This is a genomic window from Candidatus Baltobacteraceae bacterium (genome assembly GCA_035502855.1).
In the GTDB taxonomy this organism is placed as follows: domain Bacteria; phylum Vulcanimicrobiota; class Vulcanimicrobiia; order Vulcanimicrobiales; family Vulcanimicrobiaceae; genus Aquilonibacter.
In genome coordinates this window covers 1-57671 of sequence record DATJTX010000018.1, presented here as the reverse complement: position 1 = coordinate 57671, position 57671 = coordinate 1, and the positions used below count along the sequence as shown (strand labels likewise).

At 65.1% G+C, this 57671-nt stretch carries 53 protein-coding genes and 1 tRNA gene (1 of these 54 running past the window's edge); 45 read left to right on the top strand and 9 right to left on the bottom strand.

Annotated elements, in window-relative coordinates; genetic code table 11:
• Positions 1–78: the 3' portion of a tRNA dihydrouridine synthase DusB gene (gene dusB / locus VMF11_05105; protein HTU69679.1), read on the top strand. It extends 930 nt beyond the left edge of the window; 78 of the gene's 1008 nt are visible here — the last part of the coding sequence; its start codon lies off the left edge, out of view; the stop codon is at positions 76–78.
• A 1-nt stretch (position 79) separates the two neighbouring features.
• Positions 80–802: a hypothetical protein gene (locus VMF11_05100; GenBank protein HTU69678.1), complete on the top strand. Its 723-nt coding sequence runs from the start codon at positions 80–82 to the stop codon at positions 800–802.
• A gap of 86 nt (positions 803–888) precedes the next feature.
• Here the strand turns inward: VMF11_05100 and VMF11_05095 are convergent.
• Positions 889–962: transfer RNA gene (locus tag VMF11_05095), tRNA-Ser, on the bottom strand.
• A 28-nt stretch (positions 963–990) separates the two neighbouring features.
• On the opposite strand from VMF11_05095, the gene VMF11_05090 reads away from it, so the two are divergent.
• The 8 genes from VMF11_05090 (at position 991) to VMF11_05055 (ending at position 9667) form a co-directional block, all read left to right on the top strand.
• Positions 991–2250: an aspartate aminotransferase family protein gene (locus VMF11_05090; GenBank protein HTU69677.1), complete on the top strand. Its 1260-nt coding sequence runs from the start codon at positions 991–993 to the stop codon at positions 2248–2250.
• 20 nt (positions 2251–2270) lie between these two features.
• Positions 2271–2708: an SRPBCC family protein gene (locus VMF11_05085; GenBank protein HTU69676.1), complete on the top strand. Its 438-nt coding sequence runs from the start codon at positions 2271–2273 to the stop codon at positions 2706–2708.
• Between the two features lie 100 nt (positions 2709–2808).
• Positions 2809–4011 (top strand): hypothetical protein, encoded by a 1203-nt coding sequence (locus VMF11_05080; protein ID HTU69675.1) that lies wholly within the window; start codon positions 2809–2811, stop codon positions 4009–4011.
• On the top strand, positions 4008–4913 hold the full coding sequence (locus VMF11_05075; GenBank protein HTU69674.1) for a hypothetical protein: 906 nt from the start codon (positions 4008–4010) through the stop codon (positions 4911–4913). The genes VMF11_05080 and VMF11_05075 overlap by 4 nt, the downstream gene beginning before the upstream one ends.
• Entirely contained in the window at positions 4910–6241 is a 1332-nt protein-coding gene (locus VMF11_05070) for an APC family permease (protein ID HTU69673.1), read from the top strand. The genes VMF11_05075 and VMF11_05070 overlap by 4 nt, the downstream gene beginning before the upstream one ends.
• 102 nt (positions 6242–6343) lie before the next feature.
• Positions 6344–6862, top strand: a complete 519-nt coding sequence (gene greA / locus VMF11_05065; protein HTU69672.1) for a transcription elongation factor GreA — start codon at positions 6344–6346, stop codon at positions 6860–6862.
• Between the two features lie 143 nt (positions 6863–7005).
• Positions 7006–8475, top strand: coding sequence for a lysine--tRNA ligase (gene lysS, locus VMF11_05060; protein ID HTU69671.1), 1470 nt, complete (start codon positions 7006–7008; stop codon positions 8473–8475).
• A 106-nt stretch (positions 8476–8581) separates the two neighbouring features.
• Entirely contained in the window at positions 8582–9667 is a 1086-nt protein-coding gene (locus tag VMF11_05055) for a hypothetical protein (GenBank protein ID HTU69670.1), read from the top strand.
• 159 nt (positions 9668–9826) lie between these two features.
• Here the strand turns inward: VMF11_05055 and VMF11_05050 are convergent, their stop codons facing one another.
• Complete coding sequence (locus VMF11_05050) at positions 9827–10162, bottom strand: hypothetical protein (protein ID HTU69669.1); 336 nt, start codon at positions 10160–10162, stop codon at positions 9827–9829.
• Positions 10163–10202: 40 nt separating this feature from the next.
• Between VMF11_05050 and VMF11_05045 the strand changes: the two genes are divergently transcribed.
• Positions 10203–10646 (top strand): DUF5069 domain-containing protein, encoded by a 444-nt coding sequence (locus tag VMF11_05045; protein ID HTU69668.1) that lies wholly within the window; start codon positions 10203–10205, stop codon positions 10644–10646.
• Positions 10580–11416, top strand: a complete 837-nt coding sequence (gene truA / locus VMF11_05040) for a tRNA pseudouridine(38-40) synthase TruA (protein ID HTU69667.1) — start codon at positions 10580–10582, stop codon at positions 11414–11416. The genes VMF11_05045 and truA overlap by 67 nt, the downstream gene beginning before the upstream one ends.
• A gap of 7 nt (positions 11417–11423) precedes the next feature.
• On the opposite strand, the gene VMF11_05035 is transcribed toward truA, so the two are convergent.
• A complete protein-coding gene (locus VMF11_05035) occupies positions 11424–11828 on the bottom strand; it encodes a MarR family transcriptional regulator (GenBank protein HTU69666.1) in 405 nt (134 codons plus the stop codon).
• A 118-nt stretch (positions 11829–11946) separates the two neighbouring features.
• On the opposite strand from VMF11_05035, the gene rplM reads away from it, so the two are divergent.
• The 5 genes from rplM (at position 11947) to VMF11_05010 (ending at position 18379) form a co-directional block, all read left to right on the top strand.
• Positions 11947–12372 carry a 50S ribosomal protein L13 gene (rplM, locus tag VMF11_05030; GenBank protein ID HTU69665.1) on the top strand — a complete coding sequence of 142 codons (426 nt, stop codon included), beginning with the start codon at positions 11947–11949 and terminating at the stop codon, positions 12370–12372.
• Between the two features lie 8 nt (positions 12373–12380).
• Positions 12381–12776, top strand: a complete 396-nt coding sequence (gene rpsI / locus VMF11_05025; GenBank protein HTU69664.1) for a 30S ribosomal protein S9 — start codon at positions 12381–12383, stop codon at positions 12774–12776.
• Positions 12730–13800 carry a DUF3810 family protein gene (locus tag VMF11_05020; protein HTU69663.1) on the top strand — a complete coding sequence of 357 codons (1071 nt, stop codon included), beginning with the start codon at positions 12730–12732 and terminating at the stop codon, positions 13798–13800. The genes rpsI and VMF11_05020 overlap by 47 nt, the downstream gene beginning before the upstream one ends.
• Positions 13801–15015 (top strand): efflux RND transporter periplasmic adaptor subunit, encoded by a 1215-nt coding sequence (locus tag VMF11_05015; protein ID HTU69662.1) that lies wholly within the window; start codon positions 13801–13803, stop codon positions 15013–15015.
• Between the two features lie 112 nt (positions 15016–15127).
• Positions 15128–18379, top strand: coding sequence for an efflux RND transporter permease subunit (locus VMF11_05010; GenBank protein ID HTU69661.1), 3252 nt, complete (start codon positions 15128–15130; stop codon positions 18377–18379).
• A 3-nt stretch (positions 18380–18382) separates the two neighbouring features.
• Here the strand turns inward: VMF11_05010 and VMF11_05005 are convergent, their stop codons facing one another.
• Positions 18383–18598 (bottom strand): hypothetical protein, encoded by a 216-nt coding sequence (locus tag VMF11_05005; protein ID HTU69660.1) that lies wholly within the window; start codon positions 18596–18598, stop codon positions 18383–18385.
• Positions 18599–18653: 55 nt separating this feature from the next.
• Here VMF11_05005 and VMF11_05000 point away from each other — a divergent pair, with 55 nt between their 5' ends.
• The 13 genes from VMF11_05000 (at position 18654) to fliP (ending at position 27786) form a co-directional block, all read left to right on the top strand.
• Complete coding sequence (locus VMF11_05000; GenBank protein ID HTU69659.1) at positions 18654–18869, top strand: hypothetical protein; 216 nt, start codon at positions 18654–18656, stop codon at positions 18867–18869.
• A complete protein-coding gene (locus VMF11_04995) occupies positions 18866–19198 on the top strand; it encodes a flagellar basal body rod C-terminal domain-containing protein (GenBank protein ID HTU69658.1) in 333 nt (110 codons plus the stop codon). The genes VMF11_05000 and VMF11_04995 overlap by 4 nt, the downstream gene beginning before the upstream one ends.
• Positions 19195–19464 (top strand): flagellar hook-basal body complex protein FliE, encoded by a 270-nt coding sequence (locus tag VMF11_04990; protein ID HTU69657.1) that lies wholly within the window; start codon positions 19195–19197, stop codon positions 19462–19464. The genes VMF11_04995 and VMF11_04990 overlap by 4 nt, the downstream gene beginning before the upstream one ends.
• The gene (locus tag VMF11_04985; protein ID HTU69656.1) at positions 19465–20934 is read left to right on the top strand and encodes a flagellar M-ring protein FliF C-terminal domain-containing protein; all 1470 of its coding nucleotides are present in this window, start codon (positions 19465–19467) and stop codon (positions 20932–20934) included.
• Complete coding sequence (locus tag VMF11_04980) at positions 20927–21418, top strand: FliH/SctL family protein (GenBank protein ID HTU69655.1); 492 nt, start codon at positions 20927–20929, stop codon at positions 21416–21418. Before VMF11_04985 ends, VMF11_04980 begins: the two co-directional genes overlap by 8 nt.
• The gene (locus VMF11_04975; protein ID HTU69654.1) at positions 21415–22455 is read left to right on the top strand and encodes an EscN/YscN/HrcN family type III secretion system ATPase; all 1041 of its coding nucleotides are present in this window, start codon (positions 21415–21417) and stop codon (positions 22453–22455) included. Before VMF11_04980 ends, VMF11_04975 begins: the two co-directional genes overlap by 4 nt.
• On the top strand, positions 22445–23053 hold the full coding sequence (locus tag VMF11_04970; GenBank protein HTU69653.1) for a lytic transglycosylase domain-containing protein: 609 nt from the start codon (positions 22445–22447) through the stop codon (positions 23051–23053). The genes VMF11_04975 and VMF11_04970 overlap by 11 nt, the downstream gene beginning before the upstream one ends.
• Positions 22980–24587 (top strand): aspartyl protease family protein, encoded by a 1608-nt coding sequence (locus tag VMF11_04965; GenBank protein ID HTU69652.1) that lies wholly within the window; start codon positions 22980–22982, stop codon positions 24585–24587. Before VMF11_04970 ends, VMF11_04965 begins: the two co-directional genes overlap by 74 nt.
• 75 nt (positions 24588–24662) lie before the next feature.
• Positions 24663–25232 (top strand): hypothetical protein, encoded by a 570-nt coding sequence (locus tag VMF11_04960; GenBank protein HTU69651.1) that lies wholly within the window; start codon positions 24663–24665, stop codon positions 25230–25232.
• Positions 25229–25951 (top strand): hypothetical protein, encoded by a 723-nt coding sequence (locus tag VMF11_04955; protein ID HTU69650.1) that lies wholly within the window; start codon positions 25229–25231, stop codon positions 25949–25951. The genes VMF11_04960 and VMF11_04955 overlap by 4 nt, the downstream gene beginning before the upstream one ends.
• Positions 25948–26748 (top strand): hypothetical protein, encoded by an 801-nt coding sequence (locus tag VMF11_04950; protein ID HTU69649.1) that lies wholly within the window; start codon positions 25948–25950, stop codon positions 26746–26748. Before VMF11_04955 ends, VMF11_04950 begins: the two co-directional genes overlap by 4 nt.
• Entirely contained in the window at positions 26745–27017 is a 273-nt protein-coding gene (gene fliN / locus VMF11_04945) for a flagellar motor switch protein FliN (protein ID HTU69648.1), read from the top strand. Before VMF11_04950 ends, fliN begins: the two co-directional genes overlap by 4 nt.
• Before the next feature lie 112 nt (positions 27018–27129).
• Positions 27130–27786, top strand: a complete 657-nt coding sequence (gene fliP / locus VMF11_04940) for a flagellar type III secretion system pore protein FliP (GenBank protein ID HTU69647.1) — start codon at positions 27130–27132, stop codon at positions 27784–27786.
• On the opposite strand, the gene VMF11_04935 is transcribed toward fliP, so the two are convergent.
• Both VMF11_04935 and VMF11_04930 read right to left on the bottom strand, forming a co-directional pair.
• Positions 27779–28168, bottom strand: coding sequence for a hypothetical protein (locus VMF11_04935; GenBank protein HTU69646.1), 390 nt, complete (start codon positions 28166–28168; stop codon positions 27779–27781). The two genes, fliP and VMF11_04935, sit on opposite strands and share 8 nt — an antisense overlap.
• 449 nt (positions 28169–28617) lie before the next feature.
• Entirely contained in the window at positions 28618–28851 is a 234-nt protein-coding gene (locus VMF11_04930; protein HTU69645.1) for a type II toxin-antitoxin system HicB family antitoxin, read from the bottom strand.
• 393 nt (positions 28852–29244) lie between these two features.
• On the opposite strand from VMF11_04930, the gene VMF11_04925 reads away from it, so the two are divergent.
• The 13 genes from VMF11_04925 to VMF11_04865 all read left to right on the top strand — a co-directional run bounded on the left by VMF11_04925 (position 29245) and on the right by VMF11_04865 (position 44682).
• Positions 29245–30120 (top strand): hypothetical protein, encoded by an 876-nt coding sequence (locus tag VMF11_04925; GenBank protein HTU69644.1) that lies wholly within the window; start codon positions 29245–29247, stop codon positions 30118–30120.
• Between the two features lie 136 nt (positions 30121–30256).
• Positions 30257–31585 carry a hypothetical protein gene (locus tag VMF11_04920; protein HTU69643.1) on the top strand — a complete coding sequence of 443 codons (1329 nt, stop codon included), beginning with the start codon at positions 30257–30259 and terminating at the stop codon, positions 31583–31585.
• A gap of 45 nt (positions 31586–31630) precedes the next feature.
• Positions 31631–32530 (top strand): methylenetetrahydrofolate reductase [NAD(P)H], encoded by a 900-nt coding sequence (gene metF / locus VMF11_04915; protein HTU69642.1) that lies wholly within the window; start codon positions 31631–31633, stop codon positions 32528–32530.
• Entirely contained in the window at positions 32527–33192 is a 666-nt protein-coding gene (locus tag VMF11_04910; protein HTU69641.1) for an O-methyltransferase, read from the top strand. Before metF ends, VMF11_04910 begins: the two co-directional genes overlap by 4 nt.
• Positions 33193–33245: 53 nt before the next feature.
• On the top strand, positions 33246–33515 hold the full coding sequence (locus tag VMF11_04905) for a flagellar biosynthetic protein FliQ (protein ID HTU69640.1): 270 nt from the start codon (positions 33246–33248) through the stop codon (positions 33513–33515).
• Complete coding sequence (locus VMF11_04900) at positions 33512–34225, top strand: flagellar biosynthetic protein FliR (protein ID HTU69639.1); 714 nt, start codon at positions 33512–33514, stop codon at positions 34223–34225. Before VMF11_04905 ends, VMF11_04900 begins: the two co-directional genes overlap by 4 nt.
• Positions 34222–35244 carry an EscU/YscU/HrcU family type III secretion system export apparatus switch protein gene (locus tag VMF11_04895; protein ID HTU69638.1) on the top strand — a complete coding sequence of 341 codons (1023 nt, stop codon included), beginning with the start codon at positions 34222–34224 and terminating at the stop codon, positions 35242–35244. The genes VMF11_04900 and VMF11_04895 overlap by 4 nt, the downstream gene beginning before the upstream one ends.
• Positions 35241–37250, top strand: a complete 2010-nt coding sequence (locus tag VMF11_04890) for a flagellar biosynthesis protein FlhA (protein ID HTU69637.1) — start codon at positions 35241–35243, stop codon at positions 37248–37250. Before VMF11_04895 ends, VMF11_04890 begins: the two co-directional genes overlap by 4 nt.
• Positions 37251–37385: 135 nt before the next feature.
• Positions 37386–38756, top strand: coding sequence for a protein translocase subunit SecD (gene secD, locus VMF11_04885; protein HTU69636.1), 1371 nt, complete (start codon positions 37386–37388; stop codon positions 38754–38756).
• Positions 38757–38760: 4 nt separating this feature from the next.
• Entirely contained in the window at positions 38761–40041 is a 1281-nt protein-coding gene (gene secF / locus VMF11_04880) for a protein translocase subunit SecF (GenBank protein HTU69635.1), read from the top strand.
• A complete protein-coding gene (locus tag VMF11_04875) occupies positions 40013–42013 on the top strand; it encodes a helicase-related protein (protein ID HTU69634.1) in 2001 nt (666 codons plus the stop codon). The genes secF and VMF11_04875 overlap by 29 nt, the downstream gene beginning before the upstream one ends.
• Positions 42010–42558 carry a CoA pyrophosphatase gene (locus VMF11_04870; protein HTU69633.1) on the top strand — a complete coding sequence of 183 codons (549 nt, stop codon included), beginning with the start codon at positions 42010–42012 and terminating at the stop codon, positions 42556–42558. The genes VMF11_04875 and VMF11_04870 overlap by 4 nt, the downstream gene beginning before the upstream one ends.
• 18 nt (positions 42559–42576) lie before the next feature.
• Positions 42577–44682 carry a prolyl oligopeptidase family serine peptidase gene (locus tag VMF11_04865; protein HTU69632.1) on the top strand — a complete coding sequence of 702 codons (2106 nt, stop codon included), beginning with the start codon at positions 42577–42579 and terminating at the stop codon, positions 44680–44682.
• A 6-nt stretch (positions 44683–44688) separates the two neighbouring features.
• Here the strand turns inward: VMF11_04865 and VMF11_04860 are convergent, their stop codons facing one another.
• Genes VMF11_04860 through VMF11_04850 form a run of 3 tightly spaced genes read right to left on the bottom strand, consistent with a single transcriptional unit; the run spans position 44689 to position 47541 of the window.
• Positions 44689–45750, bottom strand: a complete 1062-nt coding sequence (locus VMF11_04860; protein HTU69631.1) for a phosphotransferase family protein — start codon at positions 45748–45750, stop codon at positions 44689–44691.
• Positions 45747–46367 carry a histidine phosphatase family protein gene (locus VMF11_04855; protein HTU69630.1) on the bottom strand — a complete coding sequence of 207 codons (621 nt, stop codon included), beginning with the start codon at positions 46365–46367 and terminating at the stop codon, positions 45747–45749. The genes VMF11_04860 and VMF11_04855 overlap by 4 nt, the downstream gene beginning before the upstream one ends.
• Positions 46360–47541 (bottom strand): acyl-CoA dehydrogenase family protein, encoded by a 1182-nt coding sequence (locus tag VMF11_04850; protein HTU69629.1) that lies wholly within the window; start codon positions 47539–47541, stop codon positions 46360–46362. Before VMF11_04850 ends, VMF11_04855 begins: the two co-directional genes overlap by 8 nt.
• Before the next feature lie 96 nt (positions 47542–47637).
• Between VMF11_04850 and VMF11_04845 the strand changes: the two genes are divergently transcribed.
• Both VMF11_04845 and VMF11_04840 read left to right on the top strand, forming a co-directional pair.
• Entirely contained in the window at positions 47638–56148 is an 8511-nt protein-coding gene (locus tag VMF11_04845) for a hypothetical protein (protein ID HTU69628.1), read from the top strand.
• 3 nt (positions 56149–56151) lie between these two features.
• Positions 56152–57537, top strand: a complete 1386-nt coding sequence (locus VMF11_04840; protein HTU69627.1) for a TRAFs-binding domain-containing protein — start codon at positions 56152–56154, stop codon at positions 57535–57537.
• Positions 57538–57671 lie beyond the last annotated feature (134 nt).

The following is a 57671-nucleotide window of genomic DNA, read 5'->3' as shown; positions in this document are numbered from 1 at the left end:
GAAACTGCCGACGAAGCGATCCGGGTGATCGAAGAGACGATCGCGCGCGCGGAGTCCGCGGCGGTGGTCGCGGCGTGACGTGTCCATCGACGTCGAACTCGTTCCGTTTTTGACGCAGCTGCGCGAGCTCTACTCGCAACCGCGTGGCTTCGCGCGCTTCAAGGAATATCTCGATATCCTGCGCTCGCAGACCGGTGAGATGGAGCTGCCGATTTCGAACGTTAATCCGATGGCCAAGCCGCAGGTTTTGGAGTATGTCGAGCAGCTGATTGCGCTCGATGCCGAGAGCGAGGCGCTCCAAGCCGCGCGAGACGGCGCGCGGCGATTCGACGGCGTCGACGATGCGTTGCGGCTCATCGTCATCGTCGCCGACGATGCGCAGGGCGGCTGGACGAATCGATATTTCACCGAGTTCGCGCATCGCTACGAACGTAAGCACGAGGTCGCACGAGGTTGGGCAACGGTCATGTTGTGGAGCAGCGAGCAGCCATCGCCGAATCTCGTTCGCACTCGTGCGTTAGAGACGCTGTATCGAACGGTCGACGAACGCGCACACGGCCCGGTCCGCACGTTGCGCGAGATTCTCGACCGTGAGATGCGCACGCAGCGTTTCGCCGGTACGACGAGCCGCTACGAAGAGCCCGCGTATCGTTCGAAGGTCGAGCCGTACTTGGATTCGCGCGCGGCACCGATCGTGTTCGCAGCGCTCTACGGTGATGCCGCTGCGGAGTCGCTCGGCTATCCTCCGCTCGGTATACCTGAAAGTGAAAGAGGACCGCTTGCGCGATCCCCTCTCGTGTAGCTTACGGATGTAAGCACCCCTCCGACTAAGTTCCCTGACTGTATCGCGGGTGACCGAGCCGCGTCAAGGAACCTAGCGGAGCGGATGGCGCCCGGTAGGACTCGAACCTACATCGTCCCCTTAGTCGGAGGGGTGCTTTATCCGGTTAAGCTACGAGCGCTGCCGTACGATCACGCGGAGGGATCGCATTGACAAGAGGCACCGTTGAAGATCTCGCTGCCGAAGTGTTCGAGAACTATAAGAACTTCATCAATCCGCCGCTGGCACGGGTGATGAAACTCTCGGGCTCACCCGTCGAAGTGCGCGCGTCGGGCACCACGATCTGGGATCAGAACGGCAAGGCGTATCTCGATTTCGCCGGCGGTTACGGCGTATTCACGCTGGGCCATTCGCATCCGCGCGTGATCGCGGCCGTGCGCGAGCAGATGGAGGCGATGTCGCTCTCGGGCAAGACGATGTTCAACGTGATGCTCGGGCGCGCGGCGAAACGGCTCGCGGAAATCGCTCCGGGCGATCTGCAATACTCGTTCTGGTGCAACAGCGGGGCCGAGGCGCTGGAGGGCGCGATCAAGCTCGCGCGTGCCGCCACCGGCCGGGCGAAAATCGTCTCGACGCAGGATGCCTATCACGGCAAGACGCTCGGGGCGCTCTCGATCAGCGGGCGCGAGGCGTTTCAAACGCCGTTCCGCCCGTTGCTCGCCGACGTCGATCATGTCGCCTTTGGCGATGCGACGGCGCTCGACGGCGCGCTGCGTGATGCCGCCGCGTTCGTCGTGGAACCGGTGCAGGGCGAGGGTGGAGTGAACGTACCGCCGCCAGGGTATCTGCGCGCGGCGCGTGAGGCCTGCGACCGGACCGGCGCACTGCTGATCGCGGACGAAGTACAGACCGGCCTCGGACGCTGCGGCTACCTGTTCGCGTGCGAACGCGACGACGTCGTGCCCGACGTGATGACGCTGGCCAAGGGGCTCTCGGGAGGCATCATTCCCGTCGGCGCGTACATTGCGCGTCCCGATGCATGGAACCGCGCGTACGCGAAGGCGCCGTTGATCCACACCTCGACGTTCGGTGGAAGCGAGATTGCGTGTGCGGCGGCGCTGGCCGCGATCGACGTGCTGCTCGACGATGATCTCGTCGCCAATAGCCGCGCGCGCGGCGAGCAGCTTCTCGACGGCGCTCGCGCGATCGCACTCGAGTATCCGCAGGTGATCCGCGAAGCGCGCGGTCTCGGCTTGCTCGTCGGGATCGAGCTGACGAACGAAGGCTACGGCGGCTGGATCATCCCCGAGATGCTCAAGGCAGGCGTCACGGTCGCGTGGACGCTCAATCAGCAGCGCGTGATCCGGTTGGAGCCCCCGCTGATCGTGACCGAGGGCGAAGTCGAACTCGCGCTCGCGGCGCTCTCCGCAGGGGTGGCGGCCGCCGCCGAGAAGCTGGGGCGCTTGTAAGCGTCGAATGCGGCGCTACAATGCCCTACGCAGAATCCAGAATCGCGATCGCCGCTTCGGCCCGCGCCGTCTACGAGCTTGCGAAAGACCAGGAACGCTTTCCCGAGTTCATGCCCGACGTGGAGACCGTTCGGGTGCTCGAACGGCATCCCGACCGCGTGATCTCGCGCTGGAAAACACTGGTCGAAGAGGCGCCGATCGAGTGGACCGAAGAAGACCGCTTCGACGACGGCGCGCTGCGCATCGACTACGCGCTGCTGGAGGGGGATCTCGACACGTTTCAGGGTGCCTGGACCTTCGAAGAGCGCGACGGATTGACGCACGTGCTTTTGACGGTCGAGTATGATTTCGGCGTACCGACGCTGGCCGAGCTGATCGGTCCCACGCTGCAGCGCAAGGTGATCGAGAATAGCGAGATGATGCTCAAAGCCTTGAAAGAGCAAGCCGAATGCGAATGAGGATTGGGGGCCCCGTGCGCTTTGCGCATGGGGGGCGCGGAGCCGAAGGCGCAGCGCCGCTCAGAACAATCGGGGTCCCCGAAGTGCGGAGCACTTTGGGGTGAAATTCTGTTTCGTCATTCATCCGCTCTCGCTCGAAGACGTGGCGCGCTACGAGCCCGGCGCGGCCGGCAAGGGCGCTCCGATCATCCGCAAGATCATGGAATGGATGCCGCCCTGGGCGGCGGTGCATGTCACCGGCGTGCGCACGCCCGACGGCCGTGAGACCGAAGGCTGGTTCGTGACGGCGCCGCTGCTTCCCGAACAGATGATCGAGTTTCCTCGCGAAGAGGTGTACAAGCGGATCGTGCGCGCGATCGAGATCGGCGCCGAACTCGGCGCGCAGGTGGCGGGGCTTGGGGCCTTCACCGGCGTCGTCGGCGACGGCGGGATCACGGTTGCCGAGCGATCGCCGATTCCGGTGACGACCGGCAATTCGCTGACCATCGCGGCCGGCATCCAAAGTTTGTTCCGCGGCGCGCGTGAAATGGGCATCGATCCCGCGGCCTCGACCGCAACGGTCGTCGGCGCGACCGGCTCGATCGGCGGCGCGTGCGTGCAGCTGATCGCCCCGCACGTGCGCGAGCTCATACTGGTCGCACGCAATAACACGCGCCTGGCGAAGTTCGCTGCGCAGATGAAGAGCGAGCTTCCGTGTTCGGTCTCCTTCACGACCGACATTTCCGACGCCGTTCGGCGCTCGCAGCTCATCCTCACCGCCACCTCGTCGACGCAGGACGTCATTCAACCGGAAGATCTGCTGCCCGGAGCGGTCGTCTGCGAACTTTCCCTGCCGCACGACGTCAGCCGGCGCGTCGCGCTCGAACGGCCGGACGTGCTCGTCACCGAAGGCGGCAACATGGTCGTGCCGGGCGATCCGTTCTTCGAACGCGTGCGCGAACCCGGAACCGCCTTCGACTTGAATCTCCCGCCCCGCACGGCGCTGGCGTGCATGAGCGAAACGATGGTGCTGGCGCTCGAGAACCGCGCCGAACCCTACACACTGGGCCGCGGCATCGACGTGAACAAAGTCGTCGAAATCGAGTCGCTCGCCAAGCGCTGCGGCTTCACGCTCGCCGACATGCGCGCCTTCGACGCCGCGATCACGCCGGAAAAAATCGCCGCGACTCGCGCAGCGGCAGCAATGTCAATTGGGCGCGCCCTAGGGGGATCACGAGCAGAAGGCGATCATGAGCGCGCCCTGGGCTGGGGGCCCCACGAAGTGGGGGGCGCGGAGCTTAGAGCGGAGCGCCTTTCAAATTGAAGCGCGTCGTCTCGGTTTCGCTTGGTTCGTCGACGCGCGATCATCGGGCGGTCGTGAAACTGCTCGGCGAAGAGTTCGACATCGTGCGCGAGGGCGTCGACGGCAAGCTCGATCGCGCGATCGCGCGCGTGCAGGAGCTCGACGGCACGGTCGATGCGATTGGACTTGGCGGCATCGACGTGTATCTCTACGCCGGTTCGAAACGCTACGCGCTGCGCGACGGCCTGCGCCTGCTGCAGGCGGCGAAGATCACGCCCGTCGTCGACGGGAGCGGGCTGAAGAATACGCTCGAACGCAACGCGGTGCGCTACATGCAGGACGAGCTCGGCATCCATTTGCGCGGCAAGCACGTGTTGATGGTCAGCGCACTCGACCGCTTCGGGATGGCGCAGGCGCTCGTCGATGCGGGGGCCGACGTGCTCTTCGGCGATTTCATCTTTGCGCTCGACAAGGACATGGCCGTGCGCGATCTGCACACGTTCGAAGAGATGGCCGAGAAGTATCTGCCCGACGCGTGCAAGCTGCCGTTCCAATTCTTCTATCCTACGGGTAAGAAACAAGAGAAGCCGCCCGAGCCGAAATATCCGCAGTATTACGAGGAAGCCGATATCATCGCCGGCGACTTTCACTTCATGCGCCAGTTCATGCCGCCGCGCCTCGAGGGCAAGATCGTTTTGACCAACACGGTCACTGCCGCCAATGTCGACGAACTGCGCGAGCGCGGCGTGAAGATGCTGATCACCACGACGCCCGATTTCCAGGGCCGCTCGTTCGGGACGAACGTGGTCGAGGCCGCGCTGCTCGCGCTGCTCGGGAAGCGCTGGGAAGAGGTCACCGCCGCCGACTACGAAGGCGTGCTGCGCGAATTACATTTGCGTCCGCGGGTGATCGCACTGAATTGACGCGCCGTCTGCCGCGCGTGCTGCACCTCTTCGATATCTCGGTGCTCGCATCGGCGTCGATGGGCCCGGCCTATTCACTTGCCTCGACGCTGGGGCCGATCGTCGTCGCGGCCGGTTTCGCGGCGCCGCTTGCGTTTATCGCGCTCTCGGTCATCATGCTCTGCATCGCCGTCTCGTTCGCGCATCTCTCCCGGGTCGCACCGAATGCGGGCTCCTCTTATTCGTGGATCGGGATGGCGTTCGGGCGCCGCGCCGGCGCGTACGGCGCGTGGCTGTTGCTGCTCTCGAATTTCTTTGCGACGATGGCGATCGCCGTGCCGGCCGGTATCTACACGCTCGCGCTCGTCGCGCCCGCACACGCGCAAGATCCGGTCGCGGCGGCCGCAATCGGTGCCCTCTGGATCCTCGGAAGCTCGGCATTGCTCTACGCCGGCGTGCGCCCGACTGCGCTGGTGACGTTCCTCGCGCTCGCACTCGAAATCGTCGTGCTGCTGGCCAGCGCGCTGGCCGCCGCGCTGCATCCGCACGTCTCGGCGCATGTAACCGCAGCCTCGACGGTGCTGCCGGCGTCGTTCGGCGTCGCCGGATTCGTTTCGGCAATGACGCTGGCAATTTGGATGAGCGACGGCTGGGAGGTGAGCGCTTCGACCAGCGAGGAGGTCCAGGATTCGCCCGCGGCGTCGGGACGCGGCGGAATCGTCGGGCTGGTGCTCACCACGGTGGTGCTGGTTCTGTGTATGTACGCCTACCTTCATCTCGGGAATTTGCAGGGCTTTGCCGGGAACCAAGCCGACGCGCTGGCCTACGTCGGATCGCTCCTCGGCGGTGCCTGGTGGCGCCTTGCGATCGTCGTCACCGTGCTGCTCTCCACCCTCTCGACGCTGTGGACGACGATTCTGTACCTTTCGCGTTCGGTCTACGCGATGGGGCGCGACGGCGTGTTGCCGCGCGCTCTGGGTGCGCTGGACGCGCGCGACGAGCCGCTCTGGTCGCTCGCGCTCGTCGCGGTCCTGGTGACGCTGTGCGAACTGATCACCGGTTTCTCAGCGAGCGCAGCCGCTCAATTGAATCTCGTCCTCAACTCGAGTTCGGTCTTTCTCGGGCTCTTGTTCGTACTTTCCGCGGCGGCGGCGGCGAAGCGTTTCTGGAGCGAGCCGGCCGTACGCTTGGGCGGCGTGCTCGTGCCGCTCGCCGGCGCGCTGGCGCTGCTGGCCGTGCTGGTGGCAACCGTGCTCGTCGAAGACCGGACCCTCCAAGGATACGCTTGCGCCGGAGTCATGTTGGGTATACCATTTGCGCTCTGGCGCGGCCGGACGCTACGAGGGTAGGGTTCCGGGAGGAAGGGGAACGGTTGGGGTCCCCCAAACAAACCGCGCCAGCGTCCTTACCGGGCGCCAAAATTATGTGCTACGGGGTCGCTGGGTCTTTCCTTGAACGATAAAGAGACTATCCTGACTGCGGAGGGGCTGCAGAAGCTCCAAGAGGAGCTCGACGAGCTCAAGACGGTCCACCGCAGAGAAGTCAACGATCGCATTCGCCAGGCCAAAGAGTACGGCGACCTGAGTGAAAACGCGGAATACGAGGACGCCAAACAAGAGCAGGCATTCATCGAAGGGCGCATTCTCAAGCTCGAGGCGATGATTCGCAACTCGCGGATCATCGATGAGTCCGAGTATGCCGCCGACGAAGTCCATATCGGCGCCACCGTCAAGGTCAAAGACCTCAAGAACAACGACGGGTACGAATTTCACATCGTCGGCTCGGCCGAAGCCGATCCGAGCGCGAAGCGCATCTCGAACGAATCGCCGCTCGGCCGCGCGCTGATCGGCCACAAGAAGGGCGAGACGGTCGATGTTTCGACCCCGCGCGGCGTCGTGAAGTACAAGATCGAAGGAATCCGCAACGGCAGCGCCACCCCGGCGAAGAAGACCGCGAAGAAAGCCTCGTAGGAGATGCACAGGTCAAAAGCGCCCTCGGGGAGTCTCGAGCGAACATAGAATCATGCGCGCGTTGAGGTTGGGGGCCCCACGAAGTGGGGGGCGCGGAGCTTAGAGCGGAGCGCCTTTTGGAATTAGGCAAGACGGAAGCGGCATTGATAGCGGCCAGACGTGACCATCTGGCCGCTTTGCGTTCGCGCGGCAACGATCCGTTCGCGCAAACGCGATTCGAAATCGAGGCCACGGCCGGCGAGCTGAACGCGCGCTACGGATTTCTCGAAGCCGGTCAACGCGCGGAGGCGGAAGGCTGGAACGTCGCGGGCCGCATCCTTTCGATCCGCACCGCGGGCAAGACGCTTTTCGCCGACTTGTTCGATCGCACCGGGCGTCTGCAGATCTATCTGCGCAAGGATGACCTCGGCGAGGACCGTTTTGCCGAATGGAACGACATCGAGCGCGGCGACATCGTCGGCCTGCGCGGGTACATGTTCCGCTCGAAGAAGGGCGATCTCACCCTGCACGTCACCTCGTTCACCCTGCTCGCCAAATCGCTCATGCCGCTGCCCGACAAGTGGCACGGCTTGCAGGACGTGGAGAAGCGGTACCGCCAGCGCTACGTCGATCTGATCGTCAATTCCGACGTGCGCGACGCGATGATCGCACGCAGCCGGATCGTCGCCGAGACCCGGCGCTTCATCGACGCGAACGGCTTCTACGAGGTCGAGACGCCGACGCTGCTGCACGTTGCCGGCGGGGCGGCGGCCCGGCCGTTCATCACCCACGTCAATGCGCTTTCGGGCGAACCGATGCAGCTGCGCATCGCGACCGAGCTCAATTTGAAACGCTTGATCGTCGGCGGCATGGACCGCGTCTACGAGATCGGCCGCATCTTTCGCAACGAAGGCATCGATACGACCCACAATCCCGAGTTCACGATGCTCGAACTCTACGCAGCCTACTGGGACGTCAGCGACATGCGCGAGTTCAACGAAGCGCTGATCGCGCAGCTGGCGAGCGTCGTCACCGGAGGCGGCGACGAATTGCAGGTCGGCGAGCACAAGATTTCGTTCAAACGCCCGTTCGAGAAAGTCGGCTACCTCGAGGGCATCGCGATCTACTCGCACGGAAAGTTCACGCGCGAGCGGCTGCTCGACCCCGCGGGCGCAGCGGAAATTCTCGCCGAGCTCGGCTTGCCGCCGTCACCGACGCACGGACACGCGCTCGACAAGATCTTCGAGCGCGTACTCGAGCCGCACCTGATCCAGCCCACCTTCGTCACCGATTATCCGGTGATCATTTCACCGCTTGCCAAACGCAAGGCGGGTGACCCGCAGCTGGTCGACCGCTACGAGCTCTTTTGCAATCGCATGGAGATCTCCAACGCGTTCACCGAACTCAACGACCCCGACGACCAGCGTGCACGCTTCGAGGCGCAAGTTCGCGAACGAGCAGCAGGTGACGAAGAGATCCCCGAACCCGACTGGGACTTCGTGCGCGCGCTCGAGTACGGCATGCCGCCGACCGCAGGCATCGGCATCGGGATGGATCGGTTGATCATGTTGTTGACGAACAACACCTCGATCCGCGACGTCCTTCTCTTTCCGCTGCAACGCCAGCACGGATAGTACCCGCTCTCGGCACGGATAGGCCATATGTCCTAGTGACGTAGGCTTTCCCTCGGGGGCGGAGGAAACGTGGCACCATCGCTCGCTCATCGAGGAGGGTGTGTTCGTGATTACGATTCGCCGTGTAGCCGGTTTTGTGTGTATCGTGCTGCTGTCCGCGTGCGGCGGCGGTTCGTCGTCCGGCGGAGGCGGAGGCGGCAGCGTCACCGTGCCGCCGCCCGTGACGTTGAACCTCTCGGACCAGAGCGTGCAGCGTTCCGATGCGCAGAGCGGCCTGGCCGGCGTCGAAGCCTACCAGGAATACGAGGGCGGCGGCTCGATTTCGACCTTGACCGCCGCACGTGCGATGCGCACGATGCTCGCCAAGGTGAGTCCGAAATCGTTCGCGGACGGCGCCCGGCCGCGTCCGCTTCTGTGCAACGCGGGCGACGGCGTCAACGAAACGATCGTCAACAACGGCAACGGCTCGTTGACGATCACGATCGAAGATTACTACGACGACGCGTGCACGCAGCCCGAAGCCGAAGTCGTTTGGACGGCTACCCAGTCGGGAAGCACGGTCAGCGGGCCGGCTTCGTTTACCGAGTACTCGGCGAGCGGCACGGTGACCGGAACGGCGAGCGCGCAGATCACCTTCCTATTCAATAATTCGAGCCTTCAGGAGGAAACCGGATTCTCGTTCTTGCTGACCGACGTCGTCGAAAACGGTGAGGATCTGGGTGAGATTGGGGTCGCCTGCACCCTTACGGTGACCGGCTCGTGTTCATCGGCCGGAGTCGCCGCGGCCGCGAATGCCTCATCGATCGATTCGGAGGAGGGTGCTTCGGTTACGCTGAGCGTGTCGTCCACGCTGTCGATGAACGTCGCCCAATATCAGGGCGCCGAGAACTCGCTCACCGTCAGCCAAGGCACCTTCCCGGCGTGGACGATCTCCCCCTCATCGGCTCTTCTTTCGTCGGTGTCGATCAGCGGGTCGGCTACCGCCAACGGCTTCGCGCTTACGCTCACGGACTCCACGTACGGCGGCACCCTTGCGATCACCGGTACGGCGAGCGGCGTCACGGGCACGTTGACGAACACGGCAACCGGAGCGACGGTCGCGAGCTTCACCGTCAACGCGCAGGGCAACGGCACCCTCACGTACAGCAACGGTACGCAGGTGTCGATCGTGGACTACATCGTACAGGGGTAGGATGGAGGGACAGAAGTGCGATCACACGCAGTGCACCTGCTACGTCGATCTCGGCCAGTTCTATTGCAGCGATCGCTGTCGCGAGCAGGCGCAAGCGGATCCCGACGCACCTCCGCACGTGCAGTGCAGCTGCCGCCACGCGGAGTGTGAGAATTCCGTCTAGGAAATGCCGTTGTTCGCGAAAGCGACGTAGAAGATGATCGCGACGCAGACGAACGCGTAGGCAATCAGCCCGACCGCGTTGGCGATCGTCAGCGCTTTCGAGAGGGTGACCGAGACGCGTCCCGGCGCCATCACGGCGCCGTCGACGATCGCGGGTAGAAGCAGGGTCCACGGCGGAATTGCGGCGACGCCCAGCAGCCACCCCGGGACGTACGCGCCGACGATCGCTCCGTGGATTCCAACGTCGGCGGCATAGCTCTGCAGCCCGGCAGCAAGCAGCCAGGAGAGGGCAAAAATGCCGAAGCGAAACCGGCGTGAGGCGCTGGGTGTCACGGGTAACGTTATTCAACCAACCGCTTTGGGAGAATCCTCTATGGATCTGACGACATCGTATCCGCGTAGCGTCCACGAAAAACTGTTCGGCCTGGTGCAGATCGCCCGTACGATCGACAAAGGCAAGGCGACCGCCGAAGGCAAGCAGGGCGAGTATCACTACAACTGCCCAATGGACCAGCACGTCCTTTCGTTCTTGGGCATCGACCACGACGCGCTGCTCGAGGTGATCAAGAACGCCAAGGGTGACGCCGCGATCGAGGCCTACGTCAAGCCGTTCATCGACAAGAAGTCACCGCAAGAGATCGAAGCCTTCAATCGGGAATGGGTCACGCACAAGCCCGACAATGAAGAGTCGCGTCAATATTTCTTGCAGTTGCGCAATGCGATCGCTCCCGACCGGACCGACGTAACCGCGTGGGCCGATCTGCTCGATCTGGACGAGAAGCGGAACGTCCCCAAACGCGTTCCGGTGAACGCGTAGTACAAACCGTACGCTGTGCCGTCGAATACGACGGCACGGCGTTCCTCGGCTTTCAGGTGCAGACGTCGGGCCGCACCGTCGCCGGCGAACTCGAGCGCGCACTGAGCCGATTGCTCGAAGAGCCGGTCAAAATCACCGGTGCGGGGCGCACCGACACCGGCGTTCACGCGAGCGGGCAGGTGATCTCGTTTCACACTTCCCGCTCGTTTCCGTTCGAGCGCCTTGCCGTCGCGCTGAACTCCGTGCTCCCGCCGGATGTCAGCGTGCGCGAGGTCGCGATCGCGGCGCCGCAGTTCTCGGCGCGCTTCTCGGCACTCGAGCGAACCTACGTCTACGCGATCTCCAACCGCCGCGAGCGCAGTGCGCTTCTTGCCCACCGCGCTTTTCACGTCTACCGTTCAACGCTCGATGTGCAAGCAATGCGCGCGGCCGCGCAACCACTGATCGGCGAGCACGATTTTCGATCCTTTTGCGGCGTTCTGCCGGACAGCGGCGTGACCGTGCGCACCGTCCGTACGCTCGAGATTAACGCCGACGGCGATTTCGTGCGGGTGCGTATCAGCGCCGACGGTTTCTTGCATCGGATGGTGCGAACGATCGTCGGAACGCTGATCGCGTGCGGGCTGCGGCGAGCGGATCCCGCGTCGATCCCGGCAATCCTGGCCGCGCGCGACCGCAGTGAGGCGGGAATCACCGCGCCGCCGCACGGGCTCTACCTTGCCGGTGTGCGGTATCCCGATTACGATTCCTATCGCGAACCGACGATCTAGAGATGGTTTACCGGCCGATTTCGTCGAGAAGACGCTGGAATTGCTTGATCTGACCGACGCTGAGCCGGCGCAGCAGCCGCCTTGCGCGCTCGCCCGCGTCGGCGAGGGCGTCGTCGACCAGCGCGTGACCCGCCGGCGTGAGAAGCGCGAGCGACGCGCGGGCGTCATGCGCATCGCGCCGGCGCTCCACGATGCCCCGCCGCTCGAGCGGCAGCAGCGCCCGGGTCACACCCGAGGCGGTCAGATGCAATTCGTGCGCCAGCTCGGTGGGACGGCGTCCGATCCGCTCTGCGCGCAGGGATGCGAGCAATCGTAGTTCGGCAAAGCTGAGCCCCTGCGCTTCGAGCCCGCGCACGGCCCGGGCATGAGCGGCGGCCAAAGCGAGAATCGTTTCGAGCGCATCCGTGGGCATCGTCTTTAGGATACTTGACTACTCACGTATATGTCAAATAATTTGAATTCGCGCGGAAGAGCTTGACGGGGCTGCCGCGGCCCGGTAAGATGCGGAAGTTCATCGAGGATACTCATACATGCGAACCACGTTACAAAAAGCGGAAGAGACGAAGGCCGATTGGTACATCGTCGACGCGGCCGGGCAACGCCTGGGCACGCTCGCGGTGCGGATCGCGCGCGCGCTCTCCGGTAAGCACAAGCCAACCTGGACGCCGCACGTCGATGACGGCGATCACGTCATCGTGATCAACGCGGCGCAGGTCGAGCTGAGCGGCAAGAAGTGGGACGCCAAGATCTATCGCCGCCACAGCGGCTTTCCCGGTGGTCTCAAAGAGCAGACCGCTCGCGAGCTGCATGCCAAATCACCCGAGCGTCTGATCGAAGAGGCGGTTCGCGGCATGCTTGCGACCAACCGCACCCGCGACGTGCAATTGCGCCGGTTGAAAGTGTACGCAGGGGCGCAGCATCCGCATGAGCCGCAAAAGCCGCAGCCGCTGTTTTAGGAGCACACGTGGATAACACTTCCCAGGTTCAAGCCACCGGACGCCGAAAGCGCGCGATCGCGCGCGTAAAGCTCGTGCTCGGGCAAGGCGTGATCACGGTCAACAAGAAACCGATCGAAGAGTATTTTCCGCGACCGCAACTGCAACAGATCGTGCGTCAGCCGTTCGAAGCAACGCAGACCGGCGGCCGGTACGACGTGGTCGTCAAAGCTGAAGGCGGCGGCGTGACGGGGCAAGCCGGCGCGGTGCGTCACGGTATCGCCCGCGCGCTGGTCGAGATGGACGCCTCGTTCAAGGACGTGCTGCGCAAGAGCGGGTTTCTGACGCGCGATCCGCGCGAGAAAGAATCCAAGAAGTATGGCCGCAAGCGCGCGCGCAAGCGGTTCCAGTTCTCGAAGCGCTAGTTCCGTTTCTTTCTGGCTGCGAATCGCCGCGATCGCATTTGGCATCGCGGCGGTTGCATTCAAACCTTCGTCCTCGTGGGTCGAACGCGCCTACGTCAACGGTGCGTATCCGCTATGGGAGCATGCGCTTTATGCGCTGAATTCGCCGCTGCCGTGGTCGCTCGGCGATATCGTCGTGCTCGCCGGTCTCGCGGCGATCGCGTGGCGTCTGGTGCGCCGGGATTGGCTCGGCGCGATTGCCATCGTCGCGCTCTACCTCGGGTGGTTCGAAGCGGGCTGGGGGTGGAATTACGATCGAGCCCCGATCGAAGCACGCACGGCCTACGACCAAAGCCGCATCACGCCGTCCGCCGTCGACGCACTGCGCGACCGCGTGATCGCCAACATCAATCGTCTCGCCCCCCGCGCGCATGCGCTCGCGTCCGAACCGCTGGACATCGGAGCACTGCGCGCGGCGTGGCTTCCGGTCGTGCGGGCCGGCGGCGACGATTGGGTGCCGGAAACGGGCGCTCCCAAGCCGACGCTGGCGGATGCGTTCATGGATGCCACCGGGACGAGCGGGTACATCAACCCCCTCGCGCTCGACGCGCACCTGGCGAGCGATCTGTTCTGGTTCGAGCGGCCGTTTGCCCTGGCCCACGAGTGGAGTCACATCGCCGGGTATGCTCGTGAGGATGAAGCGAACTTTCTGGCAATTGTCAGCTGCACTCGCTCTAATGATCCGGTGGTTCAGTACTCAGGCTGGCTCGAGCTCTTCCTTTACCTTCCGCCGCAGGCGCGGTACCCCAAGAAGACCTTTGTGCCGCAAGTGTGGCAGGATTTCGCGGCGATGCGCGAGCGCAATCGCCGGCACATCAACGTCTCGCTCGCGAACTTCTCCTGGCGCACGTACAATACGTACCTCAAGAGCAACCATATCGCTTCCGGCGTGAAGAGTTATGACGAGGTTACGCGTCTCTACCTTGGCATCCCACGCGATACCGCCGGGATCCCGATGCCGCGCATCCCCGGAGGGTCACGTTAGTTGAAGCGCCTGGTCTGGCTCGTACTCGTTGCATTGCTTGCAGCCTGTGCCAAGCACGTTTCCCAACCGCCGCCGCCCTACGTCCAAACGTCGCTCGCTCAAGAGGGCACGGTCGTGCCGGCCTCGGCGATTTCGGGGCTCATCGCGCCCTTCGAGAACGTCGCGATCCAGAGCACGCTGGTCGAGCCAGCCGACACGGTGAACGTTCGAGAAGGCGATCGCGTCACCAAAGGCGAGGTGCTCGCGCAGCTCGACACGGCCGATCTGCAAGCGCAATTGCAGTCCGATCTGGCGACTGCGCAAAGCGATGCTGCGAACACGGAGCATACGGTCTATTCGGGCAACGAGTCGATCACGCAGGGGAGCCAAACGCTGAACGCGGCGCGGGCCAGTCTCGCCCGCGACCAGGCGGTGATGGAACGCGACGGGGCTCTCTATCGTCAAGGGTATGTTTCGCTGCAGCAATATCAGTCCGATCAGGCGACGGTACGCAACGACGAAGCCAATCTGCGTAGTGCGATCGCCACCGTGCAGGCCAACGGTTCTAGTTTGACCGCGCCCGGTTTGCAGCAATCTTCGATCGCGCAGGCGCGTGCGCAAGAACAAGTCGCGCTTGCGCAGGCGCAACAGGTACGGGTCTCGATCGCGAAAGCGACGATCATCTCGCCGATCGACGGCGTGGTCGTGAACCGCAATCTCAATCCCGGCGAATATCCGGGAACGCGCGAGATTTTCACGCTCCAGCAAGTATCGCCGATCTATGCCGTGCTGCGCGGTTCAGCCAGCCAAATCGCCGGCGTCCGGCCCGGGGAGACCGCCACGATCACGACCGACGGCGCGCTCGGGCCGAAAAAGTTTACCGGTACGGTTGTCGGCGTCCTCAACGAAATCCAGCCGGGATCGACGCAGTTCCAAGTCAAGGTCGTACTGCAAAACCGGCAGCGCCTCTTGCGTCCCGGTATGGCGGTCAGCGGGAGCGTGACGCTGCCCAGCGTCCACGGCGTCGTCGTTCCTACGACGGCATTCACCGACGACAATCACGATTCGGTTCAAACCGTGCAGCAGCCGAACAATACGTTGAAGACGCTCCCGGTGACCGAGGTTGCCGGCGACGGGACGCACAGCGTCGTCACCGGAATCCCCGCCGGCACGCGCGTCGTCAACAACGGCCAGTCCAGTCTCGGCGACGGCGAGAAGATCTCCCTCAGACCATGATTATTAGGCGCGCCCTAGGGGCATTTCTAGCGCACCGAGATCGTGCGCGCGCCACGGTTTGGGGGCCCCGCGTCAGCGGGGGGCGCGTAGGCTGGGCCGGAGCGCCTTCGAAATGAAATTCAGCCTGACCAGGCTTTTCATCAACCGGCCGACGCTCGTCTTCGTGATCGTGTCGCTGATGATGTTCGCCGGCATCTTGAGCACGATCACGATCGTCAAGGAGCTCTATCCCGACGTCAGTCAGCCGACGGTCACGATTTCGGTTCAGTACAACGGCGCCTCCGTTACCGAGATGCGCGACGAGATCGTGCAGCCGATCGAGCAGAATCTCGCCGGAACGCAAGACCTGCAAACGATCAACTCGGTCGTGCAGCAAGGCCAGGCGTCGATCTCCGCCATCTTTTATCTCACCTCCGACACCGCTACCGATCTCGCGCTGACGAATAAAGCGGTGCAGGCGGCAGAGAAATACCTTCCGACGAATCTCACGCCGCCGACGGTGAACCTGTACGATCCGACCGAATCGACGGTGGTCGTCCTGGCGCTGTATTCGCAGAAGCTCTCGCTCAATAACCTCTCGCTCTACGCGCAAAACGTTATCGCGCCGCAGCTCGAACAAGTACCGGGAATTTCATTCGCGAACGTCGGCGGCGTCGTGACCCCAGCCTACGAGGTCCAGGTCGATCCGACTAAGCTCGCGGCGAACAACGTGACGTTGAACGACGTCATCAACACGATCTCGGCCGACAATCAGCGCGTTCCGGGCGGCTTCGCCTACGAACCGAACCGGCAAACGACGATCGAAGTGCGCGGAGACATCACCAGCCTCGATCAGGTCCGCAATCTGCCGATCATCGTCTCCGGCACGTCGACGCAGGCGAACGAGCTTCCGGGCCAGGTCGCGAACATCAACGGCGGCCTCTCGAGTCTGCCGGGAGAGGTCGATCCGTGGACGGCGAGCGACGCGGTCGTGCGCGTTGGCGACGTCGCAACCGTGACGTCGGGATACGAGCCGCGGCTGCAGGTCGCGCACATCAGCGGGAAGCTCGGACTCTTTCTCCAGATTCAAAAGACGGCTCAGGCGAGCGAAGTCGACGCATCGAACAACGTGATCGCTCAGCTTCCCGAAGTCGAGAGGCGGTTCCCGGAAATTTCATTCCGGGTCATCCACGTCCAATCCAAATTTACCGAGCAGCAGATCGGTATCGTGGTACGGACGCTGACCGAAGCGATGTTGCTGACCGCGCTCGCGATGATGTTCTTCCTGCGCTCGTGGCGCAGCTCGATCGTCGTCTGCGTCTCGATACCGACCTCGCTCGCCATTGCCATCACCGCGATGAAACTGATGGGACTCACCCTCGACACGGTTTCACTGCTCGGTATGTCGCTGGTCATCGGAATATTGGTCGACGACTCGACGGTCGTGCTCGAAAACATCGAGCGCCACTTCCGCGAGCTCAAGCAGACGCCCGAAGACGCGGCCGTGAGCGGACGCGAGGAGATCGGGGCGGCCGCCGTCGTCATCACGCTGGTCGACGTCGTCGTGTTTTTCCCGATCGCGTTCATTCAGGGCCAAGTCGGCCGTCAGCTCTCCGAGTTCGGGATCGTGGTCGTGATCTCGACCCTCACGTCGCTCTTCGTGTCGTTTACGATCACGCCGACGCTCGCGGGCCTGTGGGCGCTCAAATCGCATTGGAAGCCGTGGCGGCCGATCGACTGGTTCGGTGAGCGCTTCGACGCGCTCCGCACCTGGTACACACAGCGAGCCTTGCCGTGGGGTATGGAGCACGGGAGACTGGTCGCGGTTTTTTGTTTGGCCACATTCGTGATCGCGATTTCGATGGTGGCGTTCGGGGTCGTCGGCGAAGAGTTCGTGCCCGCCACGGATCGCGGCGAGATTTACGTCCAGGTCTCTTATCCGATCGGCACGCCGCTCACAACCGTCGAAAAAGGCGTCTTTGCCTACGAGAAAAAGATCCTCTCGTACCCCGACATCTTTGCCAACACGGCGGTTGCCGGCGCCTACTCGGCGTCGTTCGGCGGTTTCGTTTCGCAGCAGAACGTCGGCCAGATACACATCTGGCTCAAGGACGACCGCAAGCATTCGACGTCGTATTGGGTTACCGAATTCCAGAAATTGGCGAAGACGACGTTTCCACCCGAAGTTTCGGCGGTCGTCGTACCGTCGACGAGTACGCGCGGCGGCAACTCCCAGCCGGTCGATTTTCTCGTGACCGACCTGACCGGCGGTGATCCGACGCCGTATGCGGTGAAGGTGCTCGACGCACTCAAAACCGTCAAGGGTGCGACGAGCGTGAATAGCAGCGGAACGGCACTGACGCCGGAGATCTCGATCGAATTCAATCGCGAGAAGGCCGAGGCGCTCGGCGTCGACGTTGGTCAGGCCGCCCAGGCAGCCGGCGCCGCCTTCGGCGGCAACGTCGCGACGCAATTCGAAACGACCTCCGGTCTCGAACAGGTGCAGGTCATCTATCCGCCGCAGGACCAGACCAATCTCGACATCCTGCGCAACGTGCCGATCCGAGCCAGTAACGGCTCCATCGTCTACCTCGGAGACATCGCGACCTTCGCGTCGACGCCGACACCGCCGCTGATGACGCGCACCGACCGCAACACGGTCATCCACATCGACTCGAACGTCGCCCCGAACTCCTCGCTCTCTGCCGTCGAAAACGCGCTCGAAAAGAAGATTCCATCGCTGCACCTGCCCCCGAACATCGTCGTCCGGCCGGCACCGCTCGGGCAACAGGACTTCATGCACCAGGTCTTGGTCGGTATCGGGACGTCGATGATCATCTCGGTCATCCTCGTCTATCTCTTGATGGTCGCGCTCTACAACAGCTATCTCTCGCCGTTCGTCATCATCTTCTCCGTGCCGGTCGCGGCGATCGGAGCGATCACCGCCCTGCTCATCACCCACAAGACGCTCAACCTGTTCTCGCTGATCGGGACAATTCTGTTGATCGGCATTGCGACCAAGAACGGCATCCTGCTCGTCGACTATGCCAACACGTTACGCGAGCGCGGCAGGGGCAAACTGGATGCGATCATGGAGAGCGCGCACACCCGGTTCCGTCCGATCATCATGACCAGCTTCTCGGTGGTCGCCGGCAACCTGCCGCTCGCACTCGCGTTGGACCCCGGCTCGGAATCGCGCTCGAGCCTGGGCATCGTCGTCATCGGCGGCGTGCTCAGTTCGCTGGTGTTGACGCTGCTGCTCATCCCGAACGTGTATATGTGGGTCGCGCCGTCCGACGAGCGGTTCCGCGAAGCCTGGCATCTGAAACAGCAGCAGAAGAGAGGCGGGGCCCCGAGCGAACCCGAACCCGCCGCGACCCATTAGCGGTTACATGCGACCGGCTGCGGATGCGGCGAGGAACGCGAAGTACTGCTGCAGACACCAGCCGACCGCGATGCCGAATGCGATCGCACCGGCGACGAGGCGCGCCGCCATCGACATCGTCCAAACACCGTTGCGGTGATCGCGAACCCACGAATTTCCGATGGCGAGGGCCATCGCGACCGAGATCGCGATGCCGAAGCCGTACGCAAAGATCGTCATATTCCGGCAACATCGCAGATGCGCGTCGGCCATCACCCATCCCTACCGTAATGCCATGTTTGATGTAGCCTATTCCCTGCGCGGCGGACTCGACGAGGCCGCATCGCGGTTGCGCGACGCTCAACGGGCGGTTGCGCGTGCCAATGCCGGAGAAGGCGGGCGCACGGCCGACGCCGCGATGGCGCAAACCGCACGCGCCGCGATCTTCGATGAAGCGCTCCTCGGCGCCGTGCACGCGCGTCTGGAGGAGATCAAGGCGGTGACGAAATGATCGATTTGCTCGCCGCCGCGGCCGGCGCAATGGACGCACAGCGAGCCGCCCTCGACGTTTGCGCGCGCAACGTCGCCGCGGCGGAAGCCGCCGGTCCAAACGGAAGCTATGGCCGTCTCGTTCCCGATTTTCGCATAGAGGATGACGGCGACGGCGGCGCGCTGGTGCACTTTGCCGGTTCACACGAAGAACGCGGAACCAACGTCGACGTGATCACGGAGATGATCGCGGTGATGAACGCTTCGCGCGCCTACGAATCGGACGCGTCGCTCTTCGACGTCGGCAAGACGCTCGAAGAGCGCACGATCGATATGGGCCGCGTCTCGTGAGGGTTGAGTTGCTGCAACCGGACACGGCATCGCCGACGACTCCTGCGGAAGCCCGCGACGAGACCGGGTTCGCGCGCGCGCTCGATCAGGTCGGCAAGGTGTTGTCCGACGCCACCAGCGCGGAGGACGCGTATGCGAACGGCGGCGGATCGCTGCAAGACGCAGTCTACCGGCGGGCTCAGGCCGACGTCACGATCGCGGTCGCCACCGCGGCAGTGCAGCGGGCCGCGCAGGCCGTTCAAACCGTAATGAACCTCCAAATATAGATGCACCAACTGCAGCCGGTGCTGGCCGGAATCCGTGCGCTTCCGGTCTCGGTTCGGAGCGCCGCGATCGCGGCAATCGTGCTGCTGGCGGGATTTGCGCTGATCGCCGCCCTGCTCGGTCATCCCGATCGCGTCGCGCTCTTTGCGGCGCCGCTGCATACCGAGCAGCTTTCCGAGGTGCAGGATCAGCTCGCTGCCTGGAACGTTCCGTTCACGCCGAGCGCGGACAACGTGATCGTCGACGCGGCGCGGCGAAACGATCTGCTCTTGCGGCTCTCGCTTGCCGGCATTCCGCACGCGCATGTGGAGACGACCGGCGAGGCGCTCGCAAACGTCGGCGTTCTGACGCCTGCGGCCGTGATCGACGCGCAGACGCGCAGCGGACTCGCCGGCGACATCGAGGTCGCGCTGCGCAGCGTCGACGGTGTCGACGATGCGTGGGTGATCGTCGCACCGGCGCAGCAGGCCGAGTTTGCGGATGAGAGCACGCATCCGGCTACCGCGAGCGTACGCTTGCAGCTTCATCCGGGCGCCGTGCTTTCACGCGATGCCGTTGCCGGAATTCGCCGGTTCGTCGCGGCCTCGGTCGCAGGACTCGATGCCGCGAGCGTCACGATCCTCGACGATCGCGGGGTGGCGCTCGGCGACGGCACATCGGCGGATGACCCTTCCTCGCTTCAAGCGGCGCTTCAATCGGCGCTGGATGCGGCGCTGGGCGGCGGCGTTGCGATCGTTCGCGTCCATGCCGAATACACGCATGCAACGACCGAAGATCGCGAGACACAGAGATCCGCAGCCGGCGCGGATCCGATCGAACGGGCGCAGAGCAGCGAGTCCTACGACGGCGGCGGCAAGAAATATTCGAAGAACGACGAGCACGACGAGCGCGGAACCGATACGCGCGAATGGATTACGCATGCCGATCCCGGCGCGCTCGCGCGGGTGTCGACCGCGATTTTCGTCGATTCCGCCCGCGCGCCGGACTTGGCGAAGGTGCGCGAACTTGCCGCTGCGACCGTCGGCTACGATCCGCGGCGCGGTGACGTCCTCACGGTGCAGGCAGTCGCATTCCATCACGGCTTGGTACAGAAGCACGATGGATGGTTCTTGCTCTACGGCGCGATCGTGCCGCTCTTGCCCGCGCTCGCGATCGTCGCCGGTCTGCTCGCGTTCGGACGCTATCTTCTCCCGAGCGTGAACGCGGTGATTCGTGCGGCACTCGAGCGCGAGGGCATTGCGCGCACGACGCGCTCGGTAGCGGGCTATGCGCCGGCGCGGGTACGCGGAGCGCTCGCCAACGAGCCGCCGCACGCGGCAGCCGCGATCATCAGCGCGCTTCCCGCCGCTACGGCCGCGGCCGTACTCGAACTCTATCCGCAACACGAACGGGAGGCGATCGTCAAGCGCATGCAGCGCGTGCACAGCTCGGTGATCCCGAGCGCCGAGGAGTTACTGGCTCGTCATGCCTAGCTCGTTCGTCCCGCTCGCCGTATGGCTTCGTCCGACGATCGAGCAGGAGGTTCCGGCGCTCGCCGAGCCTTCCGCGGTCGAGGAAGCTCCGGCCGCTGAGCCGGCGGATCAAACCGACGCGGAACTCGTCCTCGATATCTGCGCGCGCGTGCGGCGCTTTCGCGCGATGCTGGATGATGCGCTCGAGCATTGCGTACAGGAGCTCTTGCGCGAGATCGCGGTGGACGTCGTGGGACGCGAATTGCAGAGCGCACCGGCGGATATCGACGCGATCGTCCGGCGCGCGCGCGAGCGGTGCAGCCAAAGCCCGCCCCTCGCCGTGCGCGTGCATCCTTCCCAGGCGCAATTGCTTCGGCTCGACGTTCCGGTTCTCGCCGACCCGCGGCTGCGCAGCGAGGACGTCATGATCGACGTGCACGCCGGTTCGATCGATGCGACGCTAGGCGTGCGGATCGAACGCCTCCTCGAGGAATTCGATCGTTGAGCGAGACCCGTGCGATGGTGGGGACGGCTGCGCTCGGCCGCGCGATCGACGCCTTCGGCGCACCGCTCGACGGTTTGCCGCCGATAGACGGAGTGCGCGTGCGCCTCGAGCGAAGCGTCGCGCTTCCTTTACAGCGCCGCGCGGTCGCGCAGCCCCTCTGGACCGGCGTGCGCTGTATCGACGCGCTGCTCACGATCGGCCGCGGCGCGAGGGTCGGCATTTTCGGAGCGCCCGGCGCCGGGAAATCGACGCTGCTCGAGCAGGTCGTGCGCGGTGCGCACGTCGATGCGGTCGCAATCGGTTTGGTCGGCGAACGCGGCCGCGAAGCGCAGCGCTGGATCGAATTGCGCAACGATCGCACGACCGTGATTTGCGCTACGAGCGATCGCAGTGCGCACGAACGTGTGCGCGCCGCGCAACTGACCATGGTGCACGCGCAGCGTTTGGCGGCGGGCGGCCTTCATGTGCTCGTGCTGCTCGACAGTTTGGCGCGGTACGTCTACGCACTACGCGAGATCGCGGTCGGCGCCGGCGAGAGCGTCGGACGGGCGGGCTATCCGCCCAGCGTCTTCGCCGCCGCGGCGCGGTTGGTGGAACGGGCCGGTGCGTTCTCGAGCGGTTCGATCACGCTGCTCGCAACCGTTCTGAGTGACGGCGACGACCGCGATCCGGTCAGCGAGGCCGCGCGCTCGCTGCTCGACGGACACGTCGTTCTTTCGCCTCGGCTGGCCCAGGCGGGACGCTTCCCTGCGATCGACGTCCCGGCAAGTGCGAGCCGGACGATGGGCGAGGTCATCGCTCCCGAGCATGCGGCCGCGGCGGCGCGTGTCCGCGCCGCGCTTGCTCGGCTGGATCACTTCGAAGACGCTCGCTCGCTCGGTTTGGAACCATCCGATCCCGCCACGATTGCGGCCATTCGAGCGGAAACCGCGATCGAAGCACTCGTCCGGCAGGACCGCCGGCTGGAGTCGCCGGCCCGTACCCTAGAGGCTTTGCGCGAAAGCGCCGATATGTTGGAAGTAACCCATGGATATTAGCTCGGAACTCGCGGCGGTCGCGTCGCGCATCGAACAGATCACCGGCTCCCCGGTGCAATTGCCCGGCCTTCCCGCGCCCGGCCCGACCGACCAAACCAGCTCCTTTGCGGCGATGCTTCAAGCGCAGATGAACAGCGGAGAAGTCGATTCCTCGCTGGGCGACGTCGCGGGCGCCGCCGATGCTCCGGCGATGATTCCGCCGGCGCAGATCGACTCGCTCGTCGGCGACAACGCGGAGGCGCAAGACGTCGATCCCGCGCTCCTCAAAGCGATCATCGCGAACGAGTCGGGCTTCAATGCGAATGCGACCTCCAAGGTCGGCGCGCAGGGGTTGATGCAGCTGATGCCCGCAACAGCGGCGGCGCTCGGTGTCACAAACGCCTACGATCCCGCGCAAAACGTAGCAGGTGGCACCAAATACATCAAAGGGCTGCTCGACCGGTTCAACGGCGACGTGCGGCTCGCGGTCGCGGCATACAATGCCGGCCCCGGCGCGGTGGAGAAGTATGGCGGGGTACCGCCGTATGCCGAAACGCAGAACTACGTGCAGAACGTCCTCGCAAGTTACGCAAAATATCGCGCGAGCGATACTCCGTAGCACGCTGCTCGCCGCGGGCATCGCGGCACTGTGCGGGCAGACGTCCTCTCCCCCGCCGCTCTCGACGATCCTCGCGAATCATCTCGCTGCGCTCGCGGCGCTGCATCTTCGCGAGCCGCAGACCCACCAAGATAGCGGAACGCTCGACGGCGCCGGCGTGTCGGGCCGGTTTCAGGAATGGCAGGAGGGCGATAAGGAGCGTCGCGACGAGCTCTTCGGTATCCGCACCGAGCGCATGCTGCGGGTCGGCGATCACCTCTGGGAACAGAACGCAAACGGCGAGATCCGGGAACTGGAAGGCATCGTCGCGCGGCGCCAGATCACCGAGGATTTCATCGACAGCGGCCTCTTCGCGCGGCATCCGCAATACGTGCACTACGTCGATCGCGAAACGCTGCCCGACGGCCGGACGATCTATCAGTTGCGGGTTGCACCGCCGGACGGCGAGACCTACGAGGTCGGCATCGACGCGAACACGTGGCTGATCGACGAGAAAGCCTACGCCGATCACGACAGTCTGCAAATTGCGATCTTCAGCGATTATCACGTGATCGACGGCTTCTTGATTCCGTTCACCGAAGTCGATTCGGACGGCGATCATGCCTTCGACATCACCTCGCGCGTGACCAGCGTCAGCGTCGACCAACCGATCTCGCCTGCCATCTTCGACCCCTTCACGCCCGAAGTGGTGGAGAACACGGCGCCGGTTACGATTCCTTTTCAAGAACGCGGCGGCCTGATCTACACGCAAGTCACGATCGCGAACAAGCCATATACGTTCCTGATCGACTCGGCCTCTCAAGGCGACGTGTTCGATCCCATGCTCGCCGCGGCGCTCGGGCTGCATCCGGAAGGATCGGTCGAGATTCGCGGCGCCGGCCGGACCACCAGCCCGGGCGTCATCGAGACCCCGCCGATTTCGCTCGGCGGCGTGGTCTTTCCGATGCACATCGCCACCGTCGTTGACATGCCCTCGTTGCTCGCGATGCACGTCGACGGCATCTTGGGATACCCGTTCTTCGCCGCTGCCGAGCTGCGCTTCGATCCGACGCGGCAGACGCTCACGATCGCTCCGCCGAAATCGTTGCCGCGCGACGGCACGCGCATCGACGTCGATACCGATCGGGAACTGCCCGAAGTCGAAGGGCAACTCGACAACGTCCCCGCCCGCCTGATCATCGATACCGGCGACGCGAACGAGCTGCTGGTGTTCAAGAGTTTCATCGACGCGCATCCCGGAGTGATCCAACTTGCGAATTTCGGGCCGGTCAGCAATAGCGGGATCGGCGGCTCGGTCAATGCGGTTGGAACGATCGTCGACGTGCTGCAGCTCGGACCGTACCGTCTGTTCAATCGATACGCCGACGTGGTCCTTGGAACGACCGGAGCGTTCGCCGATCGCAATGACGGCGGAAACGTCGGCTTCGGGTCACTGCGAAACTTCGTGCTGACCTTCGACCTCTCCGATCACGCGCTCTACCTTCAGCCCGCGGCGGGATTCAACGACGGTCACGCGCGCCGGGTGCCCGACTAGGGAAGCTCTGAAGAAGTCGCTGTACCGAGGGTTTTCGCCGCGCTCATATTTCGGTAACGAAACGGCGACGCCGCGTTGATCGTGCCGGTGCACGATGCCGGCATGATGACGCAGCAACTGGACTTCAGCATCCTCACCGTTCCGCTGGCCGCGATCGATCGCCGTTCGCTCTCGCAGGCATGGTACTCCGCGCTGCATCTGGCGCAGCGACCGCCCGGCGAAGCCGGCGAGACCGCTCGCGCGCGCACCGTGTCGCCGGCGGCGTGCGGTCCGGACCCGGCGCGGGTGCGCGGAGCGGAACCGGCGCTATGGAATTCGCGTCCGCTGCAGGCGCGCGCGGAAAAACCGGCCGAGATGCGGTGCAGCGGCGAAGAGCGGCGCGCGCAGCGTTCGACGCTTGCGCGGCGCATCGAGCACGCGTTTCTCAATCCGGTGCAGCGGACGCAGCGGGCCACCTTCACGATCGACGGCACGCGGGCACGCGTGCACGTCGGACTGCAATCGACGGCGTCGGGAACGCGGCTCGTTGCCCTCTGCCCGGCGCACGTACGTCGCGGCGTCGCGCGTGCGCTCGAAGAAGCTCGATACGCTTTGGCCGTTCGCGGCATTGCGCTGCAGATCGACCTGAGCGAGCTGCCGTCATGATGATCAACGCCGCGACGCAAGACGCGCTCGACCGGATCGCGCAGCGCGCGGCCGACGTGCAGCGCGCGTTCACGCCCGGGGCTTCCCCGCAATTCGGCGACGTCGCAACCGGCCAGCCGTCGTCGCGGGTAGCGCTCGATCCGCTCTCGGTCGCCGCTCCGCCGGAGGCGTACTTCCTTACGACCGACGCGCGCGGCAGAACCGTGTACACTCGCGATGGCTGCTTCGCACTGCGTAACGGAACGCTCGTCGGTGCGGACGGCCGCGCAATCCTCGGATTTACCTCGAGCACGAGCGCGATGAGCCCGCTATGCGTCGATCCGGTCGACGAGGCCCTGGGTCGAATCGACGGTCTGCATGTCGAGAACGACGGCACGCTAGCATACGAGCGCACGGCCATCGACCCGCGGACCGGCGGGCGCGAACGCGAGCGCGTCGCGGTCGGGCGAGTCGCACTCGCGCGCTTTCCCGCGGCGGCGGCGCTCGAGCGGGTCGACGCAAACCACGTCATTCCGCCGTCCGGCACGCTCCCCTACGTCGGCCGCGCGCACGACGGCAACTTCGGCACGATCGCACCGATGCGCCGTGAAGAGAGCCGAATCGATTTTGATCGCAGTCTCGAGCGTCTCGAAGAAGCGTACATTGCCTTCGATGCGATTGCGGCAGCGCATAAGGCGCAAGGCTCGCTGAGCAAGAGCGCGATGGACCTCGTGAAGTGAAGATGCTCGGTTTCAGCCGCACGTGCGAACGGCTCGGTGAACGCAGCCTGCGCTCGCTCAGGTTCGAGGAGCGGTCGATGTTGCCGGTGAGCGCGGCGTGCGTCGTCGCCACCGCCGTGCGCGAAACGCTTGGCGCGCTTTTCGGCGAAGCCGTCGTACTCAAGCTGTACGAACCAGCGATTCCCGCGCCCGCCGCATGGGATGCCATCGTTCGCGATGCCACGATCTACCGCGTCCGTGGCGCTCGCGCCGACGCAGCCGTGATCGTGCGCGCCGCCGACGCTCGCGTTCTTGCAGCGGCCGCGTTCGGCGAGCGCGAACCCGGCGCGGCCGCTCTCTCTCCTCTCGAGCGCAGCGTGCTCGAGCGGACGATTCGCGCGATCGCTGCGCATTTTGCGCCGATCTGCGGCACCGGGGCCGGCGAGCCCGTAGTTTCGGAACAGAGCGGCGCCCACGGGTTTACGACGTTTTTCGAATTGCAACTCGAGCGGCCCGTCCGTGCACGAATCGGCATTGCGCTCAGCCGCGATCCGCAGCCCGAACCGCGGCCCGGGATCGAACTCGACGACTTGCTCGACCTCTCGGTCGAGCTGGCGGTGCAACTCGATGCCGGCACGCACACCGCTGCGGCGATCGCGGCGCTCGAACCCGGTGCGGTCATGGCGTTGCCGCCGGGAGGACTGCGCGGCTCGTTGGCGCTAGCCGGAAGGAAGCTCGCCGTCGGCGAATGTGGTGTCAACGGCCGGCACTATGCGCTGGCCATCGATCACGCCGGAAGGGACGAACCGGAATCATGAGCATCGATGCGAAAAAACTCAAAGATCGCGGGAATCTCGACGTCTTACTTCACGTACCGCTCAGCGTCACGGCGGAGCTCGGGACCTGCAATATGTCGGTTTCCGAAGTGCTCAAACTGGGCGCGGGTTCGATCATCGAATTGGACCGGCTCGCGGGTGGTCCGGTCGACCTGATGGTGAACAACAAATTGATCGCCCGCGGCGAAGTCGTTGCCGTCGACGAAAACTTCGGCGTACGCATTACGGAACTCATCTCCCGCCCGATCTAACCTTGTCATCCCGGTCCCTCGACTACGCTCGGGATAAACTCCGCGAAGCGTAGTCGAGCGACCGACACCTTTCCTTAGTAAAACGGTAACGTAAAGGCGTTACCGTTTTTTCATGGACGGACTCTTTGCCGTCGCCGCGCGCGGTCATGCGACGCTCCCGCTCGACGTGCTCGCGGGCCTCGCGATCCTGGCCGTCGTGCCGTTCTTGTTGATGATGTGCACGTCGTTCGTGCGCATCGTGGTCGTGCTCTCGCTGGTGCGCTCGGCAATCGGCGCCTCGGCGCTTCCCCCTAACGCCGTGCTCTCCGGTCTCGCGCTCGTGCTCACGCTGGTGGTCATGACGCCGACCCTGCAGCGCATCGATCGCGAGGCCATCGAGCCGTACGCTCGCGGCGGACTCTCGCAGTCACAGGTGCTCGACCGCGCTGCGGCGCCGCTACGTTCATTCATGCTTCGCCAAACCCGCCTCGCCGATATCGCGCTTTTCGAACGCGTCGCCCACCGTACCAGCGAACCGCCCGCGCGAGCGCCGCTGATCGTGCTGGTTCCGGCGTTCGTCGTCGGCGAACTTCGCGGCGCGTTCGCAATTGGTTTTGCGCTCTATCTACCGTTCGTGGCGATCGATCTCGCGGTTGCGGCGATGCTGATGGGCCTTGGAATGATGATGCTCTCGCCGCCGGTGGTGTCGCTGCCAGTGAAGCTGCTTCTGTTCGTCATGGTCGACGGCTGGGCACTCATCTGCGGCGGCGTGGCAGCGAGTTTTAGGTGAGCCAAGTAGGACCGCTGTTGACGACCGATAGTCGAACGACTATCATCGAGGAACTTGGATGAAACCGGTCCGTTGGGTCGGCGGCTCCGAGAAGGACCTCGAAGGTATGCCGGATGCTCCACGGCGCGAGATTCGCGCGGCACTGTTTGCCGCAGAAAGTGGCGGCAAGGCTCGCAATGCGAAGCCGATGCATGGCGATCTCGGGGACGTCATCGAAGTCGTGACTCATGATCGAGTCGGCACGTTTCGAGGAATGTACTACATCGGAAAAGAGTTGATCTATGCCCTCCACTTCTTCCAAAAGAAAAGCAAGCACGGCATCGCGACGCCGAAAAGGGAACTCGACCTTATCCGACGCCGGCTTGCGTTCGCGCATCGCCAAGAGCGAGAGGTCGGATGAGGAGATGACGTACGTTACGACTGCAACCGCGTGGCATGGAGAGCCCGATCAAGAAGAGCTGGTAGCAAAGTCTTTTCTCGCGCTTGAAGTTCTTCGTCGGATCGAGGCGCTCGGTATCTCCCAGCGCGAGGCTGCGAAGAGACTCGGCGTTGCTCAAGCGGACATCTCGAAGATCGTCAATTTCAAGGTGTGGGGATTTTCGCTCCCGCGGCTGTCGCAACTGCTATCGAAGCTAGGAGCCGACGTCGACATCCATGTACGGGTGCGATACACGGACGGCCCGGGCAGCCTTCGCATAGCGACGACGAAGGCTCGCCGAATTGCGTAGCTCCCCTCCCGATGGGTTCGTGATTCTGGGACGGCTAGCGGAGCCGCGCGATACCACTTGGCGAGAAACCCCGGAAATGCAGCCTGTGACGACACTCCCCACGCTAAGCAGCGTCGACTTCGATAGCGACGGTAACGAACTCGGCGTTCGCGAGAGGCCGAGGCTGCTCGCCGCGTTCACGTAAGGCCTCGAGATGAAGCCGTGCTGCGCGCACGAACCGCGCAAGCACGTCATCGCGATCGTTGCTGACGGCATAGACGTCAGGGAGTTCGTCCGAGGTAGCCCCATAGGTCCTTGTATCGGGATCGTAGTCGATCCGCACGGCAACGGTCTTCATTCGTCCCTCCATCCTAATCGTTTTTGAAGCTTCCGCCAGACGGCCTTCGGCATCTCGTGATTTGGTCCGCCGTCGATGGTGATCTGGTCGCCCGTTTCGGGGTTGTAGTAGACCGAGTGGTCACCTTTCCCCCGCCGCTTCAGGACATAGCCAGAATCCAGTAGGCGAGCAACGACTTCGCGTACGCGTGGCGGCATGGGAACGCGTTCTCTCGACTCATCTTGCGTACCCTCTGCGACTTTAAGGTAGGTAGCATTTTCACATCATGGGGGCCCCAGACGGGTGACTTCGAAGTCGAGGATCCGGATCGTGTCCTGTGAGCAGCCACTTCGTTAGGAGTAAACGGCGCGTTGCAGTGTCTCGGGTGTAATTGCCCTAATATGCGCGAATAGGATGCGTTTACTCGTTTGGGTCGGGGTGCTCATCGTCTGTGCGGCCGGCGTTGCCTGTGCGCGGCAACAGCGCGGCCACGAAACGACCCTTGCAGATACCGCACCCGCTAACGGTGCGGGCACCCCGTGCGCACGCATATCCCTGGTGCCTCGTCGTGCTCGGTTCGAGGTTCCGCAAGCAGGGCCATGGGAGCATTATGCGGACGACCAACACCCGGTTTGGGTCGATGGGCGGCTCTCTTCACGCTTTGATACCAAACTCGCCTCGGCGATACGGTATCTCCAGGCTGGCAATCTGGCCTACAACCAAGGTCGGCCCCTTGCAGCACGGCGGGCATACGCTCGAGCGTTGTCGCTCTTCCGATCGGCGCATTCGGACTTTTACGTAGCACAGTACGTCTTTGAGCTTGCTGGTTTCTACTTCAGTATCGGCGATACTCGCCATGCCATAGAAACGCTGCGCGTGTTTCTTCGCTATGACCCGGATGGCGATGACCCGAAGCTCGACGCGATCGTCCGCGATGGGCCGTCCCCAGGAATCTTCAAATACGAACTCACTGCAGATGGGGCCGAGCTTCAACGGCACGCGAGCTCCGGCGACGTAACGGCGGGAGCCGACGCCGAAACACTCATCGGCCTACAGGAAGCATCGAAAGGGCAGTACGCAACCGCGAGAGACGCCTTCCTCGCCGCCTACGGATGTGCGCCTGCTGCAGGCGCCAACTACTGGACGTTCGAGCTCGGGCTTCTGGATTTTGCAGAGGGTCACAAATCCGAGGCGATCACCGTGGTTTACGACTCGACGCAATCCGATCTCTTTTACGTGGCGGGCGCGGCGCGGGCCGCGGGCGTGATCCTCGCGATATCCGCCAAGTAAGAATCGAGATTCGCCACAACGGCGGAGTCGAGCACGCTCCGGATGTGACGAGAAAAGCCGGTCGTATCATGCAGCTCCCGGCTGGGCGTTGATATGCGGAGGCGTCGCCGCCAGCTTTAGATAAGACGATCCGGAAATGCTCTTGCTGACGGGACTCGCCACAATCGGGTTGATCGCCGGGCACATCTCGAGCGTGAGCGGTTTCCCGGTCCGCCAATATGCGCTGCCCGCCGTCGAGTTCGTGCCGGGACCGATCGCCGTCGATCGCAAGAATGACGTCTGGTTTGCGCACGACGCCGGAACGCGAATCGGCGAGCTTCGTGCCGACGGGACCCTGCACGTCTATCCGGTTCCCGGTGCTCAGGAACAGATACAAGCCCTCGCCACGGCGGACGACGGAAAGGTGTGGTTCACGCAGACGCAGACACGAGACGGATCGCGCAACCGCGTCGGATATATCAGGCAGGGCGGGCGCATCACGCTCTTCCGATTGCCGCGAAAAGACGCTTTCCTTTGGTCGATTGCTAGCGACGCGCATGGCGGGGCGTGGGTTTCCGAATTCGCGGCGCACCGCGTGGCGCACATCGACGGCGCCGGCACGATCAGGGAGTTCTCGCTGCCGGGGCCGCCAACCGAATTCGTACGCAGCATCGACGTCGATCCGGATGGGACGGTGTGGGTGCTGCAGGACGACGCAATCGTTCACCTATCGAGCACCGGAGCCGCGCGGCGTTTTGTGGTCCCGCTGCCCAAGTCGGTCGCAGGCATCAGGAACATGGTTCCGGCCGGGACCGGCTCCTGGTGGATGACCGTCTATGTAACGAGGGGTCGTGATCCCGAAATCTGGCGGTTCACGACGCCGGATCGACTCGTCCGCTACCGGTTGCCCGAGTCGGCTTTGGGGCCCCTGATTCTCGCCGCCGGCACGGACGGCAGCGCCTGGATGACGTACAACGGGGCGTGCATCATCGCGCGTATAGAGCGGTCAGGCAACATTACGCAGTATCGGTTGCCGTTCAACGCCTTCGACGTTTGGGGGATGACGGAGGACGATCTCGGTGACCTTTGGTTTGCAAACGCGCAATCCGAGAAGTTGGGCGTCTTTGGCCCGCAGGTCAGCCGGGAACCGCACCCCATCATCGCCCCATTGACGGCGCAGGAGGCGGAAATAGTTCAGGCGTGGCAACGCACCCTTGTGCCGCGAAATTCCTACAATATGCAACAGGTTCGAGCGGACGCCCTCAGCGTGGATCAAAATTTCGCGGTCGTGGCCTGGAGTGATGAAAACGGCAATGCAGCAACGTTGATGCAGCGCCGCGCCGGTGGTTGGGCGCCCCTTTTCGTTACGAACGGTCACTTCGACCGGCCGCAAGATCTGACGGCGCTCGGCGTTCCGGCCGGCATCTCAACGCAGCTCTTGCGCGACTCGAACGTGGTCCTCGTTCCGCCTCAGCCGAATATATAAGTCGCCGGAGGCGTCGCGGCTAGCTTCAGATAAAGCAGTAGGATCGTGCGCATTTCGGATGCCCTGGCGACGCTGCGGCCGTTTTTCTCGTTCGAGTTCTTTCCGCCGAAAGACGACGAGGGCTCGCGCGCGCTCCTGGCGACGATCGAGTTGCTCGCGCCGCTGCGTCCGGCGTTCGTTTCGATCACCTACGGCGCGGGCGGCTCAGCCCGCGAGCGAACGGTTACGCTGGCGAAAACGATCCAGCGCGACATCGGGCTGACCGTGATGGCTCACGTCACCTGCGTGGGCTCTACGCGCGCCGAGCTGCGCGCGATCTTCGACGACTTGGCGCGCGGCGGGATCGAGAACGTGCTCGCGCTGCGCGGAGATCCGCCCAAAGGCTCGACCACCTTCGAAGCTCCGGTGGGCGGATTCGCGCACGCGAGCGATCTGATCGCGATGCTGCGCCGCAACTACGATTTTTGTATCGGCGCGGCGTGCTATCCCGAAACGCACGCCGAGGCGCCGAGCCCGCAGACCGACCTCATGCACTTGAAAGAAAAGGTCGACGCGGGCGCCGATTTTCTGATCTCGCAGTTGTTTTTCAACAACGAGCGCTTCACCGAATTCGAGACGCGGGCGCGCGGAATCGGCATCGGCGTTCCGATCATCCCGGGGCTCATGCCGATCACGAACTATCAGCAGGTTTCGCGTTTTACGCAGGCGATCGGCGCGACGATCCCGCCGAAGCTGTTGCGCGAACTCGAACTTCGTCACCAGGAAGCGAAGGCCGTCGAGGATTTGGGCGTGGCGTACGCTGCCCTACAGGCGACCGAGCTGCTCGGGCGCGGCGCGCCGGGCATTCACTTTTACACGCTCAACCGTTCGCCGGCGACGCGCGCGATCGTGTCCGCGTTGATCGCCGGCAGCGCGTGGCGCGCGAGCTTCGGAGCACTGCGGTGAGCACCGATCGCGGCTACGACGTCGATACCTACCTGGCCGAGCTTTTCGTCGGCGATGATCCGGCGTTCGAACGCGCGCTCGCGACCAGTGCAGCGGCGGGTCTACCGCCGATTGCGGTCTCGGCAACGCAGGGGAAGCTCTTGTATCTGCTCGCGCGCCTGCGCGGCGCGCGGCGCATTCTGGAGATCGGGACGCTCGGCGGCTACAGCGCGATATGGATGGCGCGCGCGCTCCCCCGCGACGGCGTGCTGATCTCGCTCGAAATCGATCCCGAGCATGCGGCGGTGGCGCGCGACAACGTCGCCGCGGCGGGCCTCGCGGATATCGTGGCCGTGGAGGTTGCGCCCGCGCTCGAGATGCTTGCGCATCTGGTCGGCGCGAAGGCCGAGCCCTTCGATCTGATCTTCATCGACGCGGACAAGGAAAACAATCCGCGGTACCTGCGCCGTGCGCTCGAACTCTCGCGCAGCGGTACGCTGATCGTCGTCGACAACGTCGTGCGCAACGGATCGGTGATCGACGCGAACAGCCGCGACCCCGACGTGATCGGTACCCGCGCCGTCTTGAAGATGATGGCGAGCGAGCCCCGTTTGCAGGCGACCGCGCTGCAGACGCTCGGGCATAAAGGGCACGACGGCCTGGCGCTCGCGCTCGTCGTTTGATCGTCTCTAACCCGGCAACATCGCGGTAACGTCGCGCCTCTAGCGTCGAAGGGATGGAGGCCTTCGATGCGCTCCTGCGCGAGACGATGATTCTGGCCGCCGTGCTCTGCGTTCCCGTCCTTACGATAGCGGCGACGGTCGGAACGGCCGTCGCCATCGTGCAGGCGGCCACGCAGGTGCAGGAGCAGACGCTCACGCTCTTGCCCAAAGTGCTCGCAGTCGGCCTGATGGTTGCGTTGTTCGGCGCGTTCGGCCTGCACGCGTGCGCCGCGCTGTTTCGAGACGCGATCGCGGCGATTCCGGCGCTGGTTCACGGTTCGTGACCGCATCCGTGCTGCTCGTCTTTGCGCGCTGCGCCGGATTTGCCGCGCGCGCACCGGGGTTCTCGCACCCGAGCGTGCCGCATCCGCTGCGCGCCGGGATCGCGCTGTTGCTCACCGTCGCGATTGCGCCGGGCGTACGGGCAACGCATCTCGCTGGAATCGCCTTGGCGATCGCGCTCGTCGTCGAGTTCCTCCTCGGCAGCGCGATCGGCATGGGCGCCTCCCTGCTCTACGACGGTGCGTACGCCGGCGGTCGCATGCTCGACGATTACGTCGGCGTGAAAGCGATCGCGCCCAACGTGCAGCTGGTCGCACCGAGCGGCTTCGGGCGCATCTGGTCGATCGCGTTTACCGGCGGATATTTTCTGCTCGGCGCCTATCGCTTGACGATCCTCGCCTTGGCGGAGAGTTTCGAGCGTATCCCGCCCGGCGCGCCGTTCGATCCGCATGCGTGGCTGGCGTTCGCGGCGTCGCTCGCGAGCACGATCGTGCTCGTTGCGTTCGCGGTCGCGGCGCCGTCGATCGCGCTGGCCTTCGTCGTGCAGATCGCGCTGGCCGCGCTCTCGCGGACGATCCCGCGGTTTGCCGGCTTCTCGCTCTCGTTTCCGCTGGTTTTCGGCGCGGTGCTGCTGGTAACGGCGGTTTCGATTCCGCTGCTCGCAGCCCGCGCGGCGCATCCGATCCTTCTCTATCCGGGAGCGCGACCGTGAGCGGCGATGCGGGTGAGAAAACCTTCGAAGCGCCGCCGTCGCGGATCGCCAAGGCCCGGCGCGAAGGAAACGTGGCGCGGGCTGCGGAGTTCGCTGCGAATCTCGCGTTTGTCGCAGCCGCGCTTGCGGTGCTCGTGCTGGCCGCACCGATCGGCGCGCTCGCGCGCGAGGCTATGGCGCGTGCTGCAGGCGGCAGCGTCCCCGCGCTGCCGTGCACTGCGCTGGTCGTTCTCGCGCTGCTGCCGATGGGGTTGGCCGCGCTCAGCGGAGCGCTCGGCGGCGCGATGCAAAACGGTGGTGTCGTCTTTGCTCCGGTTGCGGTGAAGCTCGAGCGGCTGCAGCCGCTCGAGGGTTTGCGGCGCATGTTCTCGCGCGAAGCCGCGACGCACGGCGTCCGCGCGCTGGCAGCGTTCACGTTCGCGGTGGCGGCGATGGTGCCCACTCTTCACGATCTGGTGAACGCTGCCGCGGTCGCGCCGGCGCCGCGCAGCGTGGCGAGCATTGCGTGGAGCGGAGCGCAGCACGTCGTCTTCGCGGCCGCAGCCGTCGGGCTGCTTTTCGCCGTCGCCGAATACGCGGTCGCGCGGCGCGCGTGGCTGCGCAAATTGCGGATGAGCCTGGCCGAGCTCAAGCGCGAGCTGAAGGAGAGCGACGGCGATCCGCTCGCGCGCGGGCGGCGCAAGTCGCTGCATCGCAATCTGGTTCGCGGCGCGCTCGCACGCGTCAAAGACGCGTCCTTCGTGGTGGTGAATCCGACCCACGTTGCCGTGGCGCTCGAATACCGGCCGCCGGCCGTACCGGTGCCGCGGGTGCTCGTGCGTGCCGCCGACGAGGCAGCGCTGCGCGTGCGTGCGTTGGCCGCCGAACATCGCGTGCCGCTGATCGAGAACGTGGCGCTGGCACGCGGCCTCTACCGCGATTGTGCCGTCGGCGAGCCGATCGTCTACGACCATTACGTCGCGGTGGCCGAAGTCGTGGCCGCGCTGCTGCGCAGCGGCGCACTCGAGCGCCGCGCATGAGCCGCGTGCCGGTGTACGCCTTCGCCGCGGTGTTGTTGGCGATCGTCGGCATCTTGATCGTCCCGCTGCCGCCGGCGCTGCTCGACGTCCTGCTCGGAATCAACATCTTCGGCTCCGCGCTCGTGCTGCTGCTCGCCGTAACCATCGAGGATCCGCTGGAGTTCTCCGCGTTCGCGCCGGCATTGCTGGTCGCCACGCTCTTCCGCCTCTCGCTCGACGTGTCCGCGACCCGCCTGATCCTCACCGCCGGTACGACGCCGGGCGCGGTCGGCGCGATCATTCCGGCCTTCGGCGCATTCGTCGTGCGCGGCAACCTCGTGGTCGGGTTGATCGTCTTTTCGATCTTGATCACGATCCAATTCATCGTCATTGCCAGCGGTTCGCAGCGCGTGGCCGAAGTGGCGGCGCGTTTCACGCTCGACGCGATGCCCGGCAAACAGATGGCGATCGATGCCGACGTTCACGCCGGCGCACTCGACGCCGAGGGTGCGCGGCGCAAACGCGCCGCGGTCCAACGTGAGGCGGATTTCTACGGCGCGATGGACGGCGCAGGGAAGTTCGTCAAAGGCGACGCCGTCGCGGCGCTGGTGATCGTGGCGCTCAATCTCGTCGGCGGCATCGTCGTCGGCGTCGCGTATCAAGGTCTCTCGCCGCTCGCGGCCCTGGACACCTTCGCGCTGCTCTCGATCGGCAACGCGCTGGTAACGACGCTTCCCGCGTTTCTGATCTCGACCGCGATGGGCATGATGGTCACGCGCGTCGCCTCGGACGGTGCGCTCGGAGCGGACTTGGCGGCGCAGCTCTTTGCGCGTCCCGACGTGCTGCGCAGCGCCGGCGCGCTGCTGCTGGTACTTTCGTTCGTGCCGGCATTGCCGCGCCCGCTCTTTCTCGCGCTCGGTGCCGGTGCGTTCGTGCTGGCGCAGGTTGCGGTACGCCGGCGCAATCGTCTGGACCGGGATTCGCGTGCGGCGAACGAGCGCGCCAAACGCCAAGCGATGCGCCGGCCCGAACTGGCGTTGAGCTTGGTCGGCGTCGATGCGATGGCGATTGAAGTCGGCACCGACCTCGCGCATCTGCTCGCGCCGCCGCTGTGCGATGCGTTGCTCGACCGGATCGGCGAGGTGCGCCGCGCGCTCGCCGGCGAGATCGGTTTGGTCTTGCCCGGCGTACGTCTGCGCGACGATCTCGCGCGCGATCCGGACACCTATGCGATCCGCGTGCGCGATCGCGAGGTCGCGCACGGGCGGCTCGAACTCGAAGGGGTGATGGCGGTCGCGGACACCGGCGTTCTCGCCGGCCTCGGTTTGCAGGTTGAAACCGAACCGGTCTACGGATTGCCCGCCGCCTGGATCGATCCCGTCGACCGCGAGCGCGTCGCCTCGGCCGGTGCGCTGGTTTTCGATCCGATCTCGATCGTCGGTTCGCACGTAGCCGAAACCGTGCGGCGCCACGCGAGCGAGTTGCTCGGACGGCAGGAGCTGCAAACGCTGCTCGAACATTTGCGTGCGAGCATGCCCGCGTTGATTCGCGAATTCGGCACCGACGCGTTTCCGCTCGGGACGCTGCACAAAGCGTTCGGACATCTCTTGCGCGAACAGGCGTGGCCGCGCGATCCGGTCATCGTCCTGCAGGCGATGCTCGAATCGCCCTCACGCGATCCGCGCGAACTGGCCGAGTCGGCACGCCGCGTGATTCTTCCCGATCTGCTGCGCCGCCGCGGAATCGAACGGCTCGAGCCGCTGGTCGTCGATGCCGAGTACGATCTTGTGCCCGATCCGCAGCGCGCGATCGAGCTGCGCGACGAGGTTGCCGACTACGCGGCTCGCGTTCCACGCGATCGTGCCGCGGTGCTCTGCGGCAGCGCGCTGCGGCCCGTGCTTTCGGACCTGCTGCTGCGCTCGGGCATACGCGTGGACGTGCTGACCTACGCCGAGCTGCCGCCGGAGCTGCCGCTGGCCCCGGCGGGCATGGTTCCACCCACGATTCGTAGCCTAGCCGCCGTTTGACGAGGGAGAGGGAGGCTGATACAGTCTCAAAGTTAAAGACCTGCCGGCCCCGGCGTCGACTTTAGCCGACAAAGGTTCATCTTTGACGGAGAGAGTCAGCTGGGCCCTTTCTTTGGTACCGCCCCCGGAAGCCGCATGAGCTGGAATACTGTCAAACCGTTCGTCAAAGCGCTGGTGATCATCGCCATCGTGGCCTACTCGCTCTGGGCCGCGCTCCCGATCGATCAAAAGATTCATCTCGGGCTCGATCTGCAAGGCGGTTCGCGCCTGCTGCTCCAGCTTTCACCGACGGCCGACGTGAAGACGATCACGCCGCAAATCCAAGCGCAGACGCGCCAGGTCATCGAGCAGCGCATCGATACGCTGGGCGTGACCGAGCCGCAGATCAGCAACGTCGGCAGCGATCGCATCTTGGTCGAGATTCCGAACCTGAAGAATCCCGATCAAGCCGAGCAGCTGCTCAAACAGGTTGCGGTGCTCGATTACAAGATCATGCCGCCGCAAGTGGCTCAGCGCGCGGACGCCGCGTTGCAGATCGTCGACAATCCGAAGACGCCCGGCGTAACCAAGAAAGAGCTAGCCGAAGCCCAAGCATACGTTGAGCGCGGCGCGTACGACGCGAGCGGGCCGATCGTCTACACGGGCAAGGAACTCAAAGGCGCGCAAGCGAGTTACGATCAGTCGGGCAATCCGAACATCACCTTCCAAACGAAGGACGCAGCGAAGTTCGGCAAGATGACCAGCGCCAATGTCGGCAAGCTGCTCGCGATCTTCCTCGACAATCGGTACGTGTCAGCCGCGACGATTCAGAGCCCGATCTACGACAGCGGTCAGATCACGGGGCAATTCACCGAAGAGCAGACGATCACGCTCGCCAACGAACTCAATGCCGGCGCTCTGCCGGCCGCGATCTCCATCATCGAAAAGGAAACGATCGGACCGACGCTGGGCAAGATCGATCTCATCGAATCGCTCAAAGCTTCGATGCTCGGGCTGGGCCTGGTGCTGCTCTTCATGATCGCGGTCTATCGCCTGCCCGGATTCTTGGCCGACGTCGCCCTGATGATCTACGTGCTGGCGATGCTGGGAATTCTCGCGGCCTCGCACGCGACGCTCACGCTCCCCGGAATCGCCGGCTTCGTGCTCTCGATCGGTATGGCGGTCGATGCGAACGTGCTGATTTTCGAGCGCATCAAGGAAGAACTCTGGAACGGTAAGCCGATGCGGGCGGCGGTGCGCGTCGGGTTCTCGCGCGCGTTCACGGCCGTCTTCGACAGCCACTTCACCACGATCGTCGGCGCGGGCGTGCTCTTCATGCTCGGCACGGGCACGGTGAAGGGGTTCGCATTCACGCTCTTCTGGGGCACCGTGGTCTCGCTGTTCACCGCGGTCTTTATCACGCGCTTCTTCGTCGACGTGCTGGTCGACAACAACCTTCTCACCGCTCCCGAGCTCTACGGCGTCAAGTCCGACGAACTCGGTATCTTCGCCAAGCAGGGAGCATAAGCGCGTGTTCTTCCGCAGACTCAATTGGAATATCGTCGGTTGGTTCCGCACCGTTTCCTACATCTCGTATCTGGTGATCGCCGTCGGTCTGGGCGCGATGATCTATCATGGATTCGAGGGCGGTCACGGGTTCCAACCCTCGCACATGCTGCGCCTGGGCTTGAGCTTCACCGGCGGCACCGAGGTCGACTTCGCGTTCACCAAGCCGGCCACGACGCAGGCGGTCACCGCCGCGCTCGCGCCGCTCGATCTCTCGGACGAGAGCATCAACACGACCGGAACCGGCGGTACGTCGTTCTCGGTCCAGACCCAGACCTCGTTTGCGAACAATTCCGTGCCGCTGGAACAGGCGCTCGGCAAAGTCGCGCCGCTCGACATGAGCCGGTTCAGCATCACCGCGATCGGACCGACGCTCGGCGCCGAATATCTGCGTGACGCGCTCTGGGCGCTGGTCATCGCGCTCTCGATCCAGTTCATCTACATCGCCTTCCGCTTCGGCTGGAACTACATCTTCGGATTAGTCACGATCATCGCGCTGGTACGCGATGCCGCGATGATGATCGGCATCTACGCGATCGCCGACCGCCCCGCCGACGATGCGTTCCTCGCCGCAGTGCTGACCGTCATCGGCTACTCGGTCATGGACACGATCGTCATCCTCGATCGAATTCGCGAGAATACCAAGATCATGGTCGGCGTCGCGTACGATCGGATCGTCAACGAATCGATCAAGCAGACGATGACGCGATCGTTCAATACGCTCGCGACCGTGGTCATCACGCTGGTCGCGCTGCTCGCGCTCGGCGGCGCGAGCCTGAAGAACTTCGCCTTCGCGCTGCTGGTCGGCATCTGCTCGGGCGGCTACCATTCGATCTTCTATTCCGCGCCGCTGGTGCTCGTATTCCGCAAGCGGCAGCTCGAAGCGGCCGCGCGCAAGCGCCGCGTTGCGCTCAGCGCGCCCGGCCAGGCGCCGGCGCGCGTGGAGGGCGGCAGCGCGGGCCGCGGCGGCTCGCGCGACGACATCGTCGCTGCCCGCCGCGCGCGCCGCGAAAAGCAAAAATCGGCGACGCGCAATCCGCAGACGTCGCCGGCCCGCTACCGGCGCAAACGCGAGGACGAGAGCGCCGCGGTCGAGACGATGGAACCGATCGATCCGCTCGACGCGCAAGTTTCCGGCCTGCACGACCAGGCCTACGACGCCGGTCATGAGGAGATTCGCTTGAACCTCGACGAGTTCGAGGTTCCCGCCCCGGAGCATGAGCCGGACGGCGCGCGCCAAGAGTAAAGCTCCGCTACCGCCGCCGACTCCGTCTGAGGCGGCCTTTGAACGCGCCTTCGCCGCCTTTGTCGGCGATGTCACCCTGAGGAGCGATGCAGAGCATCGCGTTTCGAAGGGCGACATCGATCGTTTCGTCGAGCGGCAATTCGATCGTGCGGAAGAGTACGCGCGGGACCGCTACGCGACGATCGGCGGCGCCACGCAATTTCACACCAAGCTGGTCGGTGTCTCGTTCGAGGGACGGCAAGATACGATCGCGGGCCTGCGCGCCGGTACGGAGCTGACGCTGCAGCGTCAACCGCAGAACGAGTACGACCCCAATGCGATCGCCGTGCTCTACGGCGAGCTGCAGCTGGGTTTCATCAAACGCGATATCGCCAAGCATTTGGCTCCGGCGATCGACGCCGGCGCCCGCTACCGCACGCGTGCCGAATCGTTGACCGGGGGTGGAGAGAAAAACCGCGGCGTCAACGTCTTCGTGTGGCGCGACGCGTCCTTCGAGGTGCGAACGCGTCGCGTTCGCACGCCTCAGGATGACGGTGCCGCAGCAAACGTGGGAGATACCATTCGGCGGGCGTTGATCGGGGAGGCGCAGCCGCATCGCGTGCAGCTCGAAGCGCTCGAACGCATCGAGTCCGGGCGCAATACGCTCATCGTCTTCGGTACGGGTCGAGGCAAGTCGTTTTGCTTTCAGTATCCGGCCGCGCTGCGCGCCCTGATCGCCGGCACGAAGACGCTGGTGATCTATCCTCTGCGCGCGCTCGCCAACGATCAATTCGACGCGCTCACCCGCAAGTTCGATCCGCTCGGTCTGCGCATCTATCGGGCTAACGGCTCGATCCTGCCGGAGGAACGCGACGAGCTCTTCGCCGCGCTGCGTGAAGGCGCGTGGGACATCATCCTTGCCACACCCGAGTTTCTCGAATTCCACCAAGGCGAGTTCACCGGCTTCAGCGCGCCGGCGCTCGTGGTCGTCGACGAAGCGCACCATCTCTACGAATCCAAACATCGCGCCGCCTACGGCCGGCTCGGCGAGGTGATTGCGGCCCTGGGCGCGCCCCAGGTGCTCGCGCTCACGGCCACCGCCGGCGACGAGGCGTTCGCGCAGATCGTGCGCGAATTGCATATCGACGCGTGGGTGATCGATCCGACGGTGCGTGAGAACCTGCACGTGACCGACGCGCGCGAGACCAAGGACCGGCTCGGCTACCTGATCGATCTTTTTGCCGATGGCGAGAAAGGCATCGTCTACTGCAACTCCCGCAAAGAGGCCACCAAGTTGGCGCAAAACCTGCGCAAAAAGCTTGGCAACGAGGTGATGTTCTATCACGCGGGCATGCCCTCACCCGAGCGCGCGGAGGTCGAACGCTTCTTTCGCGAGGGCCGGCTACGCGTGATCGCGGCGACGTCCGCCTTCGGTGAGGGCATCGACCTGCCAGACGTGCGGCACGTCGTGCTCTATCACTTGAACTTCGATTTCACCGAGTTCAACCAGCAGGCGGGCCGCGCCGGCCGCGACGGGGAGGTGGCGCAGATCCACCTGCTCTTCGGGCAAAACGACCGCACGATCAACGAGTTCATCATCGATCGCGATGCGCCGACGCTGGGGGTTCTGCGCGCGCTCTATCGCGGCATTCGCGGGCTCGCGGGCGATGCCGTCGTGCGAATGACCTACGTCGACATCGCGCGGACGCTGGAGCTCGATAAAGTGAACGAACGCACGGTCAGCCGCGCGCTACGCATCTTCGAGGACGAAGGCCTGGTCGAGATCGGCGAGGACGATGACGGTCGATACGTGCGCTTCTTGCGCGTCGACGGCAAAGTCGATCTCGAGCGCAACGAGCGCTTCGCCGAGGGCGAGGCCGAGCGCGAGAGCTTCAGGCGCTTCTGCGAACTGGTGCTCAGCGCGCGCGCGGACGACCTCGAGCGGATCATCAACCGTCCGATCTACCCGCAGCGCGTCGACCTGCTGCGATGACGGGCACGGCGAGGCGGCCCGCGGCGGTGGTGCTCGGCATCTTCGAATCGCCGCCGCACGGCGTGATCTTCATCGAGCGCGCGGCGCACCTGCGCAATCACGCCGGGCAAATCGGCTTGCCCGGCGGCGGCATGGATCCGAGCGACGGCGGCGATCTGCGCGTGACCGCGCTGCGCGAGATGGAGGAAGAAATCGGAATCGCACCCGAGCGCGTGACGATCGTCGGCGAATTGCCCGAGATCAACGCGCGCGTCAACAATTACGCGGTCACGCCGTTCGTTGCCACGCTCGCTCCGGGCGATCTGCGCATCGACGCCACCGAGACGGTCGGCGCCTTCACGGTGCCGTTGGAGCGCGTCGTGACCGGTCTGCGCCAAGACATGGTTTCGGTGGGCGCGTTCGAGATCGAGTCACCGGTTCTCGATCACGCCGAGAAACGCATCTGGGGCTTGACCGGCCATATCTTGCGTGCCTTTGTTGCGGCATGGAACGACCCGAAAAACGGCTTGCGGGCACGCGTCGAGGCAAGGCTCTCGTCGAAATAGTAGCGAACACGCCAAAATATGATGCGCCGAATTCTTGCCACGACGTTCCTCGTTGCTCTTTTGGGTTCGTCCGCCGCCGCTTCGGCGAGGGCCTACGACGTTTCGGACGTCCTTGCCGCACCGTTCGTCGATAACCTGACCGCCTCGCCCGACGGAACCGTGCTGGTGTGGAAAGTCGACGCGAGCGGTGTGCGCAATCTCTACACCAATGCGGGCGGCGCGGTTCACGCGCTGACGCACTATACGCAGGACGACGGCCAAGACATCGATACGCCGCAGGTGCTGCCCGGGAATGACGGCGTCGTCTATCTCCACGGCGGCGTCGAGGACAATTCGGAAGGCGAGAATCCGAATCCGGTGCAGCAGATTCCGCCGCCCGAGCGCGCGATCTTCGTGGTGCCGATCGCGGGCGGAGATCCGGTGCAGCTCGCCTCCGGCAACGGTGTCGTGCTCTCGCCGAAGGGCGATGCGATCGCGTTTACGACGGTGCAGGGTCAGCTCGGCATCGTCACCTTCAAGAAGAGCGGCGCCACGTTCGCTGCCGGAAAACCGGAGATGGTTCCGATCCGCGGCTCCGCGTCGGACATCGCCTGGTCGCCGGACGGCACGAAGCTGGCCTTCACCAGCGCGCGCGGCGATCATTCGTTCATCGTGATCTACACGCCGGCCAAACATTCGTACGTTTATGCGACGCCCGATTTCACCCAAGACGACATGGCCTCGTGGTCGCCGGACTCTACCCGCGTCGCGTTCATCCGCATGCCTGGCCGGCTCATCGGCGAGACGGTCTACGATATGAAAAGCTTCGACTCCGGCGGCTCCTCGACGACGCCGTGGTCGATCTGGGTCGCGAATGCGAACAGCGGCAACGCGCGGCGGATTTGGACCGCGCGCAAGGGAATCGGCCACGCGTTCTACCCGACGATGAGCCCGGCGCAGCTCTGGTGGCTGCGCGGCGACCGGATCGTCTTCCCGTGGGAAGGGGACGGCTGGGCGCATCTCTACGTCGTCTCGGCCGGAGGCGGCGCGGCGACGCGTTTGACGACGGGCAGGTTCGAGGTCCAAACCGTCGCCGAATCGTTCGACCGGACGCATCTGCTCTATTCGACGAATGAAGGTGCGATCGACGAGCGTCACATTTGGAGCGTCGGCCTCGACGGCAGACCAAGAGCGCTCACGCACGGCCCGGGCAATCAGTGGTCTCCGACGCCGCTCGCGAACGGCAGCTTCGCGTACGTGAACGCCTGGTACGCAAACCCGCCGGTGGTGACCATCGCCGGCACGCCGGCCAAGACGCTCGTTGCCGTTGCGACGCCGGCGAATTATCCGGCGGCGCAGATGGTACGTCCGCGCTTGATCACCTACCGTTCGACCGACGGCTGGACGATTCACGCGCAGCTGTTCGTTCCGCGAGGCGGTCCGACGCGCCACGCTGCGATCGTCTTCGATCACGGCGGTCCACCCCGGCAGATGCTGGCGGGCTTCCATTATATGGAGCCGTACACGCATCTCTACGAGATGAATCAGTATCTCGTGAATCGCGGGTTCGTGGTGCTTTCGATCAACTATCGCTTAGGCATCATGTACGGCTACAAATTCCGCAACCCCCCGCACGCCGCATGGAACGGCGGCGCGGAGTATCAGGACGTGCTCGCCGGCGCCAAATGGCTGCAGAAGCAGCCGGAGGTCGATCCGAACCGGATCGGCATTTACGGCCTCTCGTACGGTGGTCTGCTGACGGCACTCGCGCTGGCGCGCAATTCCGACATCTTCAAGGTCGGCGCCGACTTTGCCGGCGTCCACGACTGGGCGACGCTGTTCGATCACGACTACGGTCATCCGGTCGGTACGCCCGAACAGCGGAAGATCGCACTGATGTCGACCGCCGAAGGCTACCTCGACGAGTGGAAGTCTCCCGTGTTCATCGAGCAGGGCGACGACGATCGCAACGTGGCGTTTTCACAGGGCGTCGATCTCGCGAACAAGCTGCGCAATCGGGGCGTAACGGTTCAGACGCAGGTCTTCCCCGACGAAACGCACGAGAACCAGGTCTGGGCGCATCTGGTCGAACAGTATCGCGCCGCGGCGAACTTTCTGGCGAAGTACTTGCATCCGCTGCAGTAACGAGGGCTAGCTGCCTGCGGTGAGCGTCAACGCCACGTCGACGAGCGTATTCGCCTGGGTTCCCATGCCGCGAAAACGCTCGTCGTGCGTTTGTCCGGCGTCGTAGCGCTTGTAGATTTGCTGTAAGATCGCTGCGAAGCGAAAGAAATTGAAGACGTGATACCACCGCACCCGGCTCACGTCGAATCCGGTCGCCTCCGCATACCGTTCGATCGCCTGCGCGCGCGTCATGAATCCCTCGCGCCACGTCGGCATGCCCCACAGGTGGAACCCGGGCGGATCGCTTGCCTGCGGCCAGAGCGCGAGCACGTAGCCCACGTCCATCAACGGATCGCCGTAGGTGCACATGTCCCAGTCGAGCACGGCCGTGATCCGCGCCGGATCGCGCGCGTCGAGCAGCATGTTGTCGAGCTTGAAATCGTTGTGCACCAGCGTAGCCACCGGCGATTTCGGGACCTGCGAACGCAGCCAATCGATGAGCACCGAGGCGTCCGCCGTGCCGGCGGTGCGCGCCGCGTCCCAGCGGTTCGCCCAGCCCTCGAGCTGACGTGTCACGTAACCCTGAGGATGTCCAAGATCTGCCAAGCCCGCAGCTGCGACGTCGACCCGGTGCAGGGTGGCAAGCGTGTCGATGATCGCGTTGCCGAGGCGCTGCGCGAAACCGCGCTCACCTTGCAAATGCTCGGGCAGATCGCGTCGAATCGCGATCCCGTGCATGCGCTCTTCGATAACAAAATCGCTGCCAACGATCGAATGGTCGGTGCAGAGATGATAGCTGCGCGGCGCCAGCGGAAAGCTCGCGTAGACTTTCGAGAGCACGGCGTGCTCGCGCCGCATGTCGTGCGCGCGCTCCGGTATCGGGCCGAGCGGCGGACGCCGTAAGACGTATTCCTGCGCTCCGAAGCACACCAGATACGTCAGGTTCGCATGACCACCTCCGAACTGGCGCACTTCGAAATCGCCGCCGGTTTGCGAGAGGTGCTCGCGCAGATACGGTTCGAGCCGAGCGAGATCGAGCCGCTCTTCGGGACGGACGTCGATCACTTCGGGATCGTCGTCGTGGATCACGCCGTACGCTCGAGGTGCGCGATATCGTTGAGGGTGACGAGCAGGCGGCGGTCGCCGCGCGCGCGGACGATCGAGATCGACGTGTTGCCGGCCGGAAAAAAGAAATCGCTGTGCAAGCCGAGGAGCGCGGCGACGTACGCGTTGATTGCGCCCGCATGACTGACGACCGCAACCCGCGCGCCGCCGTTGGCGGACACGATCGAATCGAGCGCGGCGGTCATGCGGCCGCGAATCTCCTGCGAGCTCTCCGTGCCGGGCAGATGCGACCAGCCCCCGTGCGCGATCGCGATCTCGGCCAAATCGTGCAGCGCCACCGGGCCGATGCCGGCGATCTTCACTTCGCCGAGGCGTGCGTCTTCGGTGACGGCGAGTCCGGTAGCGCGCGCAAGCGCGTCGGCTGTTTCGCGCGCTCGGCGCAAATCGCTGGAATAGATCGCGCCGATTCCGCGCGAGCGCAGGCGCTGCGCCATCGCCTCGGCTTGTGCGCGGCCGCGCTGCGTGAGCGGGAGATCGACGTGCAGCGGTTCGACGTCCTCCCCGGGAGGCAGCGACTCGGCCTCACCGTGACGGATCAGCAGCAGCTCGGTCGCACCGTGCGCAACGCGGAAGTCATGCATCGTATTTGGCGAGCTCGGCTTTGGCGATGCTCCGCAGGTGAACCTCGTCGGGACCGTCGGCAATGCGCAGCGACCGCGCGTTGATCCACGCGTGGGAGAGTCCGGTTTCGTCGAGCATGCCTTCGGCGCCGAAGGCCTGGATCGCGCGATCGACGATCGCCTGGGCGATGCGGGGCGCCGCGACCTTCGCCATTGCCAGTGCGGGCGCGGCGCGTTTATTGCCGTGGCGGTCGAGCTGTTCGGCGGCGTCGTAGACCAGGTGGCGCGTGCTGTCGATGTCGATACGCGACTGCGCGATCCACTCGCGGACCACGCCCTGCTCGGCAAGAGGACGGCCGAAGGTGATGCGATCGCGCACGCGCAGACACATCATGCGCAGCACGCGCTCCGACCGCCCCAGTAAGCGCAGGCAGTGATGCAGGCGGCCGGGGCCGAGGCGGCCCTGCGCGATCTCGAAGCCGCGCCCCTCGCCCAGCAGCAGGTTCCCCACCGGAACGCGCACGTTTTCGAAGGCGAGCTCGGCGTGTCCGAACGGCGCGTCGTCGTAGCCGAAGACGTGAAGCGGGCGCACGACGCGCACGCCGGGTTCACGGATCGGCACCAAGATCATCGACTGCTGCACGTGCTTCGCTGCATTCGGATCGGTCTTGCCCATGAAGATCAAAATTTGCGTGTGCGGATGCATCGCGCCGGTCGTCCACCATTTTCGTCCATTCAGCACGTAGTGATCGCCGTCGCGCACGATCGACGCGGAGATGTTGGTCGCATCCGACGAACCGCGATCCGGTTCGGTCATCGCAAAACCGCTGCGAATCTCGCCGCGCAGCAACGGCTGCAGCCAGCGTTCTTGTTGCTCGGGCGAACCGTAACGCGCGAGCACCTCCATGTTGCCGGTGTCCGGTGCGTTGCAATTGAAAACTTCCGGCGCGATCGGCGAAGTGCCCATCATTTCGCAGAGCGGCGCGTACTCGCGATTGGAGAGTCCGGCGCCGAACTGCTTCTCGGGAAGAAAGAGATTCCACAAGCCCTGTGCCTGCGCGCGCGACTTGAGCTCCTCCATGATGCCGGGCTGGGTCCAGCGCGTTTTCCCGGCCTCGACCTCGGCGAAATAGCGGCCCTCATTCGGATAGACGTGCTCGTCCATGAAGGCTTTGAGACGTTCGGCCCAGTTCATACCGAGGGCAGTTCGCCGGACGGCAAAAGTGCCATGCAGCGACGAAGGGACAGCTTGGTCGGGCGCGAACGGCGCTGATCGAGGAGGGGCCGCCGGATGTTCGCTCGAGCAACCGTCGTCGTCTGCGTTTGCGCAATTGCTTGTGCGCTCGCGGCACCCGTGTGCGCCCAAACCGCGCCGCCGAGCGCCGCACCGATCTCGGTCGTTACAACCGCGCCGAGCGGTGCGCCGGGATTCCCCGGCGGTAACGGTTCCGCATCATCGGCGATCACGATTACCGACGACTCAACGATCAACGGTGGTTCGTCATCTGCAATTTATTTGCAAACGAGCGGCGGCAGCGGCGGCGCGGGAAATGGTTACGTCCAGATAACGGCTTCCTCGGCGTACGGCGGCAACGGCGGAAGCGGCGGCGATGCCGGCGCGGTAACGCTCACCGCGAACGGTATTTATTCTGCATCGGGTGCGACCGCATTGTTTGCCGCAAGTACCGGCGGCGGCGGCGGCAGCGGCGGCTACGCAATCAACTACGGTACCGGTAACGCGTACGGCGGCAACGGCGCCGGCGCCGGAAGCGGCGGCACGATAACGATCGGCCTTTCCGCCGGCGCGTCTGTTACCACCACCGGCGATAACGCGTACGGCATCTTTGGCTACACGACCGGCGGTACCGGCGGCGGCGGCGGCCTCGCCGCTGCAGGCGGCGGCGTCGGCGGATACGGAAGCAGCGGCGGCAACGGCGGCACGATCGCCATCACCAGCGCGGGCGCGATCGCGACAACCGGTACCTCTTCGTACGGAATCCTCGCGGAAAGCGGAGGCGGAAACGGCGGCGTCGGGGGTGATACGGGTGTGATCGATGCGAACGGCAGTCCGGGTGGAGCCGGCGGCGTCGGCGGCAACATCACCGTCATATCGACCGGAACGATCTCGACGCTCGGAGATTATGCGAGCGGCATCTACGCGCTGAGCCAAGGCGGGACCGGCGGCGTGGGTGGCGGCGCTACGGGTGCCTCAGCCGACGGTGGCAACGGCGGAAACGGTGGAGGCGCCGGCGACGTAACGGTTACCGCCGGCGGCGCGATCACGACCGCGGGGGCGAGCGCGTACGGCATCGACGCCTCGACCATCGGCGGGGCCGGCGGCGCCGGCGGTTCAGGATCGGGCATCAAGGCCAGCGGCGGCGCGGGCGGCGCGGGCGTCAACTCGGGCGCGGCCACCGTCACCGAGACCGGCTCGATCGTCACCAGCGGCGCACAGGCTGATGGAATCGTAGCCCAGTCGATCGGCGGCGGGGGCGGAACGGGCGGCAGTTTCGGCAGTCTTTTCGGCAGCGGGGGTACCGGCACGGCCGGCGGCGCGGCGGGGGACGTAACGGTCACGACCTCGGGCTCGGTGAGCACCTCCGGCCTCGGCGCGATCGGCATCCTGGGCGAATCGGTCGGGGGCGGCGGCGGCACCGGCGGCTCGGGCGGCGGCCTCTTCGCGCTCGGCGGCTGGGGCGGCGGCTCCTCTCCCGGCGGTACGGTCACGCTCGACAACACCGGCTCGGTCACCACGACCGGCGACGGCGGCATCGGAATCTTCGGACAGTCGATCGGCGGCGGCGGTGGTTCAGCCGGTTTCGCGATCGGACTGGTCGGCGTCGGCGGCGGTGCAAATTCGGGCGGCGCGGGCGGCAATGTTTCAATCGATAACGGCGGCGTGATTTCGACGCAAGGCGCATCGGCGTATGGGATCTTCGCTCAATCGGTCGGCGGCGGCGGCGGTAACGGCGGCGGCGGCACCGGATTGTTCGCGGTCGGCGGCGACGGTGCTGGCGGCGGCAACGGCGGCAACGTCAGCGTGCAAAACACCGGCACGATTACGACGACGGGTGCCGGTGCGAACGCGATGTTCGTGCAGAGCGTCGGCGGCGGCGGCGGTAACGGCGGATACGCGCAAGCCGCGAACGCGAATTTTTCGGTTGCGATCGGCGGCAGCGGCGGCGGCGGTGGTAACGGCGGTATCGTCGATGCGAGCAACAGCAGCGCGATCACGACGAACGGTGCGATGGCGAACGGCATCTTCGCGCAATCGGTCGGCGGCGGCGGCGGCAACGGCGGCAACGCGAGCGCGGAATCGGTCGGTGCGATCGCAATCACGATTACGTTAGGCGGCAGCGGCGGCAACGGTGGAAACGGGAGCGCGGTCACCGTCACCAATACCGGAACGATTGCAATCGGTGGTGAAAACGCCGCCGGCATTTTTGCGCAGTCGGTCGGCGGCGGCGGCGGCAACGGCGGTGCGGCCAGTTCCACCGCGATTTCCGCGAATGCGTATCCGACCGTTGCCATTAGTTTTGCGCTCGGCGGAACGGGCGGCAGCGGCGGAACCGGTGCGAACGTCGGCGTGACCAACAGCGGCTCGGTGCAAACCGCCGGCGATAACGGTTTCGGCATCATGGCGCAATCGATCGGCGGCGGCGGCGGCAACGGCGGCGATGCAAATGCGTCGTCACAAGCGTACAGTTCCGAAGGCGCTGCGAGCGTGTCGCTCGCGATCGGCGGTACCGGCGGCGGCGGCGGTACGTCGGGCAACGTCACCGTCACCAATACGGGAAGCGTCGTGACCGCAGGCGCCGACGCGTACGCCATCATCGCGCAATCGATCGGCGGCGGCGGCGGCAACGGCGGAAGCGGTTCCGCGTCGTCATCGGCGACCGCTTCGGATAGTCCGTCGATCTCGTTGACGGCCGGTGTCGGCGGCAAAGGCGGAACCGGTGGAAACGCCGGCAGCGTCGACGTCGAGAATCAACAAGGTGCAGTGGTTACCAGCGGAGCCGGCGCGAGCGGCATCGTCGCGGAATCGATCGGCGGCGGCGGCGGCAACGGCGGCGTCGGCGAAGGCGACTCGAGCGGACAGTTTTCGCTCACCGTCACGGTCGGCGGACAAGGCGGCGTTGCCGGCAATGCGTCATCGGTGACGGTGAACAACGCCGCGACGATTGCAACCAGCGGCGCATCGGCCGACGGCATTTATGCGCAATCGATCGGCGGCGGCGGCGGTAACGGCGGTGCAACGTCGGGCAGCGCCGCGTCGCAATCGACGTCGGAAGGGCAGAGCTTCGACGTCTCCGTCGGCATCGGCGGGTTCGGCGGCGCGGCCGGCAACGCCGGCAACGTGACGATCGGCAACACCGGCGCGATCCTCACCACCGGTTCGAATTCGGACGGTGTATTCGTGCAATCGATCGGCGGCGGCGGCGGCAACGGCGGCGGCGGGAACACTCAGGCCTCGGGCGGCGCGGTAAAAGTGCAGTTCACGCTCGGCGGATTCGGCGGGTCGGCGGCGCTCGGCGGCAACGTGACGCTCACCAACAGCGGCACGATCGAAACGGAAGGCTTCGAGTCCGATGCGGTTTTCGCGCAATCGATCGGCGGCGGCGGCGGCAACGGCGGCGACGCCGAGGGTTCGACCAGCGCGCAAGAAGGGCTCGATAAATCCGCGAGCGTTTCGCTGAACATGGGCGGATTCGGCGGACAGGGCAGCAACGCGGGGAGCGTGAGCATCACCAACACCAGCGGCTCCATTATTACGGAAGGCGATCAATCCACCGCGATCGTCGCGCAATCGATCGGCGGCGGCGGCGGCAACGGCGGCAGCTCGAGCGGCGAATCGGAAGGCGTGGTCGGCGTGACGCTCGGCGTCGGCGGCTTCGGCGGCGCAGCCGGCAACGGCGGCGCCGTGAGCGTGAGCAACGGCGCGGTGGTGGAAACGAGCGGCGTGCTCTCCGACGGCATCTTTGCGCAGTCGGTCGGCGGCGGCGGGGGCACCGGCGGATTCTCGGCCGGCACGGCGAGCGGAACCAACGAGGACGGCAACAGCTTCGGCATCGCCTTGACGCTCGGCGGGTTCGGCGGTGCGGGCGGCACCGGCGCCAACGTCACCGTGAGCAATAGCGGGACGATCGCCACCAGCGGATTCGACTCGACCGGCATCTTTGCCGAATCGATTGGCGGCGGCGGCGGTGACGGCGGATCCTCGACCGCGACCGCGAGCGGAAAGATTTCGGTCGGCGGCGGCCTCGGCGGTTCCGGCGGTGCAGCCGGCGACGCGGGCGACGTACAGGTCACTAACAGCGGATCGATTCAAACCAGCGGCGATTCCGCCAACGGAATCTTTGCGCAATCGATCGGCGGCGGTGGCGGCAACGGCGCGGAGGCCTCGGCGGAATCGAGCGGTTCGGGCGAAAACAGCGTCGCGGTTTCGCTTGCCGTCGGCGGATTCGGCGGCGGATCCGGCAACGGCGGCAGCGTTACCGTGAACAACACCGGCGGCGAGGTGATCACCGGCGGAGCGAATGCAGCCGCGATCTTTGCCGAATCGATCGGCGGCGGCGGCGGCAACGGCGGCGGCGGTTCGACCAATGCATCCGATTCGTCGATCGACGTCGGATTGACCGTCGGCGGATACGGCAGCGGCGGCGGCAACGGCGGCACGGTCACCGTGACCACCTCGGGCATCGTGCAAACCGCCGGATTCAATTCGCAAGGCATCTTCGCGCAATCGGTCGGCGGCGGTGGCGGCAACGGCGGCGACGCGCAAGCGAACGCAACCGCAAGCAGTTCGGACGAATCGCAGAGCGGTTCGGTGACGTTCGCGCTCGGCGGTCAAGGTGCGGTCGGCGGCAACGGCGGCGCGGTGAACGTGACGATCAGCGCGGGCAGCGTGACGACGAGCGGCGGCAACTCGAGCGCGATCGTCGCGCAGAGCATCGGCGGCGGCGGCGGCACCGGCGGCGCCGGAACGGCGCAAGCCGGCGGCGGTACCGTCAACGTGAGTTTGGGCATCGGCGGAACCGGCGGCGCGGGCGGTACCGGCGGCAACGTTGCGGTGACGAACGGCGCGCTCGTTTCGACGAGCGGCGTCAACAGCGACGGCGTTTTTGCGCAGAGCGTCGGCGGCGGCGGCGGCGCGACCGGATTCTCGTCGGGATTTTCGCTCAGCGGAACGACCCAGAGCGATGAATCGTTCGGCATCTCGTTTGCGATCGGCGGTTCGGGCGGCAGCGGCAACGATTCGGGAACGGTGAACGTCACCAACAACGGTCAGATCGTGACCACAGGATTCATGTCGGACGGCATCGCCGCGCAAACGATCGGCGGCGGCGGCGGCACGGGCGGTGCGGCCGCGGCGAGCAGCGATAGCAACGTGTCGATCGGCGGCGGCGTCGGCGGTGGCGGCGGTTCCGGCGGAAACGCGGGCGCGGTGACGGTCTCGAATGCGGGAACGATCGTTACCAGCGGTGATCTCGGCGCCGGCATCTTCGCGCAATCGATCGGCGGCGGCGGCGGCGCCGGGGGTGAAGCGACGAGCGAATCGACCGCAAGCGCGTCGAGCGAAGAAGAGAACACGACGAACATTTCGATCGGCGTTTCGGTCGGCGGCGCGGGCGGTTCATCGGGCACGGGCGGCGCCGTGCAGATCGGCAACACCGGCGCGATCGAAACGCAGGGCAGCGGCGCGGCGGGAATTTTCGCGCAATCGATCGGCGGCGGCGGCGGCATGGGCGGCGGCAGCGAAGCGACGGCGAGCGACGGTTCGCTGAATCTGAGTGTCGGCGTCGGTGGTTCGGGCGGCAGCGGCGGCGCAGGCGGGAACACGACGGTCAGCAATTCGGGAACGATCATCACGCTCGGCTACGCGTCGAACGGCGTCGTTGCGCAATCGATCGGCGGCGGCGGCGGTGACGCGGGCACGGCGGAATCGACGACGACGTCGTCGTCGGATGCGAGCTCCGGTTCGGTGAGCGTTGGCGTCGGCGGCAACGGCGGCGTTGCCAGCGATGGCGGAACGGTCACCGTAAACAACACCGCCGGCGGCATCGCGACCGCGGGCGACGACGCGAACGGGATCGTGGCGATGAGCATCGGCGGCGGCGGCGGTATGGGAAGTACGTCCGCACCAACCTCGCAAGGCACGATCGGTCTCACCATCGGTGTCGGCGGAAAAGGCGGAGGCGGCGGCGATGCCGGCGCGGTCAACGTGAGCAACGCTGCCGCGATTACGACCAGCGGTTCGACGGCCTACGGGATACTGGCGCAATCGGTCGGCGGGGGCGGGGGCGAAGGCGGCTTTGCTTCGGGCTCGTCGCAAGGCAGCGGCGACTTTGCGGCAACGGTCGGCGTGGGCGGATCGGGCGGCGGCGCAGGCAACGGCGCCGCGGTGAGCGTTGCAAACAATGCGTCGATTGCAACGGCCGGATTCGGCAGCGACGGAATCGTGGCGCAATCGATCGGCGGCGGCGGCGGTATCGCCAACGACGCCGGTTCGAATAGTTCGTCGAATACGATCGGCGTCGCGTTGACGGTGGGCGGCAGCGGCGGCGAAGCCGGCAACGGTGCCGCGGTGAGCGTATCCGGAAGCGGCAACGTCGGGACGAGCGGCAACTACGCCTACGGCGTGCTCGCGCAATCGATCGGCGGCGGCGGCGGTGCCGGCGGCGTCGGCGCGGGTTCGCAAACCGGCAGCATCTCGGTCGGCGGCAGCGGCGGTGCGGCGGGCAACGGCGGCAATGTCAGCGTCGATCTCACCGGCAACGTCGGCACGACGGGAACCGGTGCGTCGGCGATCGTCGCGCAATCGATCGGCGGGGGCGGCGGCATCGGCGGCGACACGACCGGATCGACGCTCTCGATCGGTATCGGCGGCAACGGCGGCGGCAGCGGCAGCGGCGGCAACGTCAGCGTCACGACCAGCGGCATGATCTCGACCGGCGGTGCCGGTTCGTACGGTATCTTCGCGCAATCGATCGGCGGCGGCGGCGGCATCGCGGGCGGCGGCAGCAACGGCCTTGCCTTCATCGGTTCGGACGGCGGCGCGGGCAGCGGCGGCGCGATCGACATTACCGCCAACGGCTACGTCCTGGCGGACGGTTTGAATTCGGTGGGAATTTTTGCTCAGAGCGCGGGCGCAAGCGGTGACGGACCGATCGCGATCGATATCGGCGGCACGGTTCGCGCGACCAACGGGCCGAACGCCGCGGCAATCGAGACCGACACGACCGGCACGACGACCATCAACAATATGGGCACCGTGATCGGGAACGTGATCGTGAATGACACGAACGGCACGTTCAACAATGAACCCGGCGCCGTTTTTGCGAGCGGAAACACGGTCGATCTCGGGACGGGCGGGACGCTGAACAACATGGGAGCGATTGCGCCGGGCGGTATCGGCGCGATCCAGACGACGACGTTGACCGGGAACTACAATCAACTGCCGGGCAGCATCTACGACGTCGACCTCAATATGGCGACGCAGACGTCGGATCAGCTCGACGTCAGCGGATCGGCGAACTTGGCGGGTACGGTCGTTCCGAACATCATCAAGCTCGCACCGGATTCCAACCCGTTCACGATTCTCACCGCAGCGGGCGGTGTAAGCGACGACGACCTTTCGGTCGTGCAGTCACCGTTCTTCGATTGGAAGCTGGGCTTCGGGGGGAACGACGTGACCCTGACGATGGCCGGTGTGACGTACACCTTCCCGCAGCTGACCGCGAATCAGAACGCGATCGGCGCGCATTTCGAGAATGCCTGGAACTCGGGAAGCCTAGGATCGCTCGGGCCGCTGATGATGTATTTGAGTACGCTCGATCCGGGGACGAGCTACGCACGAGCGCTCGATCATCTGAGTTCGGGGAATTATCTTGCGTCGGCTACGCCGATGATGTTTACGCATCTCGACTTCACCAACAGCCTCTTCAGCTGTTACCAGCCGGTCAACGAAAATTACGTCGGCACCGAGATGCCGTGTTCGTGGGCGCGCGCGATCGGCCAGAGCGATCATCAGGCGTACTCCTCGACCACGCTCGGACTGGCGGGGAGCGCAGACGGCATCGAGGGCGGGCAGCAACGTGCGCTCGGCGGCGGCCGGTTCGTCGATACGGCCTTCGGCTTCATCCGCTCGTCGACGGTGATCGACGACAACTCATCGACGCAGTCCAACGGCGTGCAGGCCGGCATCGCCTGGAAACAGCAGCACGGTGCGACCTCGTTCGCGCAGGGCGTTTCGCTCGGCTACGACTGGCTCGACACGACGCGCTCGCCGGTACCGAACGTCGTCGCGACCGGCAAGAGCGGCGCGCTCAGCCTGGATGCGCGAGCCGGCCTCTCGCACGTCAGCAACCTTGGCGGGTTCTATATCAAACCGTACGGCAACGTCGACGTGCTCTTCGTCGATCGTCCCGGATTCAGTGAGAGTAATGCCGGCGCCGAAGGCTTGAACGTGGCCTCGATGAGCAACGTGCTGGGCATCGCAACGCCCGGCGTCGAGTTCGGTGGAACGTTCCACCGGGGCGACACGACGTTCCGGCCGTTCCTCGACGCCAGCGTGAGCGCGCTTTCCACCGATCACTGGTCGGCTGCCTCAACCTTCGAAGGCTCGCCGGCGGGCGTTGCGCCCTTCGTGATCACCAGCTCGTTCCCGAGCGTGCTCTATCGCACGTATGGCGGGCTGCAGCTGGGCGAGAAGCGCTTGATCATGACCTTCGATTACGGCCTCTCGTTCGGGACCGGCTACTCCAGCCAAAGCGGCTCGTTCAAATTCGACTATAAATTCTAGACGATGCCGTTTCTGCCGTTGGTCTTCGTGGCGATGCCGTTTCGCAAGAAGTTCGACGCATCGCACCGCTTCGAAATCGACTTCGACGACATCTACGATCGCGCGATGCGGCCGGCCTTCGAGTCGCTCGAGGACCGGCTCGACTATATCCGCGCCGACGAAGAGCGCGCCGGCGGGATCATTCACGTGCCGATGTTCGAGCGGCTGCTCGTTGCCGAGATCGCGGTCGTGGACGTGACGATTCCAAATCCGAACGTGTATTACGAACTCGGGATTCGTCACGGCGCCAAGCCCGCGACCACGATCATCGTCGGAGCGTTCGAGACGCTGCCGTTCGACATCGCGCTGGCACAGGCGGTTCCGTACCTGTTGGACGAAGGAAAGCTCAGCGACGAGTCGGCGGCATCGTTCGCCGGCGCGCTGCGCGAAAAGCTGGAGTACGCGCTCGCCCATGTCGACGGCCGCGACAGCCCGATCTTCCAGCTGATCCCCGCGTTGCGCGAAACGTCGCTGCCGCACGATATCACGGAGTCCTTCCGCGACCGCGCCAAATACATGAACGAGACGCGCGACCGGCTCGATACCGCGCGGCGCGTGCCCGAGAAGCAATTTGCGCAGGCGCGCGAGACGATCGCGGCAATCGAACGGGAGATGGGCGCGATCACGAAGACCAACGCCGAGCTGCTCTTCGACGTGATGCTCGCCTATCGTGACGTGCAGGCGTACGCAGAGATGATCGCGCTGGCCGAGCGCGCACCGGAGTGGCTGCGCGACCAGGCGCCGGTGCTGGTGGAGCAGGAAGCCTTCGCGCTCAACCGCCGCAACGAGGATGGCGACCGCGATCGCGCCGTCTCTCTGCTCGAGGCACAGATCCGCAAACGCGGACACTCGCCGGAAACCTCGTCGCTGCTCGCGCGCATCTATAAGGATCGCTACGTCGAGGCGCTCAAAGCCGGCGAAGCCCGCGCCGCGCGCGGAGCGCTCGCGCGCGCGATCGAGTTGTATCGCGCCGGCTTCGAAGCGGATCCGCGCGACTATTATCCCGGCATCAATCTCGCAACGCTCCTGACGCTGGAGGGTTCGGCGGATTCACTTACCGAGCGCGAGCGCGTGGCACAGGCCGTGCTCTTCGCGCTGGGCCGTCTCGGCGGGCTGAACTCGAGCGACTACTGGCAGGTTGCCACCGTGCTCGAGAGCGCGCTCATGCGCGGCGATGCGGCGACGGTAAATCGCGCCCTCGACATCATCGCTTCACTGCGGAACGTCCCGTCCTGGTGCTATAAATCGACGAAGGGCAATCTCAAGCTCCTGCGTCTTGCACCAAGCGGTGCGATGGATCGCACGCTGCTCGACGAAGCGATCGCGGAGCTTGCCAAACACGCCGGCTAGGGAAGCTCTGAAGAAGTCCATGCACCGATCGTTATGGCCCCGATGGCCGCAGACCCGAGGAGTCGGCGAGGGAGCATAGCCGGGGTGTTCTGTGACCGAGCCGACGACGATGGAGATGCGCCATCGCGGCCATA

Excerpts from the sequence above, each read along its gene's own strand:
- VMF11_05085 (HTU69676.1), top strand. The coding sequence starts at position 2,271 with ATGCCCTACGCAGAATCCAGAATCGCGATCGCCGCTTCGGCCCGCGCC.
- VMF11_05045 (HTU69668.1), top strand. The coding sequence starts at position 10,203 with ATGGATCTGACGACATCGTATCCGCGTAGCGTCCACGAAAAACTGTTC.
- VMF11_05035 (HTU69666.1), bottom strand. The coding sequence starts at position 11,828 with ATGCCCACGGATGCGCTCGAAACGATTCTCGCTTTGGCCGCCGCTCAT.
- rplM (HTU69665.1), top strand. The coding sequence starts at position 11,947 with ATGCGAACCACGTTACAAAAAGCGGAAGAGACGAAGGCCGATTGGTAC.
- VMF11_05020 (HTU69663.1), top strand. The coding sequence starts at position 12,730 with ATGGCCGCAAGCGCGCGCGCAAGCGGTTCCAGTTCTCGAAGCGCTAGT.
- VMF11_05010 (HTU69661.1), top strand. The coding sequence starts at position 15,128 with ATGAAATTCAGCCTGACCAGGCTTTTCATCAACCGGCCGACGCTCGTC.
- VMF11_05005 (HTU69660.1), bottom strand. The coding sequence starts at position 18,598 with ATGACGATCTTTGCGTACGGCTTCGGCATCGCGATCTCGGTCGCGATG.
- VMF11_05000 (HTU69659.1), top strand. The coding sequence starts at position 18,654 with ATGTTTGATGTAGCCTATTCCCTGCGCGGCGGACTCGACGAGGCCGCA.
- VMF11_04995 (HTU69658.1), top strand. The coding sequence starts at position 18,866 with ATGATCGATTTGCTCGCCGCCGCGGCCGGCGCAATGGACGCACAGCGA.
- VMF11_04985 (HTU69656.1), top strand. The coding sequence starts at position 19,465 with ATGCACCAACTGCAGCCGGTGCTGGCCGGAATCCGTGCGCTTCCGGTC.
- VMF11_04980 (HTU69655.1), top strand. The coding sequence starts at position 20,927 with ATGCCTAGCTCGTTCGTCCCGCTCGCCGTATGGCTTCGTCCGACGATC.
- VMF11_04970 (HTU69653.1), top strand. The coding sequence starts at position 22,445 with ATGGATATTAGCTCGGAACTCGCGGCGGTCGCGTCGCGCATCGAACAG.
- VMF11_04965 (HTU69652.1), top strand. The coding sequence starts at position 22,980 with ATGCCGAAACGCAGAACTACGTGCAGAACGTCCTCGCAAGTTACGCAA.
- VMF11_04955 (HTU69650.1), top strand. The coding sequence starts at position 25,229 with ATGATGATCAACGCCGCGACGCAAGACGCGCTCGACCGGATCGCGCAG.
- fliN (HTU69648.1), top strand. The coding sequence starts at position 26,745 with ATGAGCATCGATGCGAAAAAACTCAAAGATCGCGGGAATCTCGACGTC.
- fliP (HTU69647.1), top strand. The coding sequence starts at position 27,130 with ATGGACGGACTCTTTGCCGTCGCCGCGCGCGGTCATGCGACGCTCCCG.
- VMF11_04930 (HTU69645.1), bottom strand. The coding sequence starts at position 28,851 with ATGAAGACCGTTGCCGTGCGGATCGACTACGATCCCGATACAAGGACC.
- VMF11_04925 (HTU69644.1), top strand. The coding sequence starts at position 29,245 with ATGCGTTTACTCGTTTGGGTCGGGGTGCTCATCGTCTGTGCGGCCGGC.
- VMF11_04920 (HTU69643.1), top strand. The coding sequence starts at position 30,257 with ATGCTCTTGCTGACGGGACTCGCCACAATCGGGTTGATCGCCGGGCAC.
- VMF11_04905 (HTU69640.1), top strand. The coding sequence starts at position 33,246 with ATGGAGGCCTTCGATGCGCTCCTGCGCGAGACGATGATTCTGGCCGCC.
- VMF11_04890 (HTU69637.1), top strand. The coding sequence starts at position 35,241 with ATGAGCCGCGTGCCGGTGTACGCCTTCGCCGCGGTGTTGTTGGCGATC.
- secD (HTU69636.1), top strand. The coding sequence starts at position 37,386 with ATGAGCTGGAATACTGTCAAACCGTTCGTCAAAGCGCTGGTGATCATC.
- VMF11_04875 (HTU69634.1), top strand. The coding sequence starts at position 40,013 with ATGAGCCGGACGGCGCGCGCCAAGAGTAAAGCTCCGCTACCGCCGCCG.
- VMF11_04870 (HTU69633.1), top strand. The coding sequence starts at position 42,010 with ATGACGGGCACGGCGAGGCGGCCCGCGGCGGTGGTGCTCGGCATCTTC.
- VMF11_04865 (HTU69632.1), top strand. The coding sequence starts at position 42,577 with ATGATGCGCCGAATTCTTGCCACGACGTTCCTCGTTGCTCTTTTGGGT.
- VMF11_04855 (HTU69630.1), bottom strand. The coding sequence starts at position 46,367 with ATGCATGACTTCCGCGTTGCGCACGGTGCGACCGAGCTGCTGCTGATC.
- VMF11_04850 (HTU69629.1), bottom strand. The coding sequence starts at position 47,541 with ATGAACTGGGCCGAACGTCTCAAAGCCTTCATGGACGAGCACGTCTAT.
- VMF11_04845 (HTU69628.1), top strand. The coding sequence starts at position 47,638 with ATGTTCGCTCGAGCAACCGTCGTCGTCTGCGTTTGCGCAATTGCTTGT.
- VMF11_04840 (HTU69627.1), top strand. The coding sequence starts at position 56,152 with ATGCCGTTTCTGCCGTTGGTCTTCGTGGCGATGCCGTTTCGCAAGAAG.